This window comes from Pseudomonas serbica (genome assembly GCF_028823535.1).
Taxonomy (GTDB): Bacteria; Pseudomonadota; Gammaproteobacteria; order Pseudomonadales; family Pseudomonadaceae; genus Aquipseudomonas; species Aquipseudomonas serbica.
The window spans coordinates 228,687-283,902 of sequence record NZ_JAQIYM010000001.1 but is presented as its reverse complement, the minus strand read 5'-3'; the positions used below and the strand labels follow the sequence as shown (position 1 = coordinate 283,902).

The 55,216-nt window shown below is 60.2% G+C and carries 58 protein-coding genes and 1 pseudogene (2 of these 59 only partly in view); 20 read left to right on the top strand and 39 right to left on the bottom strand.

The features are described from left to right. Window positions 1-811 carry the 5' portion of a GTPase/DUF3482 domain-containing protein gene (locus NQL71_RS01285; RefSeq protein WP_274642180.1) on the bottom strand. It extends 575 nt beyond the left edge of the window, so 811 of the gene's 1,386 nt are visible here — the first part of the coding sequence; it begins with the start codon at window positions 809-811; the stop codon falls past the left edge of the window. Then, complete coding sequence (locus NQL71_RS01280) at window positions 804-2,174, bottom strand: DUF2868 domain-containing protein (protein ID WP_274642179.1); 1,371 nt, start codon at window positions 2,172-2,174, stop codon at window positions 804-806. Before NQL71_RS01280 ends, NQL71_RS01285 begins: the two co-directional genes overlap by 8 nt. Before the next feature lie 85 nt (window positions 2,175-2,259). Here NQL71_RS01280 and NQL71_RS01275 point away from each other — a divergent pair, with 85 nt between their 5' ends. Further along, window positions 2,260-2,772, top strand: coding sequence for a dihydrofolate reductase (locus tag NQL71_RS01275; protein WP_274642178.1), 513 nt, complete (start codon window positions 2,260-2,262; stop codon window positions 2,770-2,772). A gap of 122 nt (window positions 2,773-2,894) precedes the next feature. On the opposite strand, the gene NQL71_RS01270 is transcribed toward NQL71_RS01275, so the two are convergent. After that, complete coding sequence (locus NQL71_RS01270; RefSeq protein ID WP_274642177.1) at window positions 2,895-4,286, bottom strand: L-cystine transporter; 1,392 nt, start codon at window positions 4,284-4,286, stop codon at window positions 2,895-2,897. Window positions 4,287-4,527: 241 nt separating this feature from the next. Here NQL71_RS01270 and NQL71_RS01265 point away from each other — a divergent pair, with 241 nt between their 5' ends. The 4 genes from NQL71_RS01265 (at window position 4,528) to NQL71_RS01250 (ending at window position 8,662) form a co-directional block, all read left to right on the top strand. Further along, the gene (locus NQL71_RS01265) at window positions 4,528-5,583 is read left to right on the top strand and encodes an HAD family hydrolase (RefSeq protein WP_077184733.1); all 1,056 of its coding nucleotides are present in this window, start codon (window positions 4,528-4,530) and stop codon (window positions 5,581-5,583) included. A 455-nt stretch (window positions 5,584-6,038) separates the two neighbouring features. Next, window positions 6,039-6,326 carry a DUF6124 family protein gene (locus NQL71_RS01260; protein ID WP_274642176.1) on the top strand — a complete coding sequence of 96 codons (288 nt, stop codon included), beginning with the start codon at window positions 6,039-6,041 and terminating at the stop codon, window positions 6,324-6,326. A gap of 282 nt (window positions 6,327-6,608) precedes the next feature. Next, the gene (locus NQL71_RS01255; protein ID WP_274642175.1) at window positions 6,609-8,048 is read left to right on the top strand and encodes a PAAR domain-containing protein; all 1,440 of its coding nucleotides are present in this window, start codon (window positions 6,609-6,611) and stop codon (window positions 8,046-8,048) included. Next, on the top strand, window positions 8,045-8,662 hold the full coding sequence (locus NQL71_RS01250) for a hypothetical protein (protein ID WP_274642174.1): 618 nt from the start codon (window positions 8,045-8,047) through the stop codon (window positions 8,660-8,662). The genes NQL71_RS01255 and NQL71_RS01250 overlap by 4 nt, the downstream gene beginning before the upstream one ends. Window positions 8,663-9,188: 526 nt before the next feature. On the opposite strand, the gene ilvD is transcribed toward NQL71_RS01250, so the two are convergent. The 8 genes and pseudogenes from ilvD to NQL71_RS01215 all read right to left on the bottom strand — a co-directional run bounded on the left by ilvD (window position 9,189) and on the right by NQL71_RS01215 (window position 17,610). Continuing rightward, the gene (gene ilvD, locus NQL71_RS01245) at window positions 9,189-11,030 is read right to left on the bottom strand and encodes a dihydroxy-acid dehydratase (protein WP_046818369.1); all 1,842 of its coding nucleotides are present in this window, start codon (window positions 11,028-11,030) and stop codon (window positions 9,189-9,191) included. A gap of 249 nt (window positions 11,031-11,279) precedes the next feature. After that, window positions 11,280-11,357, bottom strand: a pseudogene (locus NQL71_RS36650) (outer membrane lipoprotein carrier protein LolA); the annotation flags it as partial. A 47-nt stretch (window positions 11,358-11,404) separates the two neighbouring features. Beyond that, a complete protein-coding gene (locus tag NQL71_RS01240; RefSeq protein WP_077184725.1) occupies window positions 11,405-11,863 on the bottom strand; it encodes an REP-associated tyrosine transposase in 459 nt (152 codons plus the stop codon). A gap of 153 nt (window positions 11,864-12,016) precedes the next feature. Continuing rightward, entirely contained in the window at window positions 12,017-13,243 is a 1,227-nt protein-coding gene (locus NQL71_RS01235; protein WP_077184723.1) for an MFS transporter, read from the bottom strand. After that, a complete protein-coding gene (locus NQL71_RS01230; RefSeq protein WP_248685968.1) occupies window positions 13,236-14,213 on the bottom strand; it encodes a diiron oxygenase in 978 nt (325 codons plus the stop codon). Before NQL71_RS01230 ends, NQL71_RS01235 begins: the two co-directional genes overlap by 8 nt. Then, window positions 14,213-15,286 (bottom strand): SagB family peptide dehydrogenase, encoded by a 1,074-nt coding sequence (locus NQL71_RS01225; RefSeq protein ID WP_248685967.1) that lies wholly within the window; start codon window positions 15,284-15,286, stop codon window positions 14,213-14,215. Before NQL71_RS01225 ends, NQL71_RS01230 begins: the two co-directional genes overlap by 1 nt. 410 nt (window positions 15,287-15,696) lie before the next feature. Next, window positions 15,697-16,893: a class I SAM-dependent rRNA methyltransferase gene (locus NQL71_RS01220; RefSeq protein WP_046818366.1), complete on the bottom strand. Its 1,197-nt coding sequence runs from the start codon at window positions 16,891-16,893 to the stop codon at window positions 15,697-15,699. A gap of 177 nt (window positions 16,894-17,070) precedes the next feature. After that, window positions 17,071-17,610, bottom strand: a complete 540-nt coding sequence (locus NQL71_RS01215; protein ID WP_166618602.1) for a type 1 glutamine amidotransferase domain-containing protein — start codon at window positions 17,608-17,610, stop codon at window positions 17,071-17,073. Between the two features lie 207 nt (window positions 17,611-17,817). Between NQL71_RS01215 and NQL71_RS01210 the strand changes: the two genes are divergently transcribed. The 3 genes from NQL71_RS01210 to NQL71_RS01200 are packed head-to-tail and all read left to right on the top strand — an operon-like array spanning window position 17,818 to window position 19,861. Beyond that, window positions 17,818-18,633 (top strand): HDOD domain-containing protein, encoded by an 816-nt coding sequence (locus tag NQL71_RS01210; protein ID WP_179092158.1) that lies wholly within the window; start codon window positions 17,818-17,820, stop codon window positions 18,631-18,633. Between the two features lie 42 nt (window positions 18,634-18,675). Next, window positions 18,676-19,488 (top strand): bifunctional DNA-formamidopyrimidine glycosylase/DNA-(apurinic or apyrimidinic site) lyase, encoded by an 813-nt coding sequence (mutM, locus tag NQL71_RS01205; RefSeq protein ID WP_077184718.1) that lies wholly within the window; start codon window positions 18,676-18,678, stop codon window positions 19,486-19,488. 52 nt (window positions 19,489-19,540) lie between these two features. Beyond that, the gene (locus NQL71_RS01200) at window positions 19,541-19,861 is read left to right on the top strand and encodes a multidrug transporter (RefSeq protein ID WP_274642173.1); all 321 of its coding nucleotides are present in this window, start codon (window positions 19,541-19,543) and stop codon (window positions 19,859-19,861) included. 62 nt (window positions 19,862-19,923) lie between these two features. On the opposite strand, the gene NQL71_RS01195 is transcribed toward NQL71_RS01200, so the two are convergent. From NQL71_RS01195 to NQL71_RS01175, 5 genes are all read right to left on the bottom strand, one after another. Continuing rightward, complete coding sequence (locus NQL71_RS01195; RefSeq protein ID WP_003195146.1) at window positions 19,924-20,175, bottom strand: YfhL family 4Fe-4S dicluster ferredoxin; 252 nt, start codon at window positions 20,173-20,175, stop codon at window positions 19,924-19,926. A 183-nt stretch (window positions 20,176-20,358) separates the two neighbouring features. Beyond that, a complete protein-coding gene (gene coaD, locus NQL71_RS01190; RefSeq protein WP_046818361.1) occupies window positions 20,359-20,838 on the bottom strand; it encodes a pantetheine-phosphate adenylyltransferase in 480 nt (159 codons plus the stop codon). Window positions 20,839-20,953: 115 nt separating this feature from the next. Then, a complete protein-coding gene (locus NQL71_RS01185) occupies window positions 20,954-22,549 on the bottom strand; it encodes a GMC family oxidoreductase (protein WP_046818360.1) in 1,596 nt (531 codons plus the stop codon). A 78-nt stretch (window positions 22,550-22,627) separates the two neighbouring features. After that, complete coding sequence (locus tag NQL71_RS01180; RefSeq protein WP_046818359.1) at window positions 22,628-23,173, bottom strand: hypothetical protein; 546 nt, start codon at window positions 23,171-23,173, stop codon at window positions 22,628-22,630. A 28-nt stretch (window positions 23,174-23,201) separates the two neighbouring features. Beyond that, window positions 23,202-24,632, bottom strand: a complete 1,431-nt coding sequence (locus NQL71_RS01175) for a coniferyl aldehyde dehydrogenase (RefSeq protein WP_274642172.1) — start codon at window positions 24,630-24,632, stop codon at window positions 23,202-23,204. Window positions 24,633-24,778: 146 nt separating this feature from the next. On the opposite strand from NQL71_RS01175, the gene NQL71_RS01170 reads away from it, so the two are divergent. Together NQL71_RS01170 and NQL71_RS01165 are read left to right on the top strand one after the other, a co-directional pair. Further along, window positions 24,779-25,447, top strand: a complete 669-nt coding sequence (locus NQL71_RS01170; protein ID WP_046818357.1) for a TetR/AcrR family transcriptional regulator — start codon at window positions 24,779-24,781, stop codon at window positions 25,445-25,447. A gap of 48 nt (window positions 25,448-25,495) precedes the next feature. Next, window positions 25,496-26,350 (top strand): sulfurtransferase, encoded by an 855-nt coding sequence (locus NQL71_RS01165; RefSeq protein ID WP_046818356.1) that lies wholly within the window; start codon window positions 25,496-25,498, stop codon window positions 26,348-26,350. Between the two features lie 32 nt (window positions 26,351-26,382). Here NQL71_RS01165 and NQL71_RS01160 read toward each other — a convergent pair whose 3' ends face one another. From NQL71_RS01160 to NQL71_RS01130, 7 genes are all read right to left on the bottom strand, one after another. Then, the gene (locus NQL71_RS01160; RefSeq protein WP_046818355.1) at window positions 26,383-27,213 is read right to left on the bottom strand and encodes an AraC family transcriptional regulator; all 831 of its coding nucleotides are present in this window, start codon (window positions 27,211-27,213) and stop codon (window positions 26,383-26,385) included. A gap of 3 nt (window positions 27,214-27,216) precedes the next feature. Next, window positions 27,217-28,212, bottom strand: coding sequence for a hydrolase (locus NQL71_RS01155; protein ID WP_046818723.1), 996 nt, complete (start codon window positions 28,210-28,212; stop codon window positions 27,217-27,219). A gap of 98 nt (window positions 28,213-28,310) precedes the next feature. Continuing rightward, entirely contained in the window at window positions 28,311-29,771 is a 1,461-nt protein-coding gene (locus tag NQL71_RS01150) for a M16 family metallopeptidase (RefSeq protein WP_166618605.1), read from the bottom strand. Beyond that, a complete protein-coding gene (locus NQL71_RS01145) occupies window positions 29,764-31,110 on the bottom strand; it encodes a M16 family metallopeptidase (RefSeq protein ID WP_046818353.1) in 1,347 nt (448 codons plus the stop codon). Before NQL71_RS01145 ends, NQL71_RS01150 begins: the two co-directional genes overlap by 8 nt. Before the next feature lie 126 nt (window positions 31,111-31,236). Beyond that, window positions 31,237-31,836, bottom strand: a complete 600-nt coding sequence (gene rsmD, locus NQL71_RS01140) for a 16S rRNA (guanine(966)-N(2))-methyltransferase RsmD (RefSeq protein ID WP_046818352.1) — start codon at window positions 31,834-31,836, stop codon at window positions 31,237-31,239. Further along, window positions 31,836-33,326, bottom strand: a complete 1,491-nt coding sequence (locus tag NQL71_RS01135) for a M16 family metallopeptidase (protein ID WP_046818351.1) — start codon at window positions 33,324-33,326, stop codon at window positions 31,836-31,838. Before NQL71_RS01135 ends, rsmD begins: the two co-directional genes overlap by 1 nt. Beyond that, window positions 33,319-34,674, bottom strand: a complete 1,356-nt coding sequence (locus NQL71_RS01130; RefSeq protein ID WP_046818350.1) for a M16 family metallopeptidase — start codon at window positions 34,672-34,674, stop codon at window positions 33,319-33,321. The genes NQL71_RS01135 and NQL71_RS01130 overlap by 8 nt, the downstream gene beginning before the upstream one ends. Window positions 34,675-35,017: 343 nt before the next feature. On the opposite strand from NQL71_RS01130, the gene ftsY reads away from it, so the two are divergent. From ftsY to rpoH, 4 genes are all read left to right on the top strand, one after another. Beyond that, window positions 35,018-36,538: a signal recognition particle-docking protein FtsY gene (gene ftsY, locus NQL71_RS01125; protein WP_274642171.1), complete on the top strand. Its 1,521-nt coding sequence runs from the start codon at window positions 35,018-35,020 to the stop codon at window positions 36,536-36,538. Further along, window positions 36,535-37,206, top strand: a complete 672-nt coding sequence (gene ftsE / locus NQL71_RS01120; protein ID WP_008065082.1) for a cell division ATP-binding protein FtsE — start codon at window positions 36,535-36,537, stop codon at window positions 37,204-37,206. Before ftsY ends, ftsE begins: the two co-directional genes overlap by 4 nt. Continuing rightward, the gene (ftsX, locus tag NQL71_RS01115) at window positions 37,203-38,225 is read left to right on the top strand and encodes a permease-like cell division protein FtsX (protein ID WP_077184707.1); all 1,023 of its coding nucleotides are present in this window, start codon (window positions 37,203-37,205) and stop codon (window positions 38,223-38,225) included. Before ftsE ends, ftsX begins: the two co-directional genes overlap by 4 nt. Window positions 38,226-38,339: 114 nt before the next feature. Further along, entirely contained in the window at window positions 38,340-39,194 is an 855-nt protein-coding gene (gene rpoH / locus NQL71_RS01110; protein ID WP_008065085.1) for an RNA polymerase sigma factor RpoH, read from the top strand. Between the two features lie 177 nt (window positions 39,195-39,371). On the opposite strand, the gene mtgA is transcribed toward rpoH, so the two are convergent. Then, window positions 39,372-40,094, bottom strand: coding sequence for a monofunctional biosynthetic peptidoglycan transglycosylase (gene mtgA / locus NQL71_RS01100; RefSeq protein WP_077184705.1), 723 nt, complete (start codon window positions 40,092-40,094; stop codon window positions 39,372-39,374). A 74-nt stretch (window positions 40,095-40,168) separates the two neighbouring features. Here mtgA and NQL71_RS01095 point away from each other — a divergent pair, with 74 nt between their 5' ends. The 4 genes from NQL71_RS01095 (at window position 40,169) to trmB (ending at window position 42,411) form a co-directional block, all read left to right on the top strand. Next, window positions 40,169-40,549, top strand: a complete 381-nt coding sequence (locus tag NQL71_RS01095; protein WP_077184703.1) for a DUF423 domain-containing protein — start codon at window positions 40,169-40,171, stop codon at window positions 40,547-40,549. A 71-nt stretch (window positions 40,550-40,620) separates the two neighbouring features. Further along, window positions 40,621-40,821 (top strand): sulfur carrier protein ThiS, encoded by a 201-nt coding sequence (gene thiS / locus NQL71_RS01090; RefSeq protein ID WP_007953386.1) that lies wholly within the window; start codon window positions 40,621-40,623, stop codon window positions 40,819-40,821. Between the two features lie 60 nt (window positions 40,822-40,881). Next, complete coding sequence (locus tag NQL71_RS01085; protein WP_046818345.1) at window positions 40,882-41,676, top strand: thiazole synthase; 795 nt, start codon at window positions 40,882-40,884, stop codon at window positions 41,674-41,676. A 9-nt stretch (window positions 41,677-41,685) separates the two neighbouring features. Then, a complete protein-coding gene (gene trmB, locus NQL71_RS01080; protein WP_020797367.1) occupies window positions 41,686-42,411 on the top strand; it encodes a tRNA (guanosine(46)-N7)-methyltransferase TrmB in 726 nt (241 codons plus the stop codon). A 131-nt stretch (window positions 42,412-42,542) separates the two neighbouring features. Here trmB and NQL71_RS01075 read toward each other — a convergent pair whose 3' ends face one another. The 9 genes from NQL71_RS01075 to NQL71_RS01035 all read right to left on the bottom strand — a co-directional run bounded on the left by NQL71_RS01075 (window position 42,543) and on the right by NQL71_RS01035 (window position 49,222). After that, entirely contained in the window at window positions 42,543-42,866 is a 324-nt protein-coding gene (locus NQL71_RS01075) for a DUF3392 domain-containing protein (protein WP_008063519.1), read from the bottom strand. Between the two features lie 9 nt (window positions 42,867-42,875). Then, window positions 42,876-44,081: a radical SAM family heme chaperone HemW gene (gene hemW / locus NQL71_RS01070; protein ID WP_046818344.1), complete on the bottom strand. Its 1,206-nt coding sequence runs from the start codon at window positions 44,079-44,081 to the stop codon at window positions 42,876-42,878. Further along, window positions 44,078-44,674, bottom strand: coding sequence for an RdgB/HAM1 family non-canonical purine NTP pyrophosphatase (gene rdgB / locus NQL71_RS01065; protein ID WP_046818343.1), 597 nt, complete (start codon window positions 44,672-44,674; stop codon window positions 44,078-44,080). Before rdgB ends, hemW begins: the two co-directional genes overlap by 4 nt. Beyond that, window positions 44,671-45,105 (bottom strand): DUF4426 domain-containing protein, encoded by a 435-nt coding sequence (locus NQL71_RS01060; protein ID WP_046818342.1) that lies wholly within the window; start codon window positions 45,103-45,105, stop codon window positions 44,671-44,673. Before NQL71_RS01060 ends, rdgB begins: the two co-directional genes overlap by 4 nt. Window positions 45,106-45,131: 26 nt before the next feature. Next, window positions 45,132-45,752 carry a methionine biosynthesis protein MetW gene (metW, locus tag NQL71_RS01055; RefSeq protein ID WP_007987819.1) on the bottom strand — a complete coding sequence of 207 codons (621 nt, stop codon included), beginning with the start codon at window positions 45,750-45,752 and terminating at the stop codon, window positions 45,132-45,134. Window positions 45,753-45,759: 7 nt separating this feature from the next. Continuing rightward, the gene (metX, locus tag NQL71_RS01050; protein WP_046818341.1) at window positions 45,760-46,899 is read right to left on the bottom strand and encodes a homoserine O-succinyltransferase MetX; all 1,140 of its coding nucleotides are present in this window, start codon (window positions 46,897-46,899) and stop codon (window positions 45,760-45,762) included. Between the two features lie 183 nt (window positions 46,900-47,082). Continuing rightward, on the bottom strand, window positions 47,083-47,670 hold the full coding sequence (locus tag NQL71_RS01045; RefSeq protein WP_046818340.1) for a YggT family protein: 588 nt from the start codon (window positions 47,668-47,670) through the stop codon (window positions 47,083-47,085). Between the two features lie 24 nt (window positions 47,671-47,694). Then, window positions 47,695-48,513, bottom strand: a complete 819-nt coding sequence (proC, locus tag NQL71_RS01040) for a pyrroline-5-carboxylate reductase (protein WP_046818339.1) — start codon at window positions 48,511-48,513, stop codon at window positions 47,695-47,697. Window positions 48,514-48,535: 22 nt separating this feature from the next. Then, window positions 48,536-49,222, bottom strand: coding sequence for a YggS family pyridoxal phosphate-dependent enzyme (locus NQL71_RS01035; protein ID WP_046818338.1), 687 nt, complete (start codon window positions 49,220-49,222; stop codon window positions 48,536-48,538). A 56-nt stretch (window positions 49,223-49,278) separates the two neighbouring features. On the opposite strand from NQL71_RS01035, the gene NQL71_RS01030 reads away from it, so the two are divergent. After that, window positions 49,279-50,313 (top strand): type IV pilus twitching motility protein PilT, encoded by a 1,035-nt coding sequence (locus NQL71_RS01030; RefSeq protein ID WP_046818337.1) that lies wholly within the window; start codon window positions 49,279-49,281, stop codon window positions 50,311-50,313. A gap of 131 nt (window positions 50,314-50,444) precedes the next feature. Here NQL71_RS01030 and NQL71_RS01025 read toward each other — a convergent pair whose 3' ends face one another. Continuing rightward, a complete protein-coding gene (locus tag NQL71_RS01025; protein WP_046818336.1) occupies window positions 50,445-51,062 on the bottom strand; it encodes a C40 family peptidase in 618 nt (205 codons plus the stop codon). A 249-nt stretch (window positions 51,063-51,311) separates the two neighbouring features. Here NQL71_RS01025 and NQL71_RS01020 point away from each other — a divergent pair, with 249 nt between their 5' ends. Continuing rightward, window positions 51,312-51,740: an NINE protein gene (locus tag NQL71_RS01020; RefSeq protein WP_046818335.1), complete on the top strand. Its 429-nt coding sequence runs from the start codon at window positions 51,312-51,314 to the stop codon at window positions 51,738-51,740. Window positions 51,741-51,813: 73 nt separating this feature from the next. On the opposite strand, the gene NQL71_RS01015 is transcribed toward NQL71_RS01020, so the two are convergent. From NQL71_RS01015 to NQL71_RS00995, 5 genes are all read right to left on the bottom strand, one after another. Next, window positions 51,814-53,085 (bottom strand): dihydroorotase, encoded by a 1,272-nt coding sequence (locus tag NQL71_RS01015; RefSeq protein ID WP_046818334.1) that lies wholly within the window; start codon window positions 53,083-53,085, stop codon window positions 51,814-51,816. Then, window positions 53,082-54,086, bottom strand: coding sequence for an aspartate carbamoyltransferase catalytic subunit (locus NQL71_RS01010; protein WP_046818333.1), 1,005 nt, complete (start codon window positions 54,084-54,086; stop codon window positions 53,082-53,084). The genes NQL71_RS01015 and NQL71_RS01010 overlap by 4 nt, the downstream gene beginning before the upstream one ends. A gap of 27 nt (window positions 54,087-54,113) precedes the next feature. Then, on the bottom strand, window positions 54,114-54,617 hold the full coding sequence (gene pyrR / locus NQL71_RS01005; protein WP_046818332.1) for a bifunctional pyr operon transcriptional regulator/uracil phosphoribosyltransferase PyrR: 504 nt from the start codon (window positions 54,615-54,617) through the stop codon (window positions 54,114-54,116). A gap of 79 nt (window positions 54,618-54,696) precedes the next feature. Then, on the bottom strand, window positions 54,697-55,140 hold the full coding sequence (ruvX, locus tag NQL71_RS01000; RefSeq protein WP_046818331.1) for a Holliday junction resolvase RuvX: 444 nt from the start codon (window positions 55,138-55,140) through the stop codon (window positions 54,697-54,699). Then, window positions 55,140-55,216: the 3' end of a YqgE/AlgH family protein gene (locus NQL71_RS00995; protein WP_046818330.1), read on the bottom strand. It continues 496 nt past the right edge of the window; only the last 77 of its 573 coding nucleotides appear in the window; the start codon falls outside the window, past its right edge; the stop codon is at window positions 55,140-55,142. Before NQL71_RS00995 ends, ruvX begins: the two co-directional genes overlap by 1 nt.

Sequence of the window (55,216 nt, the reverse complement as noted above, 5' to 3'; positions counted from 1 at the left end):
GCTGCTCGCGTTGGCGCACGGCTTTGCGCAGCTCATCGATCGCCTGCTGTTCCTGTTTCGCATCGCTGACCACGCTGCGCCGGCATGCGGCACAATCGATCAATAATTCGGCAATCAACCGCGCCGCACTGCGCTCACGGGCCAGGCGTTGGACCTGCTGGTCGGCGATCAGGCGTTCCAGTTGCGGGCGGGCATTTTCCAGCAGCAGCGCGAGGCTTTCATAGAGCCGGCGTTCGCCGTCCTCTGGCGGTGCGACGCTGTCGAAGCGCACCAGCGCATGCAAACCCAGGCGCGCCAGTGCCTCGCGCCACGCCGGCTCGCGGTGGTTGGTGCTGGTGACAAAATTCAACACCGGCAACAGCGGTTTGCCGCAGCTGGCCAGCACTTCCAGCTCGTCGCGATATTTGGCAAGGACCGGTTCCCGCGCGTCGATCACATAGAGCCCGGCGTCCGACGCCAACAACTGGCGCAGGACCTTGGCCTCCTGTTCGAAGCGCTGTCGGGCTTCGCTGCCTTCGAGGAATCGCGCCAACCGGGCCGGACCGTCCAGTCGTTCGCCGGGACGCTCCAGGCGTTCGAGGTAGTCGAGCAGGGCGATGGCGTCTTCCAGGCCAGGGGTGTCGTAGAGATCCAGCAAGGGCTCACCGTCCACCGACAACCGCGCGCCTTCGACATGCCGCGTGGTGCTGGGGCGGTGGGACACTTCGCCGAAACCGACGTCGCGGGTCAGGGTGCGCAGCAACGAGGTTTTGCCGACGTTGGTGTGGCCGACCACGGCGAGTTTCAGGGGCTGCTTGCTGGCGTCAGTCATGACCCGTCTCCAGCCAGTTCATCGGCGCGCAATCAGCGAACGGCAGCTCCAGTTGTTGCAGCGCCACATGCCAGTCGCCCAGGCGGTCGGCGTCCAGCGCTTCCCCGGGCGGCGCCTGCAACAACCACACCCGAGTGGCGCTGGCGCTGCGAGCCAGTTCGGCGATCAGCGCCAGGCTGCCGCGATCCGGCGAGCGCCGTGGATCGCACGCAATCGCCAGGCGCGCAGGAGGAAAGCGGCTCAGTTGCTCGAGGAGTTTGTTGCGCGATTCGCGGCTGTCGAGGATCCCGGCGTTGCTGACGTTCTTCGCCAGTTGGGGCGGCCACGGGCGGTCGTCGTCCAGCTCGATGGCGACCAACAGTGCGCCATTGCTGTGTTGTTCGCTGACGCCACTCTCCACGCGATGCAGTTGTGCCGGCGCGGCATCGCTGACTCCCAGGCGTTCGCTGGTGGGCATCAGCCGTTCGCGCAGTGGGGCATAACCGGGCAAATTCAGATCGAGCTGCAAGGTTGTCCGGCCGGACTTCCAGCGCCACAGACAAAACAGCGCCAGTAACAGGCGCGGCATCACGCCATAGACCAGCAACACACCTACGAGCCACGCCGCCCAGGCCTGGCGGGCACTTTCGATGTTCAGTGCGGCATCGCCACTGGCGCGGATCATTACCTCGGTGGGCACGCTGAAACCGAGCAAGGCCGGAAGCGCGCCGATGGCCTGGGTCACGGCAATAAAGGTATCGGCGCTGAGGATCGTGGTTTCCCAGACGAAGCCGTAGCGGCGGGTCGCCATCAACGTCAGCAGAATCACCAGGGCACTGAGCATCGCCAACAACCACAGGCCATTGATCAACACGCCGATGGCCCAGCGATTGAGTTTCTGGCGTTGTAACAACAGCAGCAGGGCCGGTGCCAGTTGCGCCGCCTTCGCGTCCCGGGCCAATTTTTCGCTGAGCCACAGCCACAGGCGCCCGAGGCTGGCGCCGTGTTCGCCGGCAAATACCAGGCCCAGGGCCCAGCTCAATAACAGGATCAGATTGAGCCCGAGCAGACTGCCCAGCGCCCAGAACACATTCACCGGGTGCCGGCCGTCGCCCATGGCGGCAAAGGCCAGGCCGGCGCCGCTGACCACGGCCAGCACCGCCAATACGATCAGCGCGAGTCGGGCGCCTTGCAGCCAGTGTTTGAGTGCATCGCCCAAGCCATCGCGCTCGGCCAGCCACAGGGCGCGGCGTTGAATGCGGGTCGGCAAATCGCCGCCGGCGCTGCGCGCCAATCGGTTGGCTTCCAGATCTTCCAGGGGGCCTGCGTGTTCTTCGCGCAGTCGGATGGTTTCTGTCAGCCAGAGAGTATTCAGTTCAGTCACGCGGCATCCCGTCGCTTAATTGAACTGTGAGCATAACCGCTGTGGCGCTTATCGGGGAAAGCGAGGCTCTGGTATCCTCGCCGGCATGACTAAATCACTCCCCCTCAGCCTGATCGCAGCCCTCGGTGAAAACCGCGTGATCGGCGTCGACAACAGCATGCCCTGGCACCTGCCGGGGGACTTCAAATACTTCAAGGCCACCACCTTGGGCAAGCCGATCATCATGGGCCGCAAGACCTGGGATTCCCTCGGCCGTCCGTTGCCGGGCCGCTTGAACATTGTGGTCAGCCGTCAGGCGGATCTGGTGCTTGACGGCGCGGAAGTTTATCCGTCGCTGGAAGCCGCGGTGGTTCGCGCCGAGGAGTGGGCGAAGGAGCAGGGCGTCGATGAGCTGATGCTGATTGGCGGGGCGCAGTTGTATGGGCAGGGGCTGGCGCAGGCCGATCGCTTGTACCTGACCCGTGTGGCGTTGAGCCCGCAAGGGGATGCCTGGTTTCCGGAGTTTGATCCGGGGCAGTGGAAGCTGGTGTCGAATGTGCCGAATCCGGCGGAAGGCGACAAACCGGCGTACAGTTTTGAGGTTTGGGAAAAAGCTTAAAAGCTTCGCGAGCAGGCTCGCTCCCACAATGGGTTTGCGGTGAATCACAAATGCTGTGAACACCACCGCTCACTGTGGGAGCGAGCCTGCTCGCGAATAGGCCCGCTTAGGCAATGAAAGACTTAAGCGTGCGCCAACGCCGAATGCTCATCCGCATCCAGCAGCGCTTTATCCGTCTGCTGCATTACCTGGCTGGTAATCGCCCCGGCCGTCATCGAACCACTGACGTTCAATGCCGTGCGCCCCATATCAATCAGCGGCTCGACCGAAATCAGCAACGCCACCAGTGACACCGGCAACCCCATCGCCGGCAACACGATCAACGCGGCAAAGGTCGCGCCCCCGCCAACGCCCGCCACACCCGCCGAACTCAGCGTGACAATCGCCACCAGCGTCGCGATCCACAACGGGTCCAGCGGGTTGATGCCCACGGTCGGCGCAACCATCACCGCCAGCATCGCTGGATACAGGCCGGCACAACCGTTCTGGCCAATGGTCGCGCCGAACGAAGCGGCGAAGCTGGCGATGGATTGCGGGATGCCCAGGCGGCTGGTCTGCGCTTCGATGCTCAGCGGTATGGTCGCGGCGCTCGAACGGCTGGTAAAGGCAAACGTCAGTACCGGCCAGATCTTGCGGAAGAAGCGCAGCGGGTTGATACCGGCGGCGGACACCAGCAGTCCATGCACGACAAACATCAGGCCCAGGCCGATATAGGACACCACCACGAAACTGCCGAGCTTGATGATGTCCTGCAGGTTGGAGCCAGCGACCACCTTGGTCATCAGCGCCAGGACGCCGTACGGGGTCAGCTTCATCACCAGGCGTACCAGGCGCATCACCCAGGCTTGCAGGGTGTCGATGGCGTTGATCACTTTCTGACCTTTTTCCACGTCATCCTTCAGAAGTTGCAGCGCTGCAACCCCGAGGAACGCCGCAAAGATCACCACGCTGATGATCGACGTCGGCTTGGCCCGCGCCAGGTCGGCGATCGGGTTTTGCGGAATGAACGACAGCAGCAACTGCGGCACATTGAGGTCGGCGACCTTGCCGGCGTAGTCGGTCTGGATGGTTTGCAGGCGCGCCATTTCCTGGGTGCCGGCCACCAGGCCTTCGGCGGTCAGGCCGAACAGGTTGGTCAGGCCGATGCCGATCAAGGCCGCGATGGCGGTGGTGAATAGCAGCGTGCCAATGGTCAGGAAGCTGATCTTGCCCAGCGACGAAGCATTGTGCAGGCGGGCCACGGCGCTGAGGATCGAGGCGAATACCAGCGGGATCACGATCATTTGCAGCAACTGCACATAACCGTTGCCCACCAGGTCGAACCAGCCAATCGAGGCTTTCAGCACCGGATTACCGGCGCCGTAGACGGTGTGCAGCGCCACACCAAACGCCACGCCCAGCACCAGGGCGAGCAGGACTTTTTTCGCCAGGCTAAATGTAGTGTGGCGGGTTTGTGCGAGACCAAAAAGTAACGCGAGGAACACCAGCAGATTGAGAATCAGCGGCAGATTCATAAGAACTCCGAAAGTGACTTGTGCCAGCCACCTTCCGGGGCAGCTGCGAACCGGCAAGCCTAACAGCTTGATTTCCAATGAATTAATATCAAAAACGTCTGGCAGCTGTCGTTTTTGGAATAAGCGGGTGTCGCTCTCGGGGATGCAACTGACGCGATAGGCACGTTGGCGGTCGCTGACAGGCGAGGACTGTCACACTTATTTGTTAGCGTCGATGTCTTTCACTCAGGGAGAAACGCAGATGAAGTTCGCACCGAAATTTCTGGTCGCCGCACTTTGCCTGGGCCTCGCCGGCCAGGTACTCGCCACGGATCTGAAGCACTGGCCCGCCGATCAGGCCAAGGCGCTCGACGCGATGATCGCGGCCAACGCCAATAAGGGTAACTACGCGGTGTTCGACATGGACAACACCAGCTACCGCTACGACCTCGAAGAGTCGTTGCTGCCGTTCATGGAAAACAAGGGCCTGATCACCCGCGACAAGCTCGACCCCTCTCTGAAACTGATGCCGTTCAAGGACACCGCCGACCACAAGGAAAGCCTGTTCAGCTACTACTACCGTCTCTGCGAGCTCGACGACATGGTGTGTTACCCATGGGTCGCGCAAGTGTTCTCCGGCTTCACGCTGCAGGAACTCAAGGGCTACGTCGACGAGATGATGGCGTCCGGCAAACCGGTGCCGGCCACTTACTACGAAGGCGACGTGGTCAAGAAACTCGACGTCAACCCGCCGAAAATCTTCACCGGTCAGCAAGAGCTCTACAACAAGCTGATGGAGAACGGCATCGAGGTCTATGTCATGACCGCCGCCTCCGAAGAACTGGTGCGCATGGTCGCGGCCGATCCGAAGTACGGCTACAACGTCAAACCGCAGAACGTGATCGGTGTGTCGTTGCTGCTCAAGGACACCAAGACCGGTGAACTGACTACCGCGCGCAAGCAGATCACCGCTGGCAAATATGACGAGAAGGCCAACCTCGGCCTCGAACTGACTCCGTACCTGTGGACCCCGGCGACCTGGATGGCCGGCAAGCACGCAGCGATCCTGACCTACATCGACGAGTGGAAAAAACCGGTCCTGGTCGGCGGCGATACGCCCACCAGCGACGGCTACATGCTGTTCCACGGCGTCGACGTGGCCAAGGGCGGCATCCACCTGTGGGTCAACCGCAAGGACAAATACATGACCCAGATCCAGGGCATGATGGCCAAGAACGCCGCGGCCCAGGCCAAGGAAGGATTGCCGGTGACGGCGGACAAGAACTGGGTGGTCGTCACCCCGCAAGAAATTCAGTAAGACCGAGGTGCTGCCTTCGCGAGCAAGCCCGCTCCCACATTGGATCTGTGAACGACGCAGATCCAATGTGGGAGCGGGCTTGCTCGCGAAGAGGCCCGTCCGTGCAATGAAAGCCTCCGCTCGAACGACATCTCCTTACAGTCGCAACCTACGCATTCTTGCGTAAGGGACTACGACTACGCCAGAATCCGCCGGCTTGTGCGCCTGGGTGCCGGCTTCTATCGTTTCCGCGTCGCTGAACATCAGTGATCGGGTTTGGTAGCCCGTGTTCACCTCGGCGCATTGCGCCACCCGTTGCAGGGTTCGTTTCTGTCTCTGCTCATATGGTGGCCATGCGCAGGGCATCTTCGGACGCGCCGGGTTCCTGGTGACCGGTCTACCAACCTGCGTATGGCCGCCACCCTTCGTTTGGTAGCGAGGGTGATGGCTCCTTTTTTCTCACCGGAGTTCCATCAATGTTGAAAATTACTCCCGATCCTCCCGATTCCGACAACCTGTCCGCCCGCATCAACGCCACCCCGCGCAAACCCAGCCGAACATTCTTGGTAGCCCCCGGCCTCGACACCGAAACCCTGTTGGCCCACGCCTGCGAATCCCTCGCCTCGGCCAACGTCATGGCCAGCGATTTCGCCAGCCTGCTGGAAGGCTCTCAACGCAGCACGATGCTGGGGATTGCCCAGGTCATCATGCTGGGCGAGCTGGCAGTGAATCAGGCGCTGGATAACCTCGACCCGCAAGAATAACGGGTGCACTGTTGATCGTTCCCACGCTCTGCGTGGGAATGCAGCCCGTGACGCTCCGCGTCACTGGACGCAGAGCGTCCCTTGAGGCATTACCACGCAGAACGTGGGAACGATCAGCCCCGCACTTGGCGGGGCATTCCCTCGCATTATCTCCAGCATGCCGACGACCACATCCTGCCCCATTTCAGAAATGCCCTACATCAATCAAAGAAGCGTCTGATTCTTCCTCCACTTCGACTCTTCTAGCTTCCGTCCTTTCGATCTGACAAGGACACATTTCGCATGAAGCGCTACCACATCACAGTCGGGGCCAAAACCACCGTTGGCGGCACAGTCGTAAGCGGTTGGCATCGAGGCAGCATCTTTGGCCAGAACTTGGCCCGCGAAGGCGATCAAGTCAAATGCCCCGAATGCGACAGCACCGGGACAATCATCTGCGTCGGCCCACGCCTGTCGGAAGAGTGGGAAGGACGCAAGCCCGCACTGGACGGCGACCTGTGCAAGTGCAAGTGCGATCCATCGCCCAAGTTGATTGCCAATCAGACCATCAGATGCCAAACGATCGAAGGCGGCGGCATTGCGTCGCCTGTCCGAGCCGCGGCTCAATCCGCCACACCGGTCGAAGCTCGCCAGCCGACAGCCGAACCGAGTCCCTCCAGCGTCCGTCCTGCAACGAGCTACGGCGAACAGACGGGACAGGTCTGCCAGAACCTTTGGCGCAGCTATCAGCAAAGAGCCGAAGCCATCGTGGCACCGGACGGCATCCTGATCGCCGACCCCAAGGCGCGTAATCGCGCAATCAATGCGGCGTACGCCCGTTTGTGGCTGGAGGATCGGCGTTTCCAATGGGCCGGCCTAGCGGCGTTCGCCTCCAAGCAGGTGGGTTGTGGGTTGTTGCATGCGGCTGAATCAGTCGAGAGGATTCAGAATGAATACGAAGCGGGAAAGCGCATGGTTGGCAGCGCCCAGCGTCGCTGGAAATTCTTTGGAATTGAATTGTTCGGCAAGACTGACAAACAGGCGCAACGCGACTACGAGCTAACTCGAAGCAATAACCCGATACCGGGCATTGACCTGCGTGACGACAGCGAATCATTTTCGTACGTGCAGAAGCAACTTCAGTACGTGCACGACATGCTGGTGTTGGGCAATACCACGCTGTTTCTGGATGTGTTTCCGCTACATGCTTTTTACAAGGAGCGTGGGCTGTTCTCACTCAAAATCTGCTTGGAATCACGTCAAAAAATTTATGGACATGATCAGTATCCAGTCCTGTGGCCGATTGAGCAGGAGAGGTTGAGATTCGGCTATGACCACGAGGAAATCTTGCAAGCCTTCGAAGCCATGGATGCAGGCAATATCGCCGAAAGTGTTGTTTTCCTTGCCGAGCATGAACAGAAGAACATCCTGCAACCAGCAATGTACAGCGACGTGCAATTGGTTCGTTTGCTACGTAGCAACCATTTCTCCTATGTCACGAACATCCCATCCGGTGCTGCGGCAGCGGTCGAACTGACTCTGGCCAGTCAGTGCAATTCCAGCGAAGACGGGCGCACCGTGGGGTTCAGCAATGATTACTTTGCCAACCTGGCCGATATCGATCAGCGCATGCCTTTTGTACTCAGGGCCGCGTCGCAATTTGATGAGCTGCTACGACGCACTGATCGCCACTTGATCGAGCAGGCGATTATGGACATTGCCGCAGGTCGGGGCGTGCGATGAGTCTGCTACAGCGCGTAGGTTTGCGACGCAAGGTTTTGGCGATCGTAGTCGCGGTTCTGCTTATCGTGGCGGTGATCCGTGCGTTTTCGGACGAGCCTGTGATCGCGCTGATGATTGGCGAGCCTTGGGAGGCCATGCGTCTGCGCTCCAGCGCGGTTATCGCTCCGGCTTTTCCTGGATATTCCTGGTTCAACATGCCCAAGTCTGATGCGCGCTTACGTTTTATCGACCCTCAACTCGGATTTGAGACCCCGCTAGCTCGCTTTTTCACGGTTAGTTTCGATAAGGATGGGTTAGTCAGAAGTGTCCGTATGTCTCCGCAGATCGAGCCGCTATTGCTCGACGACACGCTTAAGGTTCTGCTGGATCTGCAAGACCAATGGCGCCAAGGGGGTTGGATACCAATCCGGCTTGATGATTTTCCTTCGTTCGCCGACACACCTCAATGGCGTGCCAGATTGCGAGACGTGAACATTGGCGGCACTGCCTACTGGCGAGCTGACGACAAGTACCAGGTGATGCTGGGAGTTAATCGGTTCAGGGACGATAAGCGGCCCACAGAAGAGCGCTACCTCATCACGTTACAGCTTGCCACTCCATGGGGAAGACCATGAACCAGCGCTTAACAAATGGCATTCTTCGGTCAACTATATATATAGCTGGAGGCGTCCTACCTGCCTTAGGGTTGGCCCTGCTAAGCCTGCTTTTTACGATCTTTGGTGACGTCTTTGGCATATTGCTCAGCGCACTCGCATGGTTGGGAACCAGCGGGCTTGTTTTGGCGGCGCTAATCCGGCCCAGTACCGCCGGGTCGCGCGGCAGGCTAGTCATATCGGTAATGTTAGTAATTGGGCTGATTGTAATATTTCCTGTGCTGATATATTCATTAACCCACCCTAGCAGCAAGATGTGGTTTGGTGCGGTAGTTCTTGGGCCGACATTGTTAGCGCTTCACTATCTGTGGCAAGTTGCGCGGAGCTCTCGCGCCGAAGAATGAGGAAGTCTTGCTTTTGATTATCCTGATGTAGAGTGTTTTAAGTTTGAAAGTAAGAAATTCCAAGGGGCGACATAATCGTTTGATAATTGGTCCAAAAAAATACCCCGCACTTGGCGGGGTATTTTTTGTTCAACGCTTAAGCCTTACAGCCCATCAAGCATCGCCTTGTTACGCACAGCACCCTTGTCAGCACTGGTCGCCAGCAAAGCGTAGGCCTTCAACGCGGTGGTCACTTTACGTGGACGCACTTCCACCGGTTTCCAGCCTTTCTTGTCCTGCTCGACGCGGCGCGCTGCCAGTTCTTCGTCGCTGACCAACAGGTTGATCGAGCGGTTCGGAATGTCGATCAGCACTTTGTCGCCGTCCTGCACCAAACCAATCGCGCCGCCGGCAGCGGCCTCTGGCGAAGCGTGGCCGATGGACAGGCCCGAGGTGCCGCCGGAGAAACGGCCGTCGGTGAGCAGGGCGCAGGCTTTGCCCAGGCCTTTGGATTTCAGGTACGAAGTCGGGTAGAGCATTTCCTGCATGCCCGGGCCGCCTTTCGGGCCTTCGTAGCGAATGATGACGATGTCGCCTTCCTTCACTTCATCGGCGAGGATGCCGCGTACGGCGCTGTCCTGGCTTTCGAAGATCTTCGCGTTGCCTTCGAACACGTGGATCGACTCGTCGACGCCGGCGGTTTTCACCACGCAGCCGTCCAGGGCGATGTTTCCGTACAGCACGGCCAGGCCGCCTTCTTGCGAGTAAGCGTGCTCGACGCTGCGGATGCAGCCGTTCTCACGGTCGTCGTCCAGGGTGTCCCAACGGGTCGACTGGCTGAACGCGGTTTGCGTCGGGATGCCCGCAGGCCCGGCCTTGAAGAAGTGGTGCACGGCTTCGTCGGTGGTCTGGGTGATGTCCCACTTGGCAATGGCTTCTTCCATGCTGCGGCTGTGCACGGTCGGCAGCTGGGTGTGCAGCAATCCGCCACGGGCCAGCGATCCGAGGATGCTGAAGATCCCGCCGGCACGGTGCACGTCTTCCATGTGGTATTTCTGGATGTTCGGCGCGACCTTGCACAGTTGCGGCACGTGACGGGACAGGCGGTCGATGTCGCGCAGGTCGAAATCGATCTCGGCTTCCTGGGCAGCGGCCAGCAAGTGCAGGATGGTGTTGGTGGAACCGCCCATGGCGATGTCCAGGGTCATGGCGTTTTCGAACGCCTGGAAGTTGGCGATGTTGCGCGGCAATACCGACTCGTCGTTCTCGCCGTAGTAACGCTTGCACAGCTCGACGATGGTGCGGCCGGCCTGCAGGAACAGCTGTTCGCGGTCGCTGTGGGTGGCCAGGGTCGAACCGTTGCCCGGCAATGCCAGGCCCAGGGCCTCGACCAGGCAGTTCATCGAGTTGGCGGTGAACATGCCGGAGCACGAACCGCAGGTCGGGCAGGCGCTACGCTCGTACTCAGCGACTTTCTCGTCAGAAGCGCTGGAGTCGGCGGCGATCACCATGGCGTCGACCAGGTCAAGACCGTGGCTGGCGAGTTTGGTCTTGCCGGCTTCCATCGGGCCGCCGGACACGAAGATCACCGGAATGTTCAGGCGCAGGGACGCCATCAGCATGCCAGGGGTGATCTTGTCGCAGTTGGAGATGCAGACGATGGCGTCGGCGCAGTGGGCATTGACCATGTACTCGACGGAGTCGGCGATGATCTCGCGGCTTGGCAGCGAATACAGCATGCCGTCGTGGCCCATGGCGATGCCGTCATCGACGGCGATGGTGTTGAATTCTTTTGCAACGCCGCCAGCGCGTTCGATCTCGCGGGCGACCAGTTGGCCCAGGTCTTTCAGGTGCACGTGGCCCGGTACGAACTGGGTGAAGGAGTTGGCAATGGCGATGATCGGCTTCTTGAAGTCGTCATCTTTCATCCCCGTTGCGCGCCACAGTGCGCGGGCGCCGGCCATGTTGCGGCCATGGGTGGATGTTTTCGAGCGGTAATCAGGCATGAAGCACTCCGGGCGGCTAATCAGGTATCAAAAGGGAAGTGAGCTTCTATTGACGTCTGGAACACTCAGAAATGGCCGTGTGTCCGGAAGTTGCCGATAACTTTGCGGGATCGCCGCGCGCTTCAGCTTGAGCTCATAAACCCGCCGGGGATGACTGGCGATGAATGTTCGCGATTCTACACGGCTGGCGGCTGGAGGGAATGCCTGCACGCGTGCAGGCAGCATCCACATGACGTGCGGACGGCCACTTGTAGGAGCGAGCCTGCTCGCGAAAAACCTGAGAGCGCCGCGGGGTGTCAGGCTTCCAGCGTTATCGTTGACGACCATCGCGAGCAATCGAGCGTCGACCGGCTGCTCCTACAGGGAGGCGTGTTTCATAGCCAGATGGCGTCCCATAGCGGGTAGTCGGCTATATGAGTTACAAGCCCGGCTCGCAAAGGGTTGGCGATGATGTATCGGGCTGCTGCTTTCAGATCTTCCTCTCGACGCAGGGCTCGGTCGAAATAGCCCTTCTGCCATACAGGGCTACAATGGCCTCGCTTCTGATTAATGAGTCGTGTGCAGCGGGATTTGGTGCTTTGCATCACTTTAGGTAAGTCACCGTTATGCAATTCAACTAGCCAGTGGAAGTGATCCGGCATGACTACCCAGGCGATAGACGTTACATAGCCGGCTTCCTGAGCCTTTCTAAATTCGTGCACCAACAAGCGGCCAGTGCACCAATCCTGGAAGACAGGCTGTCGTTCATGGGTGACGGCGCTCAGGTGATAGATGCGGCCGGATTGTGGGTGACGGCCTTTGCGTAATCGATGGGCTTTGGGCGTATCGGACATTCCATTGTCCTCTTCGATGATGTGAAGAGAAAACGGTAGGCGAGGGGTGAGCGGTTGTCGTTTCGACAGTGGATCAGGATGTGTCCTGCACCTCTAGGAGCGAGCCTGCTCGCGATGAGCTCGAGTACGCCGTGGGGCATCAGGTTCCCCGCGTTATCGTTGACGGCCATCGCGAACGAGCTGGCTCCTACAGGTGGTCCGGCGGTTGATCAATGCATTCAGGGTAAGAGCGGTGGTACTCAGCAGCAGGAAAGCCAGTGCCAATGTCGTTTGCAGATCGCTCCCGCTCAAGTTGATGAGGGCGCTGGCCAGGCCGCCGAAGATAAATACCAAGGTATTTCCGGCTGATGCGGAAGTGCCTGCGTTGGCAGGGAACACATCCATGGCTTTGGATGTGGCGATGGGACGGGCGATAGTCGTGCCAGCGGTGCAGATGATCATCGGGACCAAAACCGTCAGGGTCGAAAGCCCCAGCAAACCCGAGAGCAAAAGCATCACCAGCCCTGAAGCGAAAATCAGGCTCAGGCCGACGATAATTTGCGTATTCGCGGGTATCCGGCGGGCAAGTATCTGGGCGACAACGCCACCTATGATGTAAGCAGCACCATAAAGTAGAAGAGTCAGGGAGAACTCATAGGCCGACATGTGCAACTGATCCATAAATATCAGCGGCGAGACGACAATGAAGGAAAAGTGGCAGGTGAAGGTGATTGCCGCGATCAACCAAAAGCCTATGAAGCCCGCATCAGCACACACCCGTCTGTATGAGTGAATGATGTTCTGGCGTGAGAATGCGACGGGACGTTCATTTTCCAGAAAGAAACACGCCTTCAGAAACACGGTGGCAGCCAATGCAATAAACAGGAAGAAGCTGCCGGGCCAGTCCAGAGCCTGTTGCAGCACGCTGCCCAATAATGGCGAGACGGAAATGAAAATCCCGCTGGCAGTGACCATTAGAATCCGCAGCTGATCCCGCTCCTGGCCCTCGAACAAGTCCTGGACTAGGGCCTGTGAGAGCACGAAGCAGCCGCAGCCGAGTGCCTGGACTACCCGGAACATCAAAAACCAGGTGTATTCGGTCGACAGGACGCATCCTGTTGCGCCAATGATTGAAACCGCCATTCCAGCAAGCAGCAAGCCCTTGCGCCCTATTGCATCCGAAAGAGGTCCGATCAGTAGTTGAGATATTGAGATACCGATAGCAAACACGCTGATAGAAAACGCAATGTCGGCCGGTGAGGTCTGGAAGTATTTTGCCAAGGCCGGGAACGATGGTAGCAGGACATCGAGAGGGAAGACTCCGAGCAACACCATCGTCATCAAAAGAACGACCGCTGCCCAGCGTTTTTTTGCGCTTGCGTCATATTTCTCATTATTCATCGAAAAGTCCTGCCGTGGAGAAAACTTGCAGATTGGCAGGCAGATCGAAGAGTCCTGCCTTTTTCAATGCTTGCAGGGTCGCACCTGCACCTGACCGAACGCGGAGAAGAAGTGCGTTATCACTTGTCACATCGGATAATATTTCCGCGACAGTCAATTCATCCAGGCAAACACCCCGTAGGCTTTCGCCAAGCCAGTACTCATCAACTTCAAAGAAAATAAACAGTATTTCCAAGAGCAACTTGGTGGCGAAAGTACGTTGTTCGCAGCTCAGGTGTACCCATAGATAATGGAACGTCTCGCAAAAGTAGCGACTGTGTAGCGCCTCGTCGGCGAGATGGTCTCTGAGCATTTCCTGAACGCTGCACACTAAGGTGTGGCGGCATACGTCCAGCAGTTCCTTGGCGATGATCGTCTCCGACACAAAGCCAACGAGAAACCACGTCAGTGCTTTGTGCTTGTCCGGTGTACGGTCGATCAGGGCGTTCAGTCGTGTTATTCGCTTGGGCATTACTGGCCGATCAGTCATTCCATAAAAGTCAGAGATTTGCTCGGCGAGATCATTGGAGAACAGCGCGTGATAACCCTCATCGGTATAGAGCTGCAGCGCGGCCGTTTTCATTCGTTTTGGAATGGAGATACCGAGTTCGTTGTGGACGATGGTTTCGACTGATCGGTTGACGATGCGGTGTTCAATCAGAGTGGTATAATCAAGGAAATACACCAAATGGTTTGCAGATAAGCGATGAGTAAGAGCTATACCTGCTGCTTTGATCGCCGAGTGATTCAGGTAAGGGAGAAATGCCGGCGGAAACCAGCATCGGGTTTCTAGTTGTTTTTCTATGTCCGAAGGCAATAGATAGCAGTGCTCGCTGGTTCGTACCGAAGCTCGGGTGTTCCAGTCGCCTAGGGTGAAGCGCTGGGAACACAAGGGGGAGTCGGAGGACGGTTTTATAAAGGAGGTAGTCATTAATCTTGCCCCCCCCCACCCAGCAATAATTTCAATTCCGCGCACATCACTTGCCCGTCGCTCTTGCCGCATCCAACAAAGAACAATGGTTGCTCTGGATTCTCTTCAAGTCCCAACAACGCGTCGACCTGATCGTCCGTCAATGCACCGGTCAACCAAGTTTTCAGTCCCAGAGAAGTTGCAACCAATTGGAAGGTCTGTGAAATGTGACCTGCTTCGACGTAGGCCATTCGGTAGGCTCGGGAGTGCTCATATTTCCACCATAGTTTGTCGAATCGACAGGTGATGAATAGTCCGACTGGCAAGTTATTTATGAAATGTTGCCCGCATAGTAGGTGCCCTAAACGCTGAGAAGGTAAGGACCTGACGAAACTCAGCGCGTGCTCTTTGGGGTGATAGGCGTAGAGGCCGGGTTTCAATCCGGCAACGTGTTGAACCTGAAGAAAGCCTTCACAAGCGTTTAGCCCGCCGCCGGATGGGCTACTTCGTCGAGCTTGGAGGCCTTCGGCAACAATTTCGTCAATGTCGTTCGTGCGTTCATGCAAATAGCCGAGTGACAGGTAAAGCAGCGTACTGACCGCCGCCAGGGAAATGGCTTCACCGGTGAAGATGCGGCAGGTTTTTCGGTCGATCAGGACGTTTGCGAGGGAGGCTACTGGCAGGGACGGCTTCGGAAGGGCAATCAGTTCGCGCGCCACGCATTCCGAGAATCTGTCTCGAGGGGTGGGGGTGTTGAGTACCGTTGTACAATGGTCGAGATATTGTCTTGACCATTGATGAATATCTTGGGGGACGTGATCGCAAGGGATGTTTTTAGTGCCAATATGAAATATTTTTGATAGTTCATCCCAGCCCCATTCAATGTGTTCGGGTGTGGAATTTGTAAGGATTCCCGCGCTAAGAAGCTGAGTGTCAATGGTATTTAAAGTGTCAAATTTTTTTGGGTTGTTAATTAACTCGGAAAGTCTGGTTGAGTACTCAAGATTTAGTTCAAACTGTTTGTGATTTTTGTAATCCCAAACTATCTGACAGGGTGCGCGGGGAATTATGAACAAATGAGGATTAATCTGCATTTTGGTGGTTCTCTGGAAAGGAACTCAAAGAACGCTGGGTAGCCGGCACTCCCCAGCGCCTCATTTACTTAACGGGCTTTTGAGGAAACCAAAAAAGCCAGGTTGGCGATGGTGGAAGCTTCCAGAGTAATTGATTTCATGTTGAAACTCCTTTTTATTTTTAAGTAAGTGTCACTTCGTAGTGACAACTTAATCATAGATATTAATTTGATTTTTTCAATGAAATATTATGTAAGGATTTTCTGGTAATCATGTCGGAGTAGTCCTACAGTTAGGTGGCATTTCTAAATACTGTAAAAAATGCACAAGAATTTAGAGGTGCCCGTTTCACTAGGACTGATGGATTAGGAGAGTTGAGGGGAACTAAAAAAAGAAGGGAGCCGATGGGCTCCCTTTTTATGCGGGTCTAATCAACTGTTCGGCAGCAACCGGCAGGTAATGCTCTTGATGTAACGCGTCTCGGCAATCGCCGGATGCACCGGATGATCCGGGCCCTGACCGCCACGTTCGAGCATCTGGATATTGCGGTCCAGGTGGCGGGCGCTGGTCAGCAGGATGTTTTGCAGGTCGTCTTCGGGCAGGTGCATCGAGCACGATGCGCTGAACAGGATGCCGTCCTTGGTGAGCAGGCGCATGGCTTGCTCGTTCAGGCGACGGTAGGCACCTTCACCATTTTTCATGTCTTTCTTGCGCTTGATGAACGCGGGCGGGTCGGCCACGATCACGTCGAAGCGCTCTTCGCTGGCCTTGAGCTCTTTCAGGGCTTCGAAGACGTCGCCTTCGATGCAGGTCATTTTCTCGGCGAAACCGTTCAGCGCGGCGTTGCGCTCGACGCCGTCGAGGGCGAAGGCCGATGCGTCGACGCAGAACACTTCACTGGCGCCGAACGCGGCCGCTTGCACGCCCCAGCCGCCGATGTAGCTGTACAGGTCGAGTACGCGCTTGCCCTTGGCGTAGGGCGCCAGGCGTGCGCGGTTCATGCGGTGGTCGTAGAACCAGCCGGTTTTCTGGCCCTGGATGACCGGCGCTTCGAATTTCACGCCGTTCTCTTCCAGCGCGACCCACTCCGGCACCAGGCCGAAGACGGTTTCGACATAGCGAGTAAGGCCTTCGGCGTCACGGGCGGCGGAGTCGTTCTTGAACAGGATGCCGCTTGGCTTGAGCACCTGGGTCAGTGCCGCGATCACGTCGTCTTTATGGGCTTCCATGGTCGCCGAGGCGATCTGCACCACCAGGATGTCGCCGAAACGGTCGACCACCAGGCCTGGCAGCAGGTCGGAATCGCCGTAGACCAGGCGATAGAACGGCTTGTCGAACAGGCGCTCGCGCAGCGACAGGGCTACGTTAAGGCGATGCACCAGCAGCGACTTGTCGAGCGGCAGCTTGATGTCACGCGACAGCAGGCGCGCGCAGATCAGGTTGTTCGGGCTCATGGCGACGATGCCCAGCGGCTTGCCGCCGGCGGCTTCGAGGATCGCCTGGTCGCCGGCCTTGAAGCCGTGCAATGGGGTGGCAGCCACATCGATTTCGTTGCTGTAGACCCACAGGTGACCGTTGCGCAGGCGACGGTCGGCGTTGGCTTTTAGGCGCAGGCTAGGCAGGGACATGACGTCGCTCCGGAAAAAAGAGCGGGAGTATAGCGTGTTGAGGGTCGTGGCGGGTTCGAAGGGCGATGAAACGCTGCTGGCATCATCGTTGGAAAGCCGCCCGGAGCCGGCTCGCTCCCACTGGGGGAGCGCATTCCAATGTGGGAGCGAGCCTGCTCGCGAAGGCGGTTTCGGGTACTACGCCGACAACAGCTGAATCAACTCACGGTTGAACGCTGGAATGTCATCCGGCTGGCGGCTGCTGATCAGTGTTCCGTCTGTGACCACTTCCTTGTCGACCCAATGGGCGCCGGCATTCACCAGGTCGTCCTTTAGCGTCTTGTAGCTGGTCATGGTCTTGCCGCTGACCAGTCCGGCTGAAACCAGCAGCCAGCCGCCGTGGCAGATGACCGCGATCGGCTTGCCGGCAGAGGTGCCCATCTTGACCAGGTGCTGGGCATCCTGGTCGATGCGGATGGTGTCGGAATTCTGCACGCCGCCAGGCAGGACCACGGCATCGTATTGCTCGATACTGGCCGAGCGGAATGTCCGGTCAACCTTGAAGTCATCCGCGGGTTTATCGTGGTTCCAACCTTTGACCTGACCTTCTTTCGCCGAAAGTATGTCGACTTGTGCACCCGCCTGCTCCAGCGCTTCTTTCGGCCCGGTCAGTTCGACCTGCTCGAAACCATTGGTCACCAGTATCGCGACGCGCTTGCCATTCAGGGAATTGGACATGAAAAAGCTCCTGACTTGAGAGAGTGATTCGCCCGTGAGCGTTACAAATTCCGAAGCCAGGTCGTGAATGAAAGTTCCGGCAATGTGCTCGCTGGTATGTCGGATCCAATGTCAGAAAGGTTAGAATCTGCGCCTGTCCCAGAGTGTGTACTTATGTCCCAAGAGCTGACTCCCGAACAAATCCAGCAATCCCTGCAAGGCATCAGTGTGCCGGCCCAGCCGCAGATCATGGTGGATCTGCAGATGGAGCAGTACATGCCCGACCCGGATCTGGACGTGATCGCGAAGCTCATTTCCCAGGACCCGGGGCTCTCTGGCTCCCTGCTGAAAATCGTCAACTCGCCGTATTACGGCCTGAGCAACAAGATCGCCTCGATCCAGCGCGCGGTGAACCTGCTGGGCAGCCGTTCGATCATCAACCTGATCAACGCGCAGTCGATCAAGGGCGAGATGAACGACGACACTATCGTCACCCTGAACCGGTTCTGGGACACCGCCCAGGACGTGGCGATGACCTGCCTGACCCTGGCCAAGCGCATTGGCGCCCAGGCCGGCGATGAAGCCTATGCCCTTGGGCTGTTCCACGACTGCGGCGTGCCGCTGATGTTGCAGCGGTTCCCCAACTACATGAGCGTGCTGGAACAGGCCTATGCCAACGCCGGTCCCGATTGCCGGGTGGTGGATACCGAGAACCAGACGTTCAACACCAACCACGCCGTGGTCGGGTACTACACGGCCAAGTCCTGGCGCCTGCCGGATCACGTATCTGCCGCGATCGCCAATCATCACAATGCCCTGGCGATATTCAGTGACGAGTCGTCGCGCAACAGCGCCCTGAAGAATCTTTTGGCGATCCTGAAAATGGCCGAGCATATTTGTGCGTCCTACCGGGTGTTGGGCAACCAGGCCGAAGACCACGAGTGGGACAGCATCGGGCATTTGGTGCTCGATTACGTCGGCCTCTCGGATTACGATTTCGAAACCCTCAAGCAGACGATTCGCGATCTCGGCACCCACCGCTGAGGGATGAATCTCTTCTCACCGAGCGCCTGATTCGAGAACCCCATGCCTGAACTGCCAGAAGTCGAAACCACACGCCGCGGGATTGCGCCGCACCTGGAAGGCCAGCGCGTCAGTCGGGTGATCGTGCGTGATCGCCGTTTGCGCTGGCCGATCCCCGAAGACCTCGATGTGCGTTTGTCCGGCCAGCGCATCGTGCTGGTGGAACGGCGCGCCAAATACCTGTTGATCAATGCCGAGGTCGGCACCTTGATCAGCCATTTGGGCATGTCGGGGAATTTGCGCCTGGTGGAAGTCGGCCTGCCGGCGGCCAAGCATGAGCATGTGGATATCGAACTGGAGTCGGGCCTGGCCTTGCGCTACACCGACCCGCGGCGGTTCGGTGCGATGCTGTGGAGCCTCGATCCGCTCAATCATGAGTTGCTGATTCGCCTGGGGCCTGAGCCGCTGACCGACCTGTTCGACGGCGAGCGGCTGTTCCAGCAGTCGAGGGGGCGTTCGATGGCGGTCAAGCCGTTCATCATGGATAACGCGGTGGTGGTTGGGGTCGGCAATATCTATGCGACCGAAGCCTTGTTCGCCGCCGGTATCGACCCGCGTCGCGAAGCCGGGAGCATTTCCCGGGCGCGGTACCTGAAGCTGGCGATCGAGATCAAGCGCATCCTGGCGGCCGCCATCGAGCGCGGCGGTACCACCCTGCGCGACTTTATCGGCGGGGACGGGCAGCCGGGCTACTTCCAGCAGGAGCTGTTCGTGTATGGCCGTGGGGCCGAGCCCTGCAAGGTTTGTGGTACGCAACTGCGTGAAACAAAACTCGGGCAGCGCGCCAGCGTTTTTTGCCCGCGCTGTCAGCGCTGAAGACCCGACGGTCTATAGTCAAAGTTCCCATTGACTCGCGAAGGACCGCGCCATGAACCTGATTCGAACCTTTGTCGTCACCCTGCTGCTGAGCATCGGCACCCCTGCCGTCGCCAGCAGCGGCAGCGGTGATCCGTTGTATAGCATCCAGAATCCTCCTGCCTACGCGATGATCGGCGACCTGCTGATTGCCCGGCCTTTGTTGGTCGTGGCGACCGTAATCGGCACCGGGGCGTTCGTCGTTTCGTTGCCGTTCACTGCGTTCAGTGGTGGCGTAGGCGATGCAGGTCAGGCGCTGGTGGTCGACCCGGCAAAAGCGGCGTTCGCACGGTGCCTGGGGTGTATCGAGGAGGGGTTTGAGCGGCAGGAGTGATTCAAGAGCAAAAGATCGCAGCCTGCGGTAGTTCCAACAGCAGGCGGCGATCTTTATGGGACTTACGCCTTGCCGGTAATCTTGCGGTACTTCTCCATCAACTGCTCTTCAGTCTCTGGGTGCGCTTCGTCCAGGGGAATGCAATCCACCGGGCAAACCTGCTGGCACTGCGGTTCGTCGTAGTGGCCGACGCACTGGGTGCACAGGTTAGGGTCGATCACGTAGATTTCTTCGCCCTGGGAAATAGCGGCGTTGGGGCACTCGGGTTCGCAGACGTCGCAGTTGATGCAATCGTCGGTGATGATCAGGGACATGCTAGCTCCAGCCGGGGCGGCAGGCCCGGGCGCAATAAATCAATGCGCGTAATTGTGCCGCATTGGCGCCCGCATTGCACCCGGGCGCGACGTTCTGCAGGAGCCGGCTTGCTGGCGATCAAGACAGCGCGGTGCACCTGACACACCGCCATCACCAGCAAGCCGGCTCCTGCAGTCCGGGTATTATTTCTTGAAGCGTTGTGTCAGGGCGTCCGCCACCACCGGGTGCACGAACTTGGTGATATCACCGCCCAAGGCCGCAATTTCACGCACCAGCGTCGAGGAAATGAACGAGTAACGCTCAGACGGGGTTAGAAACAGGCTTTCCACATCCGGGGCCAGCTGGCGGTTCATGTTGGCCAGCTGGAATTCGTATTCGAAGTCCGACACTGCGCGCAAGCCACGCAGGAACACGTTGGCATTCTTCTCTTTGGCAAAGTGCGCCAACAGGGTCGAGAAACCGACGACTTCTACGTTCGGCAGATGTTTGGTGACCTCGCGGGCCAGCTCCACACGCTGTTCCAGGGGAAACAGCGGGTTTTTCTTCGGGCTGGCGGCGACAGCAATAATCACGTGATCGAACAGGCGCGAGGCGCGTTCGACCAGATCGCCGTGGCCCTTGGTAATAGGGTCGAAGGTACCTGGGTACAACACTCGGTTCATCGCGTCGTCCTGGCGGGAGTGCGTTAGGGACTCGGATGGTATCGCAGCCTAACCGGTCGGCCAAGTCGCCTGTTGGGTAAGAAAGCACTATAGACGACCAGGATAATCGTCTTTTTCATGGGTTTTTTAAACGATCGGCCAGTGAAGTCGCCAGTTGCGCCGTCAGCCCATAGACCGACAACTGCGGGTTTGCGCCAATGCTGGTGGGGAACAGCGAGCCGTCGTGAATCGACAGATTGGCCAATTGATGATGCCGGCCGAGGCTGTCGGTGACGGCATTTTTCGGGTCTTCGCCCATTGCACAGCCGCCCATCACGTGGGCACTGCCCAGCCGCGTGCGATACAACTCCAGGCTCAAGCTGTCGATCAAGGTGCGTGCTTCGGCGAGGGTGTTCACATAACGCGCGTCGGCATGCATCGGCATCACGGCCCTGGCGCCGCCAGCGAACTGGATCTCGGCCATGCTGTGGAAGGCCCGGCGCAAACCGTCCCAGGCATAGGCAGACACCTGATAATCGAGCACGGGTGTGTCGTCGCCACGTAACTGGACGCTGCCGCCCTGGCTGTCGGGGTGAAAACCGTCGCGCAGCAGCGCGAGCATGGCATGGGTATGCGGCAGGTTGGCCATATGCTGCCCATTTTCCTGGCCGAAACCACCGAGCAGCGTCGACGCCAGCGCCGGGTGCAGCGGTGGAACCTCCAGTTTGTAGGCCATTTTGCCGGTGGTGCCGTCCTGCCATTGGAAATGGTCGGAATAGATCGATTGCGGCGCCCCGTAGAAGGGGTTGACCACCTCGTCGAACAACGCGGCGGACATGTTCACCGGATGCAGGAAGGTGCGCTTGCCCACGCGTTGGTGCGGGTCGGGCGCCCCGGAGCGCATCAGCAATGCCGGGCTGTTGATCCCGCCGCCCGCCAGCACGTAATGCCGCGCCTTGACCGTGATCTTGCGGCCGGTGGGCTCGACGCAACGCTCATCCATCGCCACGCATTGCAGGCCGGTGACCTTGTCGCCGCCGATCAATAGTTTCTCGGCGCGGGCCAGATAAAGCAGCTCGCCGCCGTTTTCCAGGGTGGCCGGAATGGTCGTCACCATCATCGATTGCTTGGCATTGGTCGGGCAGCCCATGCCGCAGTAGCCAAGGTTCCAGCAGCCGCGCACATTGCGCGGGATGACATGCCAGCTGTAACCGAGCTTTTCGCAGCCCTTGCGGATCACATCGTTGTTGGCATTGGGCGGCACCATCCATGGAGCGACGCCCAGGCGCTGCTCCATTTTTTCGAACCAGGGCGCCATCTCGGCAGGGGAGTGGCCTTTCACGTTGTGCTCCCTGGCCCAGTGTTCGAGCGTCGGCTCTGGCGTTCGAAAGCTCGACGTCCAGTTGATCAACGTCGTGCCGCCCACCGCCCGACCCTGGAGGATGGTGATCGCGCCGTCCTTGCTCATGCGGCCGATGCCTTCCTGATAGAGGCTGGCGTAGGCCTGGTCTTCGAGCAACTTGAAGTCGCTGCTGGTCTTGAGCGGACCTTCCTCGATCAGCAGCACCTTGTAACCGGCCGCGCTGAGGATTTCGGCCGTGGTTCCGCCGCCGGCACCGCTGCCGATGATCGCCACATCCGCTTCGAGGGTCAGATCCTGGGTCAGTTGCGAGCCGTTGTGGGTTTTCCAGCCACGGGCCATGCCTTCGCGGAACGGGTCGGGTACGGGCATCTTGAAGTTCTCTTTTTATTATCGGAGGGCACGGTCAAATGTGGGAGCGAGCTTGCTTGCGAAGGGGGCGACGCGGTCTCAAACCGTCGGCGGCCCCGGATACCCGCAATGGGCCCACGATTCCTTGCGGCCATACCAGGCCATCATCACCAGTTGCACCAATGAGCTGTGGCCCATGCGCAGCAGGCTCAACGAGCTGTTTTCCCAGCGATCGAGGAAGTGCCGGATATCCTCGGCAGCGGCGTTTTCCCAGCTGCCCCAGATCCCGGTCAACGGTCCGCGGGTGACGGCCATGCCGAGCACGTCGAACAATTGTCGGGTGAGCTTGAGCATTTCCGGCGACAGGTGATCGAGGTTGTAATCCAGGCTTTTCAGGGTGCCCTCGACAGCGTCGGGCCTCTGCTGGGCAGTCACGGCGCCCTCAAGCAGCACCGGGACAAGGGCGCGCAGAAATGCCAGGTCGCCGCTGCGCAACGCGGTGAACCCACTGGCAGGCGCGCCCGATGAGCAACCGGTCAGACTGGCCCCTAACCCGGCAGTGGCAAGAAAGGCGCTGGCGCCGAGGCTGAATTTGAGCAGGCCGCGCCGTGACAGCGCGGGTGTATCGGACAGGCTGGGGTGCATTATTGTTATTACCCGAGGGTGATCATCGTTAGCGGATAAACAGCTTCTGGATCAGTTTCTGAATGGATTTGCCGTAGGGCGGGTAGATCAGCTTCGCCGCGTTGAATCGCTGCTTGATCAGCACCCCCTTGGCCTTGCTGAAAGTCAGGAAGCCTTCGTGGCCGTGGTAGTGGCCCATACCTGAAGCGCCGATGCCGCCGAACGGCATGTCATCCTGAGCAACGTGCAACAGGGTGTCGTTGAGGCAGACACCGCCGGAATGGGTCTCGTTGAGCACGCGCTTCTGTTCGCGCTTGTCGTAGCCGAAGTAGTACAGAGCCAGTGGGCGAGGGCGTTGGTTGATGTAGGCAAACGCCTGGTCCAGATGCTTGTACGGCACGATCGGCAGCAACGGGCCGAAGATTTCGTCCTGCATCACCGTCATGTCGTCGCTGACGTTGAGCAGCAGGCTATGGCCCATGCGGCGGCCCTGGCCCTGATCGAACAGGGGAATCATCTGTGCACCCTTGCTGGTAGCGTCGCTGATGTAGCCGTTCAGTCGCGCCAGTTGTCGGTCATTGATGATCGCGGTGTAGTCCGGGTTGTCGGCGAGGGTCGGATAAAAACCGCGAACTGCCTGCCGATAGGCTTCCACAAAAGCGTCGACGCGCTCTTCGGGCACCAGCACGTAATCCGGGGCCACGCAGGTCTGGCCGGCATTAAGGGTCTTGCCGAAAGCGATGCGTTCGGCGGCATCCTTGAGCGGTACGTCCTTGGAAACAATGGCCGGGGACTTGCCGCCCAGTTCCAGCGTGACTGGCGTCAGGTTTTCCGCCGCGGCGCGCATCACGTGTTTGCCGATGCTGGTCGCGCCAGTGAACAGCAGGTGGTCGAAGGGCAGGCGCGAAAACGCCACGCCGATATCGGCTTCGCCCAGCACCACGCAGACCAGGTCTTCGGGGAAGATCCGTGCGAACAATGCCTTGAGCAACAAACCGGTGGCTGGGGTCGATTCACTGAGCTTGAGCATCACCCGGTTACCCGCCGACAACGCGCCGACCAAAGGCCCGATGGCCAGGTACAAAGGATAGTTCCACGGCACGATCACCCCGACCACGCCCAATGGTTGGTAGACCACTTTCGCCGAGGCCGGCTGGAAGGCAACACCGACCTTGCGTCGCGACGCGCGCATCCAGTTCTTGAGGTGGCGACTGGCGTAGTGAATGCCGTGCAGGCTGGGCATCAGTTCGGCGAGCAGGGTTTCATCGGCACTGCGGTGGCTGAAGTCCTGGCTGATCGCATCGATCAGGGCCTGACGTTCGTTGTTCAGCAAATCCCGCAATGACTTGAGCCATTGCTGGCGCTGGGCTTCGGGTGGCATCGGGTTGGCGGCATAGGCCGCGCGCTGGACGTCGAACAGGGCCTGGAGCTCTTCCAAAGGCTGCTGAATGTTTTGCAGGTAGGAAATGTCAGCAGTCATGGTGGGCTCCGGATTTATTGTAATGCGGTCATTTTTAGAGTCTATACTCTAAAAAGTCAAATGCCATCCTCGGCATCGCTTTGTTTTATCCGCTGGCGGTAGGTCGTAAGATGCCTCTCAACGCACTCTGAATTTAAGCTCAAGCCATGGCCCCAAGGATCAAAACCAGCGAGCGCATCGTGCAGAACAGCCTGGAGCTGTTCAACCAGCAGGGCGAGCGCAGCATCAGCACCAACCACATCGCCGCCCATATGGAGATCTCTCCGGGCAACCTGTACTACCACTTCCCTAACAAGCAGGCGATCATCGCCGTGCTGTTCAGTGAGTATGAGAGCCTGGTGGACAGTTTCCTGCGTCCGCCACAGGGGCGCGAAGCCACGGTGGAGGACAAGCGTTTCTACCTCAAGGAGCTGTTGTCAGCCATGTGGCGCTACCGGTTCCTGCACCGGGATCTGGAGCACTTGCTCGACAGTGACCCGGAGCTGGCGGCTCGCTACCGGCGCTTTTCCCAGCGTTGCGTGATTCAGGGCGCTGCCATCTACGAAGGTTTTGTCGCTGCTGGCATCCTGAAGATGGATCGGGTGCAGATCGAGTCCCTGACGATCAATGCCTGGATCATCCTCACCTCCTGGGTACGTTTTTTGTGCACCACGCGGGAAAACTCCAGCCACCTCAGCGAGCAGGCCATCAAGCGCGGCGTCTACCAGGTGCTGGTGCTGGAGGCGGGTTTCGTCACGGATCAATCTCGTGATGCGGTCGCTGCATTGTTTGAAGAGTTTTACGTGCCGCTGGCCCAGGCGCTGGAAGACGTATGAGATAAAGCCTGCTGCAGGATCGAAAATCGCCCATCACAGGAGCCCGTTATGCCCATTGCGCAACTGATCAGCCCACAAGCACTGGACCTGAAAAAGGATCAGCCGGGGTTGGTGATTCTTGATTGTCGTTTTGCCCTCGAAGACCCGGATTATGGCCAGCGCAGCTATGCACAAGGGCACATTGGCGGGTCGGCATTTGCCGATCTTGAGCGTGATCTGAGTGGAAAAGTGGTCAAGGGCGTAACCGGGCGTCATCCATTGCCCGAGCCGGCGGACCTGATCGAGCGCCTGCAAGCCTGGGGCATCAATGCCGACAGCGAAGTGGTTTTGTACGATGACGGTCCGGGTGCCTTTGCGGCGCGGGCCTGGTGGCTGCTGGCCTGGCTGGGCAAGCGTGACGGGGTGTTCATCCTCGATGGCGGGCTCAAGGCCTGGCACGCGGCAGGGCTGCCCCTGAGTCTTGATCCTCCGGCGATCGGCCGTGGCACATTTACTGGTACGCCTGATGTTTCGTTGTTGCTCAGCGCAGAACAGTTGCAGAAACGTCTCGGACAACCATCGCTGACCCTGCTCGATGCACGTGCCTTAGCGCGATTCAAGGGCGAAGTCGAACCGATAGACCCGATTGCCGGGCATATCCCCGGTGCGCAATGTGCCGCCTTCACCGACAACCTGGGCAGCGACGGGCGGTTCCTGCCAGCCGATCAGCTCAAGCAGCGTTTTGCCGAGAAACTGGGCGATCGCTCACCTACCGAATTGGTGGCGTACTGCGGTTCCGGCGTGACGGCGTGCCATAACCTGTTCGCGTTGTGCCTTGCGGGTTATCCGTTGGGGGCGCTGTATGCGGGGTCGTGGAGCGAGTGGATCAATGATCCTGCGCGGGGCGTTGCCACCGGCGAATAAACCCCACAGGGGCAACTGGCTGTTTTTGAGATTTAAAACAATCGGGCATTGCGATACGCCCCGGGCCCGACCCCATACACCTGCTTGAATTGCCGACTCAGATGACTCTGGTCGGCAAACCCCAACTGCGTCGCGACCTCCAGCGGCAAACAACCCCCCTGCAACAACACCCGCGCCCGGGCGATGCGCTGTTGCATCAGCCAGGTGTGTGGCGGCATCCCGGTGGCGCGGCGGAACACCCGGGCGAAGTGAAAAGGCGACAGGTTCACCGCCGCTGCAAGTTCTTCCAGCGAGGGGGGCGCCGCCAATTGCGCGTGCAGCAGGTCCTTGGCCAATGTCACCGCTCGGTGTTCCTTGCCCGGTTTTCCGGCGGCAGGAACCGCCGCATGGCGCTGCAGCAGTGAGAGCATCAGTTCTCGCCAGGCAGTCTGTTGTTGCAATGCCGTGGCTGGACTTTCCAGCAAACGATGCAATTGGCAGAAGCCGCTGACCAGATCCGGGTCGCGATACAACGTGGCGCCGAACGCCGGCAAGTGGTGGGTGGGCAATTCGAGTTCGGCCAGCAGCGACAGCATCTGCCCGCTGTCGGGATAAAACGCCCGGTACAACCAGCCGTCCTCCGTGCCCTTGTGGCCGGTGTGCAGTTCATCGGGGTTGATCAGCACCAGTGTGCCGCTGCCTGCCAGGTGTTCGGCGCCGCGATAACGATAACGCTGGGCGCCGGCCATGATCATGCCGATCACGTAGCCGTCATGCACATGGGGGGCGAAACGCTGCTCGATGTAGCGCGCCGACAACAGCTCGATCCCGGCCAACGGCGCCGTTTGCCAGAAGTGGATGGACTCGCCCTGTGCAATGCCCATGGCCTACTCGCGCCCCATACTGGCCAGCCACTGCGGGATACGCCGTTCCAGGTAATAGCCCGGTTGGCGGAACGATCCATCGACGAATCCGACATGCCCGCCCCGGGCCTGCAATTCGAATTGCGTACAGGCCGACAACTCGTCGGCATGCGGCAGGCTGTGGGGGAAGACGAAGGGGTCATCGGCGGCCTGAATGATCAGGGTTGGCGTACAGATCTCGCCGAGGAAATAGCGGCTAGAGGCGCGGCGATAATAGTCATGGGCATCGGTGAACCCGTTGAGCGGAGCCGTCACCCGGCCATCGAAATCCCAGAACGTGCGCATGTTTTCCAGGGAACCCAGCGCGGCGAGCGCCGCGAGACCGTCCTCGCGCCCGTCGTGCTGAAATTGCCGTTGCTTATTCTTGATGTACGCCAGCATCTCGCGCATGAAATGCGCCTGGTAGACCTTGGAGAAACCCTGTCCGATGCGGTCGGCACACTGGTCCAGGCGAAACGGCACCGACACCGCCACCGCACCGAGCACGCCGCTGGCACTGCCGGTTTCACCCAGATGCTTGAGCAGCACATTGCCGCCCAGGGAATAACCGACGGCATACAACGGTGCGAGAGGGCGCTTTGCCCGCAGATGCCGGATGGTTTCGGCCAGGTCTTCGCTGGCGCCAGAGTGGTAGCTGCGCGGCAATAGATTGGGTTCGCCAGAGCAGCCGCGCCAGTTCAGCGCGACACTGGCCCAACCCTGGTCACCCAGCGCTTTTTGTATGCCGGCAACGTAAGGTGAATTCGACGAGCCGGTCAGTCCGTGCAACACCAAAACCAACGGCGCATCGGCGCTGTGCGGGCCATGCCAGTCGAGGTCGAGGAAGTCGCCATCCTCGAGCCACAGGCGTTCACGCTCACGTTCGAGGTGGGTGGTTTTACGCCACAGCGGTCCCCACAAGGTCTGCAAGTGCGGGTTGCCGAGGCCGAAGGCCGGTCTGAAGGCGGGCAGTTCAGTGATCGTGTGGCGCGGTTGCACATCGGTTCTCGGTAAAGGTCTTCTTGAAGCCGCACAATGACGCGGCCGGCCTGCGCCGCGACCGCGTCGTCATGGGAAATCTAACTTGCCACAATCTCGTCGGTTGCGCGACATATGGCATTGGCCTCGCTTTCAAGGGGCGCAGGCAACGGTTGCTGGTCGGTCTTGGGCCCCAGGATAACAGCGCTCCATCGCTCGGTGTCGAGGTGTCGGTTGAGTGCGTTCTTGACCGATTCGAGGTTCAATTCCAAAGCTGTCTGAGTGGAATAGTCGAGTTCCAATGGCAAGTCGTAGACACCGATGTCGCGCAGCTGACTCACGATCTGTGCATTGGTGGTGCTGTTCAATGGTGCGCTGCCGGCCAGTCGCGCTTTGGTGTCATCGAGCTCTTTCTGTGTGGGGCCATGGGTGAGGAAGTCGCGGTACATCTCCTTGATTTTTGCCAGTACTCCATCGGCAAGCTCCGGTCGAGTCTGCAGTTCGACTGCCAGGATTCCTTGCGCTTGACGGACAGAGAGCCCGGCTCGAACGTCATAGGTGAGCCCTCGACGTGCCCGAAGTTCATGCATCAGCCGGGTGGTGAAAATCTGGTTCGCCATCTGCAATGCCACAAAGTCCGGACTGTTGCGCAGGACGCCGGGCTGGGCGAGGCGCACGTAAGCCTGGGTCGACGGTCTTTGCAGTTGCAGAAAACCTGGAGAGGCGGGGTTGTCCGGGGATTTGATCGTGGCGACGGCTGGCCCCAGAGGCAATGCATTGGAAATCTGTACGCCAATGCGCTGGGCTTCGTCCTCCGTAAGGTCGCCGACCAGCGTTATCATCGCGTTGCCTGCCGCATACGCCTTGCGATGGAAATCCTGCACCTGATCGCGGGTGATGGCGGCAAGCCCGACCCTGGTTCCATAAACGGACTGTTCATAGCCATGTCCGGGGGACAGTAGTCTGTAAAGGGCTTGATCGGCCTGGTAGCCGTGGGACTGTTCCTCATTGTCGAGAAAGTGCAGGAGTTGGGATTTCGCCACGGGTAGCGACTGTTCCGGCAATGAAGGTTTGCCAAGCATCTGGGCAAACAGCTCCAGCGCTGGAGCTCGCCGGGCTTCATCGCTCAGGCTGCGCAACGAAAAGCGGGCTTGATCCTGAGTGATCCCCATGCCCAGTCTCGCTCCCAGTTGGTCGAAGCTCTCCAGAATGGCGTTGAGGTCCTTGCCGTCCACCCCTTCATTCAAGAGGCTGAAGGTTAGCGCTGCCAGTCCGGGTTGATGGCTTGTGTGGGCGCTGCCAGCGGCAAAGCTGACATGGACGTCGAACATGGGCAGGCCCGGGGTGCGAATGAACAGGATCTTGGTTCCGGAAAGGGTTTTGTATCCCTTGATGGGCAGTGACCGATGAGCTGACTCGACCTGGGGTTCATTCAGCGATTGCAGCGCGGCTGTTTGTGACGCAGCCATCGTGGCGGCGGATGCGGTAAAGGCTTGTCCACTCAACACCACGCCGGCCAGTGCCAGCCACGCTCCCTTCATGCCGGTTCTGAACTTATCCATTGTTTTTCTCCGGCAAGATCTGGGCGATGCTCATGCGTTCGCGTGTCAGGTAAGTCACGGCAACGTTTTGAATATCCAGGGGAGTAATTTTGTTCAGCTCATCCGTGTCCTGATCCGCCAACTGCCAGTCGAGGCCAATGCTTTCCAGCAGGCCCAGTGTGTTGGCCTGTCCTTCCAGATCGTCCTGCGCATAAACCGTGTTGGCGATCAGGATGGTTTTGGCCCGATCCAGTTCTGCCTTTTCCGGTGCCTTGTTTTTCAATTCATCAATCGCTCGCCACAGGCGCGCAAGTGCCTGGTCGGTGCTTGTGACCTTGTCGAGGTTGAGTTGAGCGGTGATGGTCAGCAACGAATCGCCGCGAGTGAAGGCGTTGTACTCTGACTGGACTTCGGAAAATATCTCGTCACCAAACTGCAGTTGCTGTTTGAGTCGTGCGCTGTTGGAGCCTGCCAACAGGATTTCGAGCAGGCGCAGCGTATGAGCGGTCCGGCGCTCTTGCGCAGTGGCCAGGCTGGGGGTGTTGAAACTCATGATGAGTCGCGGAGCTGATATCGGGGCGTGCAGGATCAATGACCTTTCGCCGGGTGAGGGTAATTCGACGGGCGCGTGGGCAGTTGGGGTCGCGCGTCGGTCCAGGTGACCGAAGTAGCGCTGCGCCAGCGCTTGAACGCTGTCAGGCGTTACATTGCCAACGACCACCAGCGTCGCATTGTTCGGCGCATACCAGGCCTGATACCACTGCTGCAGTTGAAGGGCATTGATCCGTTGCAGGTCGTGCATCCAGCCTATGACCGGCGTGCGATAGGCACTGCTCAGGTAGGCGAGGCTTTCCAGCCGCTCGATGCTCAGTGCCGATACATGATCGTCGATACTATCGCGACGCTCCTGCGCAATGACCTTCAGCTCCGTGGAGAAGTCTTGCTCACGCAACTTGGCCGTACTCATCAGGTCGGCCATGATTTCGAACGCGACGCCCAGCCGGCCGGGGGCAAGTGTCTGGTGATAGACGGTGTAGTCCTTGCCGGTGAAGGCGTTTTCGCTGGCGCCGAGTTTCTCCAGTATTGCGGAAAACTCTCCGGCGCAGGCCTTGCTGCTGCCTTTGTAGACCATGTGCTCGAGGGCATGGGACAGGCCGGACTGACCCGGCGGTTCGTAGCTTGAGCCGACTTTCACCCAGAGTTGGGCGGTTACGGCTGCTGAACGATGATCTTCGCGCACGACAACCTTAAGCCCGTTGTCCAGGGTGAAAGCTTGCGTCGAAGGGGGTGATGTGGCGACAGCCAAGAGCGGCAGCCATCCGATAAAGAGCAACAGACATGTGCTGCGGGAGATGTTCATCCGTGTACATCCTCAGTGGTTTGCAGGTATTTGCGCAAACCACTGTGGATTATCTGGACGAGCGTCTGGCGGTAACTATGTAGGGCGTCCGCGAGGCGATTGCGGGATAGTCATCCAGCCAGCACCTCAGGCGCTGCGTTGCCACAACGAGTAGTAGACACGCCCGGACTTCTGCTCCCGGTGCAGGCGCCAGTTCTCCGGCAGGCCGAGGGTCGACGGCGCGCTTTCGCTTTCGGTGTACACCCAGGCGTCTTCGGCCAGCCACTGGCGCTCTTCGAGCAAGGAGCAAACGGCGGGCAGCAGGTTCTGGTTGAACGGCGGGTCGAGGAACACCAGGTCGTAGGCCACCGCTGGCTGGGTCTCCAGATAACGCAGGGCGTCGGCGGTCTGGACCTGGCCGGTGGTGCAACGCAGCGTACCCAGATGCTCCTTGAGGCTGGACACCGCAAGGCTGCTGGCGTCCAGTGCCTGGCCCATGGCGGCGCCACGGGACAGGGCTTCGAGAAACAGCGCGCCGCTGCCGGTGAACGGATCGAGCACCTTGGCGCCCGGGACGTAGGGGGCGAGCCAGTTGAACAGGGTTTCCCGCACCCGGTCCGGCGTCGGGCGCAGGCCCGGAGCGTCAGGGAAGCTCAGCTTGCGACTGCGCCATTCGCCGCCAATGATGCGCAGCTGGTTCACGCCGTTATGCACGTTGTGGACAGGTTTTTTCGGACGAGTAGCCATTAATGCTCCGGAACCCCGAGCGGTTGCTCGGCAGGTTTATCAGTAGGGGCCGGCAACGGCTTTTGCGGCACGGTCGGGCCAGCGCTGACGATGACCAGTTTGTTTGTGCTCAGGTGTTTGTTCATGGCCGCCTTGACCTGCTCGACGGTCAGGTTCTGCGACTGTTGCATGAAGTCTTCCAGGTGACTGAGCGGCAAGTTGTAGAAACCGATCGCACCCAGCTGGCCGACGATATCGGCGTTGCTGGCGGTGGACAGCGGGAAGCTGCCGGCGAGTTCGCGCTTGGCGTCGTCGAGTTCTTTTTCGGTCGGGCCGGTCTTGAGGTAGTCGGCAAGCACATCCTGCACCAGTTTCAGGGTGCCTTCGCTCATTTCGGCGCGGGTCTGCAGGTTGATCATGAACGGACCGCGTGCCTGCATCGGGCTGAAACCCGAGTACACACCATATGCCAGGCCACGTTTCTCGCGCACTTCACTCATCAGTCGGGTACCGAAGCCGCCACCGCCGAGGATCTGGTTGCCCATGGACAGTGCCGCGTAATCCGGATCGTCACGGTCGATGCCCAGTTGCGCGAGCATCAGGTTGGTCTGCTTGGAAGGGAACTCGATGTGGCCGATGCTGGCCTTCGGTTCGGCGGGTTGCTCAATCTTCGGCAGGGCCGGGCCTTTGGGCAAGGCGGCGCTGACTTGCGCGGCAATGGCTTCGGCTTCGGCGCGGGACAGGTCGCCCACCAGTGCGATCACCACGTTGCCTGCTGCATAGGCTTTCTGGTGGAACGCACGCAGTTGCGCGAGGGTGACGGCCGGAACGGTTTGCGCCGTGCCATCGCTGGCGTGCGCGTAGGGGTGATCGCCGTACAAACGGTTCATCAACTCAAGGCTGGCGAGTTTGCCGGGGTTCTGTTTCTGGTATTCGAAGCCGGCGAGCATCTGGTTCTTGATGCGGGTGAACGAGTCGGCGGGGAAGGACGGTTTGCCGACGACTTCGGCGAACAGCTTCAATGCCGGTTCACGCTTGTCCGCGGCGCTGAGGCTGCGCAGGGAGGCAATCGCCATGTCCTTGAAGGCGCCGTTGCCGAAATCGGCCCCCAGCCCTTCAAAGCCCTGGGCGATAACGCTGACATCCTTGCCGGCCACGCCTTCGTTGAGCATGGCGTTGGTCAGCAGCGCCAGGCCTGGCGCGTCGCCGTCCTGGCTGCTGCCAGCGGCAAAGATCAGGCGCATGTCGAACATCGGCAGCTCACGGGCTTCGACGAACAGCACCTTGGCGCCTTCGGCGGTGTTCCAGGTCTGCACGTCGAGCTTGCGGTGGCTCGGCGCCTTGCCGTTGAGCTCGGTCAGTGATTGCAGCTTCTGGCTGGCCTTGGCCTTGTCCAGCGCTTCGCTGGCGTTGGTCTGGTCAGTCTTGGAAAAATAGAATGCGGCAGACCCGACCAGTGCGACGGCGATCAGGCCGAACAGGGCCAGGCGCGGTTTTTTACGCTCACTCATGAGTCGTCTCCTCCGGCAGTACATGGGCGACGCTGAGACGTTCGCGGGTGAAATACAGCTTGGCGGCGTTCTGGACATCTTGCGGTGTCACGCTTTCCAGGTCGGCGAGCTCGCTGTCCATCAGCTTCCACGACAGGCCGACGGTTTCCAGTTGGCCGATGGCCGTGGCCTGACTGGTGATCGAATCGCGCTCGTAGACCAGTCCGGCGATGACCTGTGCCCGTACGCGTTCCAGCTCTTCGCTGGTCGGCGCGGTGGTCTTCAGCTGTTCGAGCAGTTTCCACAAGCCGGCTTCGGCCTGGGCGATGGTCTTGTTTTTCTGGCTGTTGGGGGTTGCCGACAGGGTGAACAGGCTGTCGCCGCGGGTATAGGCGTCATAGCTCGACGAACCGCCGGACAGCAGTTCTTCGCCGCGCTCCAATTGCGTCGGGATACGTCCACTGTAACCGCCATCGAGCAGGGCCGAGATCAGTCGCAAGGCGTTGACCAGGCGTTTGTCCTCGGCGGTAGCGATGCTCGGCACGTTGAAGGCGAGCATCAGGCTGGGCAATTGGGTCTTCACGTGCAGGGTGATCTGGCGTTCGCCGGGCTCGGCCAGCTCCAGCGGAACCTTCGCCGCCGGTACTTCACGTTTGGCGATCGGGCCGAAGTAGCGCTGGGCCAGGGTCTTGACCTCGTCCGGCGTCACGTCGCCGACCACCACCAGCGTGGCGTTGTTCGGCACATACCAGGACTGGTACCAGTGACGCAGCTCTTCGACTTTCATCCGGTCCAGGTCGGCCATCCAGCCAATGGTCGGCGTGTGATAGCCGCTGGCCGGGTAAGCCATGGCCTTGAATCGCTCGTAGGCCTTGGACATGGGTTTGTCGTCGGTGCGCAGGCGCCGTTCTTCCTTAATGACTTCGATTTCGCGGGCGAACTCGTCAGGCGGCAGGCGCAGGCTGGCCATGCGGTCGGCTTCCAGTTCGAAGGCCACGCCCAGGCGGTCGCGGGCCAAGACCTGGTAATAAGCAGTGAAGTCGTCGCTGGTGAAGGCGTTCTCTTCGGCACCGAGGTCGCGCAGGATCAACGACGCTTCGCCGGGGCCGACTTTCTCGCTGCCCTTGAACATCATGTGTTCCAAGGCATGGGACAGGCCGGTCTGGCCTGGCGTCTCATAGCTGGAGCCGACCTTGTACCAGACCTGGGAAACCACCACCGGCGCGCGATGGTCTTCGCGCACGACGACCTTCAAGCCGTTGTCGAGGGTGAATTCGTGAGTCGGTTGCGGGTCGGCCGCGAGGGCCGAAAGGGGCAGGCAAACTGTGCTGAGCAGCAGGCCTGCAGCGCGGCGGGCTAGAGCATTCATTCGTTTTTAAACCTTTGGGGCTGCCCGCGTGGTCTTAGCGTCAGCGGGCGAGAGGGTGCTAGGATACTGATCCGTTTTACTGGCGGCCACGCCTATCAGGCCTTTGCGTTTGATCAGGTTGTTTGGGTTTGCGGCAAAAGGCTGTGGTTTATCAACTAGACTCTGCTTTTTCGCCGATTTTTCCGCATCAGTCCTTAGTGAAATCGTTTTTGTAAGGTGCCGTTCGCACCTCGACAAAATGTTGCGCGTGAACAAGCTGGGTCAATCGCAGTCTGTTCTGCATCGAATATTCATTTGCCGGGGCGCCTGTTGGCGCGCCGCTACCGTGAGATAGCCGTCCTCCATGTTTGGTTCCAACGACGACAAGAAGACCCCAGCTGCGGCTGGCGAAAAGAAAAGCCTGTTCGGATGGCTGCGCAAAAAGCCGCAGGAACCCGTCGTCGAACAGCCACAACCACTTCCAGAGCCAACGGCCTCGCCGGTACTGGGTGCCGAACCTGCGCCGGTTGTGTTGCCCATCACCGAGCCGGTGCTGCAACCGGTTGCCGAGACTGCACCTGAAATCGTTGCCGAACAGCCGCTGACGCCGGTCGCCGAGCCTTGGTTGACCTTGCCGGTGGCGGAAGAGCCGGTGGCGTTGGTCGAAGATGAGCTGGCGCCACACGTGACGCCGCCGATTCCTGCGCCGGCTGCGTGGACGCCGGAGCCGGTACAGGCGCCAGTTCAGGCGCCAGTGATCGCGCCGGTGGTTGCGCCCGTTGTTGAGGCTGCGCCAATACCTGAAGCCGCTGCATTTGTTCCACCGGTTGCGCCGGTTGTCCAGGCGCCAGAGCCTGCACCTGCACCTGCACCTGTTATTACGCCTGTCGCCGCCGCACCCCTCGAACTGCCAGTGGAAGTGCCCGTCGAGCCGGTACGCACCGAAGAAACCAAGGCCGGTTTCTTCGCCCGCCTCAAGCAAGGCCTGTCCAAGACCAGCGCCAGCATCGGCGAAGGCATGGCCAGCCTGTTCCTGGGCCGCAAGGCCATTGATGACGAGCTGCTCGATGACCTCGAAACCCGCCTGCTGACCGCCGACGTCGGTGTGGAGGCCACTTCGGTGATCATCCAGCGCCTGACCCAGAAGGTCGCGCGCAAGGAACTGGCCGATGCAGACGCCTTGTACAAATCCTTGCAGGCCGAGCTGGCAGCCATGCTCAAGCCCGTCGAACAGCCGCTGAAAATCACCTCGCAGAACAAACCGTTCGTGATCCTGGTGGTGGGTGTCAACGGTGCGGGTAAAACCACCACGATTGGCAAGCTGGCGAAAAAGCTGCAGCTGGAGGGCAAGAAAGTCATGCTCGCCGCCGGCGACACCTTCCGCGCCGCTGCGGTCGAGCAATTGCAGGTCTGGGGCGAGCGCAACAAAATTCCGGTTATCGCCCAGCACACGGGCGCCGATTCGGCTTCGGTGATCTTCGACGCCGTGCAGGCCGCCAAGGCCCGTGGCATCGATGTGCTGATTGCCGATACCGCGGGTCGCCTACATACCAAAGACAACCTGATGGAAGAACTGAAAAAGGTTCGCCGGGTGATCAGCAAGCTCGATGCCGAGGCACCGCACGAGGTGTTGCTGGTACTCGATGCCGGCACCGGCCAGAACGCCATCAACCAGGCCAAGCAATTCAACCAGACCGTCGAACTGACCGGCCTGGCGCTGACCAAGCTCGACGGGACCGCCAAGGGCGGGGTGATTTTTGCCCTGGCCAAGCAGTTTGGCCTGCCGATCCGCTATATCGGCGTCGGTGAAGGCATCGACGATTTGCGCACTTTTGAAGCTGAGCCCTTTGTCCAGGCGCTGTTTGCCGAGCGGGAGCGTTCATGATTCGTTTCGAGCAGGTCGGTAAACGCTACCCGAACGGTCACGTCGGCTTGCATGAGCTGAGCTTTCGAGTCCGTCGGGGCGAGTTTTTGTTTGTCACTGGCCATTCCGGCGCCGGCAAGAGCACCTTGTTGCGGCTGCTGCTGGCCATGGAACGTCCGACCAGCGGTAAGCTGCTGCTGGCCGGGCAAGACCTGAGCACCATCAGCAACGCACAGATTCCCTTCTTGCGGCGGCAGATCGGAGTGGTGTTCCAGAACCACCAATTGCTGTTCGATCGCACGGTGTTCAACAACGTCGCGCTGCCGTTGCAGATCCTCGGTTTGTCCAAGGCCGAAATCGCCAAGCGCGTGGACTCGGCACTGGAGCGCGTAGCACTGTCGGACAAGACCGATCTGTATCCCGGCGACCTGTCCACCGGTCAACAACAGCGCGTCGGCATTGCCCGCGCCATCGTGCACCGCCCGGCCCTGCTGCTGGCGGACGAACCGACCGGTAACCTCGACCCACGCCTGGCGGCGGAAATCATGGGTGTGTTCGAAGACATCAATCGCCTGGGCACCAGTGTGCTGATCGCCAGTCACGACCTGGCACTGATCGCGCGCATGCGCCACCGAATGCTCACGTTGCAACGCGGCCGATTGATCGGCGATGGGGAGGCCGGCGAATGAGTGCCACTCGCAGTCCAAAGGTTTCCGAGCGCGTAGCCCCCAAGGCCGCCGACCCGCAACCGCAGAAGAAAAAACACGACGATGATGACGGCCCGGACTTTGGCACGCTGTTGCGCGCCTGGATCGAAAGTCATCGTGCCAGCCTGCTGGACAGTTTGCGTCGCCTGGGCAAACAGCCCATCGGCAGCTTTTTCACCTGCATGGTGATGGCGGTTGCCCTGAGTTTGCCCATGGGCCTGTCACTTTTGCTAAGTAACGTCGAGCGGCTGGGCGGTTCCTGGCAGCGCGCGGCGCAAATTTCCCTGTACCTGCAACTCGAAGCCAGTCCGACTGAGGGCGAGGCACTGCGCGAACAGATCAAGGGTATGCCTGGGGTGGCCGATGCCGAGTACGTCGGCCGTGACCAAGCGCTGGAAGAGTTCCAACAGCAGTCGGGCCTGGGCGAAGCGCTCAAGGAACTGCCGGAGAACCCGTTGCCTGGCGTGGTCCTGGTGACGCCGACCGAGGTCGACAAGCCAGCGCTTGAAGCATTAAGACAAAAACTTTCCGAATTGCCCAGGGTACAACAGGCACAGCTTGATCTAGTCTGGGTCGAGCGTCTGGCAGCCATCCTCAAGCTGGGCGACCGATTTGTCTTCGGTCTCACCGTGCTCCTGGTTTCTGCATTACTTTTGGTGATAGGCAATACCATTCGTCTTCATATTGAAAACCGCCGCACAGAGATAGAAGTGATTAAACTCGTAGGCGGCACCGACAGCTATGTGCGCAGACCCTTTCTCTACATGGGGGCACTGTATGGTTTCGGTGCGGGGATTCTTTCCTGGGGCGTGTTGGCGTTCGGCCTGAACTGGCTGAACGATGCGGTAGTCGGCCTGGCCGGTTTGTATGGCAGTGATTTCGCACTGGCCGGCGTACCGGTTGCCGACGGTCTGTCTCTCTTGCTTGGCGCGGTGCTGTTGGGTTATATCGGTGCATGGATTGCAGTCGCACGTCATCTCAGGGAGCTGGCGCCGAAGTAGAATCTTTTTTTGCGCGTGATTGACCTTGCAGTTTTTAGGGGAACTTGTCTTTCGGTTTCCGGTCAATTTTCGCAGTGCCAATGGCACGAGTATGTAAGTGGGAGGTTTTTTCGTATGACCAATTCTTTGCAGCCTGCATATGCTCTGGTCCCGGGTGCGAACCTGGAGGCCTATGTGCACACCGTCAACAGCATTCCATTGCTGACGCCGGAGCAGGAGCGTGAACTGGCCGAGAGTCTCTATTATGAGCAGGATCTTGAGGCGGCTCGGCAGATGGTGCTCGCCCACCTGCGTTTTGTCGTACATATCGCCCGTAGCTATTCCGGCTACGGCCTGGCCCAGGCTGACCTGATCCAGGAAGGCAACGTCGGCCTGATGAAGGCCGTGAAGCGCTTCAACCCGGAAATGGGCGTGCGCCTGGTGTCCTTTGCCGTGCACTGGATCAAGGCGGAAATCCACGAATTCATCCTGCGTAACTGGCGCATCGTGAAGGTCGCGACCACCAAGGCCCAGCGCAAGCTGTTCTTCAACCTGCGCAGCCAGAAAAAACGCCTGGCCTGGCTGAACAACGAGGAAGTCCACCGTGTGGCGGAAAGCCTCGGCGTCGAGCCGCGGGAAGTGCGCGAGATGGAAAGTCGCCTGACCGGTCACGACATGGCCTTCGATCCGGCGGCTGAAGCCGACGACGACAGCGCCTTCCAGTCACCGGCCAACTATCTGGAAGACCATCGGTACGACCCGGCCCGTCAACTGGAAGATGCCGACTGGAGTGACAACTCCAACCACAACCTGCACGAAGCGCTGGAAGTGCTGGACGACCGTAGCCGCGACATCCTCTACCAGCGCTGGCTGGCGGAAGAAAAGTCCACGCTGCACGACCTGGCGCAGAAGTACAACGTGTCGGCCGAGCGTATTCGTCAGCTCGAGAAGAGCGCGATGAACAAGCTCAAACTGTCGATCGCGGCGTAAGCTGCACCAAGGCAATAAAAAATGCCCCGATCACTGATCGGGGCATTTTTGTTTGGGCTCAACACAAAACCAATGTGGGAGCGGGCTTGCTCGCGAAAGCGCTGTGTCGTTCAGTATTGAAGTGGTCTGACACGACGCCTTCGCGAGCAAGCCCGCTCCCACAGGGGATTTTCGGTGTTATTGGGACCATGGCGCCCGGCGCGAATCGTTGAGGCCAACCAGATAGCTGTCCCCACCCAGTTGACTCATCTGCTGCCGAATCCAGCCAGCGCGCCGCGCCACGTAATTGGTCGGGTGGCTCGCGCTCCACACCCGCGGATTCGGTAGTACAGCGGCCAGCAGGCTCGATTGCTGGCGGCTGAGATTTTTTGCGCTGGTCCCGAAGTGATGCCGTGCAGCCGCCTCCGCCCCAAACACCCCGTCATCCCACTCAACGCTGTTGAGGTACACCTCAAGAATCCGCTGCTTGGGCCAGAATACTTCTATCAACCCGGTAAACCAGGCTTCCAGGCCTTTGCGCAACCAGCTGCGGCCGGACCACAGGAACAGGTTCTTCGACACTTGTTGGCTCAGGGTGCTGGCACCGCGGATGGTGCCGCCGAGCTCGTTGTGGGCCAGTGCTTTCTGGATCGCACCGAAGTCAAAGCCCCAATGCTCGGGAAATTTCTGGTCTTCACCGGCAATCACCGCGACTTTCAGGTCGTCGGAAATTTCATCCCAGGGTTTCCAGGTGCGTTGCAGATCGATGGGCTCACCATCGAACCAGGATTCGACTTTGCGCTCGACCATCAGCGTTGTCCCGGGCGGCGGCACCACGCGGAATATCAGCACCAGCACGACGCTAGCGCTCATGAACCAGAGCACGGCCTTGGTGAAACGACGGAAATAGATACGCAGCATAGAGATGGCTTGGCCGAACCCGTTGAGCGGGCCATTATACAGACCCTGTTGATCGAGACTGACTGGAGTTCTTCATGCTGCGTGGCTTTTTGATGCTGGCCGCTTTTTTCGGCTTCACTGGAGTCGGTCTCGGGGCGTTCGCCGCCCACGGCCTGAAAAACCGCCTGAGTGCCGAATACCTGGCGATTTTCCATACCGGCGTCACCTATCAGCTGGTGCACACCCTGGCCTTGCTGGGCGTGGCGTTGCTGGCTACGCAGATTCCCGGTCGCTTGGTCGCTTGGGCCGGCGCTTGCTTTGCCATTGGCATTCTTCTGTTCTCTGGCAGCCTGTACGTGCTGACGCTGACGGGTGTCAGCAAGCTCGGCATCGTCACTCCGTTCGGTGGCCTGGCGTTCCTGGCGGGCTGGCTCTGCCTGGGCCTTGCCGCCTGGCGCTTGCCGCTGACCGCTTGACGCTTGTTGCTGACCTTTAGGTCACGATCGGGCTAGAATGCCAGCCCTTTAAAATGATGGCGGCATTCGGCATGCGCATTCAGTTGAACGGCGAATCCTTTGAACTGCCCGACGGTGAAACCGTTGCGGCCCTGCTGACCCGTCTGGACTTGACCGGGCGCCGGGTAGCGGTCGAACTCAACCTGGATATCGTCCCGCGCAGTCAGCACGCAGACACCACGTTGAACGACGGCGACAACGTCGAAGTGGTGCACGCCATCGGCGGCGGCTAGCCACGTGGCCCAAAGGCCGACAGAATTCTGCAAGACCCTCACCCCTACAGAGGATTCCCCATGAGCATCGTTCGTAGCGACAAGCCTTTCGTCCTGGCCGGTCGTACTTACCAGTCGCGTTTGCTGGTCGGTACCGGCAAGTACCGTGACATGGAAGAAACCCGCCTGGCCATCGAGGCCTCGGGTGCTGAAATCGTCACTTTCGCCGTGCGCCGTACCAACCTCGGCCAGAACGCGGGCGAACCGAACCTGCTGGACTTCCTCTCGCCGGATCGCTACACCTTCCTGCCCAACACTGCCGGTTGCTACGACGCTATCGAGGCCGTGCGCACCTGCCGCCTGGCCCGTGAGCTGCTCGATGGCCATAATCTGGTGAAGCTGGAAGTACTGGCCGACCAGAAAACCCTGTTCCCCAACGTGATCGAAACCCTCAAGGCCGCTGAATCGCTGGTCAAGGAAGGTTTCGACGTGATGGTCTACACCAGTGATGACCCGATCATTGCCCGTCAATTGGCGGAAATCGGCTGCATCGCAGTGATGCCGCTGGCCGGTCTGATCGGTTCGGGCCTGGGGATCTGCAACCCGTACAACCTGCAGATCATCCTCGAAGAAGCGAAAATCCCGGTGCTGGTGGATGCCGGTGTCGGTACCGCGTCCGACGCTACCATCGCCATGGAGCTAGGCTGTGATGCTGTGCTGATGAACTCGGCGATCGCCCACGCCCAGCAGCCGATCATGATGGCCGAAGCCATGAAACACGCGATCGTCGCAGGCCGCCTGGCCTACCTCGCCGGTCGCATGCCGAAAAAACTCTATGCCAGCGCCTCTTCGCCGCTGGATGGTCTGATCAAGTAAGAGCCATTGATGACTGAATCGAACGACACGCCAATCCAGACGGAAGAAGGCGACGAGCGCCAACACCGCCGCATCAAGAGTTTCGTGATGCGCGCCGGGCGCATGACCGAAGGCCAGCAACGGGGCCTGGAACAGGGTGCGCCGCTTTTCGTGCTGCCCCTGGCCGACGCCCCGGTGGATTTCGACCAGGTGTTCGGTCGCTCGGCCCCGCGTTCGCTGGAGATCGGCTTCGGCATGGGCCATTCGCTGCTGGAAATGGCTGCGGCATCGCCGGAGCAGGACTTCATCGGCGTCGAGGTTCACCGTCCGGGTGTGGGTGCGCTGCTCAATGGCGTGTTGACCCAGGGCCTGACCAACCTGCGGGTTTACGATTGCGATGCCATCGAGGTGCTCAACCGTTGCGTGGCCGATAACAGCCTCGATCGCCTGATGCTGTTTTTCCCGGACCCATGGCACAAGAGCCGTCACCACAAGCGTCGTATCGTCCAGGCGTCATTCGCCGAGCTGGTGCGCAGCAAGCTGAAAGTCGGCGGTATCCTGCACATGGCCACCGATTGGGAGCCGTACGCCGAGTACATGCTGGAAGTGATGAACGTGGCCCCGGGTTACCGCAACCTCGCTGAAGACGGTAAGTGCGTACCTCGCCCGGCCGAGCGCCCGATCACCAAGTTCGAACGCCGAGGCGAACGTCTTGGGCATGGCGTTTGGGACCTGAAGTTCGAGAAGCAGTCCTAAGCCAGTCGCAATACCCAATGTGGGAGCGGGCTTGCTCGCGAAGGCGTCGTGTCAGTCGACATTAATGTTGTCTGATACACCGCTTTCGCGAGCAAGCCCGCTCCCACAGTTGTTTTAGGGTGTGGCTGAAATCAGCGGCGGTCCGCGACTACCCCAATCAACACCAGCACCACCAACAACACCGGCGCCAGGCTGTAGTTGTTGAACTGGCTCAAACCCTTGACGATCCACGGCGTGGCATAGATCAGTGCCGCACCGCTGCCGATCATGCACAGCAGGGACATCAGCGGTACGCGCAAGGCGCCGGCGATGCTGCCCAGGCGTTGCTCGACCCAGCCTTTGAAATCCGCGCCGAACAACACCAGCAGGCAACCTACCAGGGCGAGGGCGATTTCCGAGAGGTTGCTGCGGCTCCAGCGAGACGCGGTGGCGAGCAGGTCGAGTACCAAATCCATTCGATTTCCTTATGTCAGAAATTTCTGCAGCAAGTCGTTGAGGAAGAGTTGTCCGCGCTCGGTAGCCGCCAGACGTGACGGTTCGACCTGCAGCAGGCCGCTTTGTTCGGCTTCGCGACGGCTTTCGGCGAGGCTTTCCAAGGTCATCCCGGTGCGTTCCGGGTACAGTTGCGCCTCAACCCCGGCCGTCAGGCGCAGGGCGTTCATCAGGAATTCGAACGGCATCTCGTCATTGGTCAGCGCTTTCTCGCCAGCCTGGAAACTTTTCGCCGGATTCAGGTAGTCCTTCGGCAGGCGGGTCTTCCAGGTACGCACGATGCGCCCGTCCGGATGGCTCAGCTTGCCGTGGGCACCGGCGCCGATGCCGATGAAGTCGCCAAAACTCCAGTAATTGAGGTTATGCCGCGCCGGGCGCCCGGGCTGCGCGTAGGCCGAGACTTCGTACTGCGCGTAACCGTGTTCGGCCAGCAGCGCCTGCCCGGCTTCCTGGATATCCCACAGGGTGTCGTCCTCCGGCAGTGTCGGCGGCTGGTTCCAGAAGACGGTGTTCGGCTCCAGGGTCAGCTGATACCAGGACAGGTGGGTCGGTTTCAGGGCGATGGCCTGGCGCAAGTCGCTCAGGGCGTCGTCGAGGGATTGATTGGGCAAGCCGTGCATCAAGTCCAGGTTGAAGTTATCAAAACCGGCCTGACGGGCCATGCCGGCGGCGCGCACCGCTTCGTCACCGTTGTGAATACGCCCCAGGGCCTGGAGCTTTTCTTGTTGAAAGCTCTGGATGCCAATGGACAGGCGATTGATGCCCAGCGCGCGGTAGGCGACGAACTTCTCTTGTTCAAAGGTCCCCGGATTGGCTTCCAGGGTAATTTCGATGTCGCTGGCAAAGGCTATGCGCTGTTCCACCCCCTTGAGCAGGCGCCCCAGGGCCCGGGCGCTGAACAGGCTTGGCGTGCCGCCACCGAAGAAGATCGAGCTCAGCTCACGGCCATAGACCGCGTGCAGGTCCTGGTCGAGGTCAGCCAGCAAGGCGTCGACATACTCCTCTTCCGGCAGCACGGGACTGGCGGTGTGGGAGTTGAAGTCGCAATACGGGCATTTGCGTACGCACCACGGGATGTGGATGTACAGCGCCAGTGGCGGTAGCACAGGCAGGGCGGCCCTGGGCGAGTGGGCGGCGCCGCCGAAGATCAGCGGCGACGCGGAGGATTCACGGGTCATTTCAAGCCCAGACGCTGGCGCAGCAGATCCATTGCACGGGCGCGGTGGCTGATCTGGTTCTTGTCGGCCGGGCTCAGCTCGGCGCTGGAGCAATCGCGCTCCGGCACCCAGAACAACGGGTCGTAGCCAAAACCGTGTTCACCGCTGGCCTGGGTCAGGATGCGCCCGTGCCACAGGCCTTCGCAGAGGATCGGCAGCGGATCGTCGGCGTGCCGCACCAGTGCCAGCACGCAGACGAACTGCGCACCGCGCTCGGTTTCAGGCACGTCCTTCAATACGTCGAGCAGCTTGGCGTTGTTCGCCGCATCGCCCTTGCCATCGGCATAGCGCGCCGAGTAGATACCCGGCGCACCGCCGAGGAAATCCACCGCCAGCCCGGAGTCGTCGGCCAAGGCCGGCAGGCCGGAAATGCGCGCGGCATTGCGGGCCTTGAGGATGGCATTCTCGACGAACGACAGGCCGGTTTCTTCAGGCTCCACGCTGCTGAACTCGCCGATCGAGCGCAATTGCACCGACTCGCCGAGCATGGCCTGGAGTTCCTTGAGTTTGCCGGCGTTGTGGCTGGCCAGTACGAGTTGCGTGAAGTTGATCATTCGCCGGGGAAGAGCTCTTGGTTGAAGTTGATGGTGTTGATTTTGTCGCCGGTCTGCACCTTGATATCGAAGGTGCGGGTTTCCTGCTGATCCACCGGGAACTGGGCGATGTAGTAGATCGCGCCTTGTTCGGTGATCTGGCGGAAGTTCAGGTTCACACTCTGGCTGGTCAGGTCTTTGACCGTACCGCTGACTTGGGCCATCTGCGGCTTGCCGTCCTTGAGCACGGAAATGTTGATCACGCCCTGGTTCTTGCTGCGGGTGAGTTCCGCGGCCTTGGCGATGTCCGGCGTCAGGAAGGTGGAGTTGAAGGTGTTGTAGTGCACCGTTACGTCGCCGAATTTTTCCTGGCGTTCGCCCTTGATCGCGTCGGCGGCCACGGCCGTGACGCTCAGGCAGGCGGTGAACAGAAGCAGTGCTAGACGACCCATGATCATTCTCCTCGAAATGTGCTGATTCAGACCGCGACCTTGTGGTCGGAAAGGCCCGGGCTGCTGACACGGTAAATACCGATCTCACCTAACAGATTAGGCCATAGCTTACTGGCCCACCCGTGCCGATGCTGTTGATCCACGGCAAGCCGATCAATGACCTTGGCTTCACGTTCGCGACACAAGGCTTCAAAGTCCGCGAAGGTGCAGAAGTGAATGTTCGGTGTGTTGTACCAGGTATAGGGCAGGAATTCGGAAACCGGCATCCGGCCCTTGCTCGCCAGGTACCAGCGGCAGCGCCAGTGGCCGAAATTGGGGAAGGTGATGATGCACTGGCGGCCGACCCGCAGCATTTCGTCGAGGATCTTGTCCGGGTAATGCACGGCTTGCAGCGCCTGGGTCATGACCACGATGTCGAAACTGTTGCTGGCAAAGTTGCCCAGGCCCTTGTCCAGGTCCTGCTCGATGACGTTGATGCCCTTGGCCACGCACTCGGCAATGTTGTCCGCGTCGTTTTCCAGGCCATAGCCGGTGACCTGCTTGTTGTCGCGCAGCCAGGTCAGCAGCTCGCCATCGCCGCAACCGAGGTCGAGCACGCGGCTACCGGCGGGGATCCATTCCTGGATGATTTCCAGATCAGCTCTCATGGCTATCTCACAACGTAATGCGGTTCATGTAATTGCCGAACGCCTGCAGGTAGCGCGGGATCGGAATCAGGAAGGCGTCGTGGCCCTGCGGCGCGTCGATTTCCAGGTAGCAGACGTCCTTGCGCGCGGCCATCAGCGCGTCCACCAGTTCCCGCGAGCGGGCAGGGGAGAAGCGCCAGTCGGTGGTGAACGACATCACGCAGAACTTGGCGGTGGCGCCGGCGAAGGTTTTCGCCAGGTCATCGTCGAAGTTGGCCGCCGGGTCGAAGTAGTCCAGGGCCTTGGTCATCAGCAGGTAAGTGTTGGCATCGAAACGTCCGGAGAACTCTTCACCCTGATAACGCAGGTAACTTTCGACCTGGAATTCGACGCTGTGGAAGTCGTAGTTGAGCTTCTCGCTTTTCAGGCCGCGACCGAATTTCTCACCCATGGAATCGTCGGACAGGTAAGTGATATGCCCGACCATCCGCGCCAGCATCAGCCCGCGCTTGGGGATCACGCCGTGTTCCTGGAACGAACCGCCATGGAATTCGGGGTCGGTGAGGATCGCCTGGCGCGCCACTTCGTTGAAGGCGATGTTCTGCGCCGACAGCTTGGGCGCCGAGGCGATGGCCAGGCAATGGCGGATGCGCTCAGGGTACGTGATGCTCCATTGCATCGCCTGCATGCCACCGAGACTGCCGCCGATCACGGCTGCAAACTGGGCGATGCCGAGCCGATCGGCCAAGCGCGCCTGGCTGTGCACCCAGTCTTCCACGGTCAGTACCGGGAAGTCGGCGCCAAACGGCTTGCCGGTCTCCGGGTTGATGCTGCTCGGGCCGGTGGAGCCGTTGCAGCCGCCGAGGTTGTTCAGGCTGACCACGAAGAACTTGCTGGTGTCGATGGGCTTGCCGGGACCAATGCAGCTGTCCCACCAACCCGGTTTGCGGTCGTCGGGGCTGTGATAGCCGGCGGCATGGTGGTGACCGGACAAGGCGTGGCAGATCAGCACGGCGTTGCTCGCCGTGGCGTTCAGGGTGCCGTAGGTCTCGTAGATCAGGTCATAGGCTGGGAGCGAGCGGCCGCAGGCCAACGCCAGGGCTTCGCTGAAGTGCGCCACTTGCGGCGTCACCAGACCAACAGAATCGGGGGGAAAGGCAGCTGGCATCGACCCTGCTCTCGTTGAAATGAGGCGTAAGTCTAAAGACCGGTGGAGTTAGCGGCAAGCAAAGGCCGGGCCTGATTTCATTCAGTTGTACCGAGGCGCTTCATTCGCGAGCAAGCCCGCTCCCACAGGGGGAACGCATTCCAATGTGGGGGCGGGCTTGCTCGCGAAGAACGATGACGCGGTTTAGATCAGGCCAAACAATTCCTTCGGCATCAGCGCGAAGTACGCCAGGCGCGGAATCAGCCAGCTCTGCAGCAATTGCAGTGCGATGAAGGCGAAGATCGGCGAGATGTCGAGGCCACCCAGGTTCGGAATGATCCGGCGGAACGGCGCGAGTACAGGCTCCGTGATCTGCTGGACCAGTTCTGCACCCGGGTTGTGGCTGCCCGGAGCGACCCAGGACAGGATCACACTGATGATCATCGCCCAGAACAGGATCTTCAAAAACAGCGCGAAGATGCCGATCAGCGCCCAAGGCGCCAGGAGCAGCACGTCAACCGAGTAACCACTGAGCAGCAGGATGACCGCGAACAGGGCCATTTGCACGATCAGGGCCAGCACGAGCGAAGACATGTCCAGGCCGAACATGCTCGGGATAACCCGGCGCAGCGGCTTGAGCAGTGGTTGCGTGGCCTTGACGGCGAATTGGCAGAGCGGGTTGTAGAAGTTCGCCCGCACCAGTTGCAGGATGAAACGCAGCAACACGATCAAAAGATACAGGCTGCCCAGGGTCTGGATCACAAAAATGGCAGCGTCATTGAGTCCGAGCATTGTTGATTCCTTATTAAGTGCTGATTAGCGACCGAGTTGCTCAGCCATCTCGGCCGAGCGGTGCGCGGCGGCGCCCAGGGCTTTTTCCACCAGTGCTTCGAAGCCATTGGCCTGGAACGATTTGATCGCGGCTTCCGTGGTGCCTGCAGGCGAAGTGACGCGGCGACGCAACTCGGCGGCGTCGACGTCACTCGACACTGCCATGTGGGCGGCGCCCAGGGCGGTCTGCAAGGTCAGTTGGGCGGCGATGTCTGCCGGCAGGCCGAGTTTGACGCCAGCGGCGGTCATGGCTTCGATCAGCAGGAAAAAGTACGCAGGGCCTGAACCGGAAACGGCGGTGACCGCATCCAGTTGCTGCTCCTCGTCCAGCCACAGGGCAACGCCGACGGCTGACAGCAGTTCCTGGGCTTGCTGGCGCTGCTCGGCGCTCACTTGGGCAGTGGCGAACAAGCCGCTCACGCCCTGACGCAACAGCGCCGGGGTGTTGGGCATGCAGCGCACGATCGGCTGGGCACCGAGCCAGTTATTCATGCTGGCGCAGGTGATGCCGGCGGCAATCGACACCACCAGTTGCCCGGGTTTCAGGCTTGGGCGAATGGCTTCGCAGACAGTCTTCATCGCCTGGGGCTTGACTGCCAGCACGACCACATCGGCGCCGTCGATGGCCTGGGCGTTGTCGGCGAACACTTCGATGCCATGTTCGGCGCTCACGCGGGCGCGGGTTTCTTCGCCCGGATCGCTGGCGCGGATCTGCGCCGCTTCCAGGCCTTTGGCCCGCAGGCCGCCGATGAGGCTGGCGGCCATGTTGCCGGCACCGATAAAGGCAATACGTGTCTTGCTCATGTCAGGTCCTTATAAATGGAGGTCATGGTTGACCGTAATCTCTGGCGCCAAACAGGGCCGTACCGATACGGACCCAAGTGGCGCCTTGGGCGATGGCGGACTCAAGGTCATGGCTCATGCCCATGGAAAGTGTGTCGAGTGGCAGGTTCAGGCTGGCCTGCAGGTTTTGCACGGCAGCGAAAGCGGCATCCTGGGCGGCGCGATCTTCAGTCGGCTCGGGAATCGCCATCAGCCCGCGCAACTTCAGGCGCGGCAAGGCGCTGATGGCGTTGGCCAGGGCCGGCAAGTCTGCCGGCGTGCAGCCGGATTTGCTCGCTTCGCCACTGACGTTGACCTGGATGCAGATGTTCAGCGGAGGCAATTCGGCGGGCCGTTGTTCCGACAGGCGTTGTGCGATTTTCAGGCGATCCACCGAATGCACCCAGGCGAAGTGCTCGGCGATTGCACGAGTCTTGTTCGATTGAATGGGGCCGATGAAGTGCCAGATCAAGGGCAGGTCGCTCAGTTCAAGCTGTTTGCCCAGGGCTTCCTGCAGGTAGTTCTCGCCAAAGTCGCGCAGGCCCGCGGCATGGGCTTCACGCAGCGCCTGGGCGGGTTTGGTCTTGCTCACGGCCAACAACTGGACGCTGTTTTCATCGCGGTGGGCGGCGAGGGCGGCGGCACGGATGCGTGAACCAACCCGTTCAATGTTGTCTGCTATCGTGGACATTCAAGAGGCGCCAGCGGTCTGAGGTTGGCGGCATTCTACTGGAATTGAGGGGTGCTATGGATATCACTGAGTTGCTGGCGTTCAGCGCCAAACAAAGCGCATCCGACCTGCATTTGTCGGCAGGCCTGCCGCCGATGATCCGCGTCGATGGCGATGTGCGGCGCATCAACCTGCCGCCCCTGGAACACAAGGAGGTGCAGGCGCTGATCTACGACATCATGAACGACGCGCAACGGGTGGCGTTCGAAAAGCACCTGGAAACCGACTTTTCCTTTGAGGTGCCTGGCGTTGCGCGATTTCGGGTCAATGCCTTCAACCAGAGTCGAGGCGCCGGAGCGGTGTTTCGCACGATCCCCTCCAGGGTCCAGAGCATGGAAGAGCTGGGCATGGGCGAAGTGTTTCGCAAGATGACCGACGCACCCCGCGGCCTGGTGCTGGTGACCGGCCCGACGGGGTCCGGCAAGTCCACCACCCTCGCCGCGATGATCGATTACCTGAACAGCCACCGTCATCACCACATCCTTACTATCGAAGACCCTATCGAGTTCGTCCACGAGTCGCGCAAATGCCTGATCAATCAGCGTGAAGTTCATCGCGATACCCACAGTTTCGCCACAGCCTTGCGTTCGGCCCTGCGCGAAGACCCGGACGTGATCCTGGTGGGGGAGATGCGTGATCTGGAGACCATCCGCCTGGCGTTGACCGCCGCCGAGACCGGCCACCTGGTGTTCGGCACGTTGCACACGACCTCGGCGGCGAAAACCATCGACCGGATCATCGACGTGTTTCCCGGGGACGAGAAGTCGATGGTGCGTTCGATGCTGTCCGAATCGTTGCTGGCGGTGGTGTCCCAGACCCTGGTCAAGAAGATTGGTGGCGGGCGGGTGGCGGCCCACGAGATCCTGCTCGGGACGTCGGCGATCCGTAACCTGATCCGAGAAGACAAAGTGGCGCAGATGTACTCGATGATTCAGGCAGGCGGGTCGCTGGGTATGCAGACGCTGGACATGGGCTTGAAGGACCTGGTGACCAAGGGCTTGGTCAGTCGCGATCAGGCGCGGGAGAAAGCGCGCTCGCCGGATAATTTTTGAGGCCACGGTGTGGCGCTTTCAAAGACGCCTTCGCGAGCAAGCCCGCTCCCACAGGGGAATGCATTCCAATGTGGCAGCGGGCTTGCTCGCGAAGAGGCCATTACATCCGAAGTAGATTTCAGCAGCTGTAATCAGCGTTGCACAACCCGCATCGCATTCTGTTCTTTCGGCAGAACCCGCTTGGCCACTACGTAGTGTTTTTCCCAGTAGGGTTTCTTCAAGGTGTCGATGCTCACCGACTTGCCACGGCGTGGTGCGTGGATAAAGCGGTCGTTGCCCAGGTAGATGGCAACGTGATTGACTCGACGGCTCTTGATGTTGAAGAAAATCAGGTCGCCCGGTTTCAAATCGTCGCGATCGACTTTCTCGCCGTGACCGCTGGCCATGGCATTGGAGGTGCGTGGCAGGTCAAACGTGGCGTCGTTGAACGCGTATTTCACCAGACCGCTGCAGTCGAAGCCTTTGCTCGGGCTGCTGCCGCCCCAGCGGTACGGTGTACCGAGGACGTTGACGGCGCGGCTCAGCACGTTGCTGCTTTCCCGGGTCGCCATCGGCGGCACCAGGCTGCTTTTGCTGACCAGTTGCGGAGCTGTTTTGACCGATTTCTTGCTTTTACTCGAAGGAGCGGAAGCATGGGATTTTGGGGTGTAACCATTAACGTTCGGAAGACGTTGCTCACGATTGGTGGCGTGGGCGGCCAGAGGCAATAATAGGCAAATGGTTAGCCATGTCTTGAAAAATGGACGCATTAGGCAGGGCTCGTATGTGTTAGCGCGCAACTTTATAACAGCTTTTTTGTCTATTCCGGGGCCGTTGGTCGATAAACCTGGGGGGCAACGGAACCAAATAAGCGGTAAATGGACGCTATTGTCGGACAGAAGCCCGATGCTATAAGGGTTTGGCGCGAGAGAAGGTAACATTTGCCATACGTCGGCTGCTCGTAAAAAAGTCACAAAGATTTAAAGAATATTTATCTATCGTGTGAATCGAGGTCATCCATGAACACCTATCAAGCGCCCGTCCCGCACCAAGACACCCACAGCAAAGTGATCGGTTACCTGTTGTGGATTTTCGGCTTTCTCGGCTCTCATCGCTTTTATTACGGCAAGCCGGTGACCGGGACGATCTGGTTTTTCACCTTCGGTTTGCTGGGGATTGGCTGGCTGATCGACCTGTTCCTGATTCCGACCATGGACCGTGAAGCGGACCTGCGGTTTACCGCTGGGCCAATCGAATACAACGTGGCGTGGATCCTGCTGACGTTTCTCGGGGTGTTCGGTGTGCACCGGATGTATCAGGGGAAGTGGATCAGCGGGCTGCTGTACCTGGTGACGGGCGGGTTGTTCTTTCTGGGGGTGTTGTATGACTTCTGGACACTGAATGACCAGGTTTCCGTGCGTAACGCCCAGAATCGCGGCGCTTTTTAGTCAGTCTTCGCGAGCAAGCCCGCTCCCACAATGTGTGGGAGCGAGCCTGCTCGCGAATGCAGGCGACGCGGTTTTAAGCCTGGTGGCTGATCCGTCCGTCCACCAGGGTGTAGCGCACCACGCCCGGCAGGCTATGACCCAGGAACGGGCAGTTCTCGCCCTTGGACAACCAGGTCTCACCGGCCACGGTCGAGGCCGCAGGGTCGAACAGCACGATATCCGCCGCACCGCCCACCGCCAGTTTGCCCGCCGGCAGGCGCAGCGCCTCGGCAGGGCCATTGCCGAGACGCGCCAGCAACGTCGGCAGGTCGAGCAAGCCGTCTTCTACCAGTGTCATCGCCAGCGGCAGCAGCAGTTCAACACTGCTGATGCCTGGCTCGGTGGCCCCGAACGGCGCCAACTTGGCATCGCGCTCGTGAGGCTGGTGATGGCTGGAAATGGCCGAGACTACCCCGGATTTCACCGCTTCACGCAGGCCATCGCGGTCGGCACGGGTGCGCAGTGGTGGCTGCACGTGATAGAGGCTGCTGAAGTCGATCAGTGCTTCGTCGGTCAGTATCAACTGGTACAGGGCGACATCCGCCGTGACCTTCAGGCCGCGCTGCTGGGCCTGGGCGATCAGGGCTACACCGCGCGCGCTGGTGAGCTGGCTGAAGTGCGCGCGCACGCCGGTTTGTTCGACCAAAAGCAGATCCCTGGCCAGGGCCACGGTTTCGGCGGTTTCCGGAATGCCCGGCAGGCCGAGGAAGCTCGCGGTCGGGCCTTCATGGGCCAGTCCGCCTTCTGCCAAGTCGTGGTCCTGGGAGTTGAAAATCACCGTGAGGTCGAAGGTGGCCGCGTAATCCAGCGCCCGGCACAGGGTGCGGGTATTGCGGAAACTCTCCAGGCCGTTGCCGAAGGCCACGCAGCCGGCATCGCGCAAGGCAACCAGTTCGGCCAGTTGCTCGCCGTCCAGGCCTTTGCTCAGGGCGCCGATAGGGAAGACTTTGGTGTTGCCAGCCTCGCGGGCGCGGTCGAGGATCAGTTCGGCGACGGCCGAGGTGTCCAGTACCGGTTTGGTTTTGGGTGGGCAGCACAGGCTGGTGACGCCGCCGGCAGCGGCCGCGCGGGTTTCGCTGGCGATCGAGCCTTTGCGGCTGTAGCCCGGTTCGCGCAGGGCGACGTTGAGGTCGACCAGGCCGGGGGCGGCCACCAAGCCTTTGGCGTCGAGGGTGTCGACGGCGACAAAGCCGGCTGGCGCGGCGCCAATGGCGACGATCTTGCAGGCTTCAATATGGATATCGGTAACTTGATCCAGGCCGGTGGCCGGATCGATGACGCGGGCGCCGAGAATGCTGAGCTTCACTGGGCGTTCTCCTGTTCGAATTGGCGCTGCGCAGTCTGCCCGCTCATGGCCATGGACAGCACGGCCATACGAATCGCGATGCCGTAGGTCACTTGGTTGAGGATTACCGAGTGCGGGCCGTCGGCGACCGCCGACTCGATTTCCACACCACGGTTGATCGGCCCCGGGTGCATGACGATGGCATCGGGCTTGGCGCCGGCCAGGCGTGCGGTGGTCAGGCCGAACAGGCGGTAGAACTCGCCTTCGCTCGGCAGCAGGCCGCCGGTCATGCGCTCACGCTGCAGGCGCAGCATGATCACCACGTCGACGTCTTTCAGGCCTTCGGTCATGTCGGTGTAGACCTTCACGCCGTACTGCTCGATGCCGATCGGCAGCAGGGTCTTCGGCGCAATCACGCGGATGTCCGGGCAACCCAGGGTTTTCAGGGCCAGCATGTTCGAGCGCGCAACCCGCGAGTGCAGGATGTCGCCGACGATGGCCACCGACAGGTTTTCGAAGCCGCCCTTGTGCCGACGGATGGTGAGCATGTCGAGCATGCCCTGGGTCGGGTGGGCATGACGGCCGTCGCCACCGTTGATGATCGCCACTTGCGGGCAAACATGTTCGGCGATGAAGTGCGCGGCGCCGGAATCACCGTGGCGCACGACGAACATGTCGGCGGCCATGGCTTCCAGGTTGCGCAGTGTGTCGAGCAGGGTTTCCCCCTTGCTCGCCGACGATGTCGACACGTTCAGGGTGATCACGTCTGCCGACAGGCGCTGGGCCGCCAGTTCGAAGGTGGTGCGGGTACGGGTCGAGTTTTCGAAGAACACGTTGCACACGGTCTTGCCGCGCAGCAGCGGGACTTTCTTCACGGCTCGCGCGCCGACTTCGAGGAAAGAGTCGGCGGTGTCGAGGATTTCCGTCAGCAACTCGCGGCGCAAACCGTCGAGCGAAAGGAAATGGCGCAGCTGGCCCTGATCATTGAGCTGCAGCGGGCGCTTGGTATCTAAAGGCGTCATCGCGAGGGGGACTCTCAATAGGGCGAATTAAAGGGCGAGGTCTTGCAGTTCGAGCTGGAGTTCCGGGCCCGACAGCTTCACCCGCTCGTGGGCTGCCAGGGACAGGGTCGCGCCTACTACGTTCGGGCGGATCGGCAGTTCCCCGGCGTCCAGGTCCAGCAGGCACACCAGTGTCACGCTGGCCGGGCGACCGTAGTCGAAGAGTTCATTCAAGGCGGCGCGTATGGTGCGCCCGCTCATCAGCACGTCGTCGATCAGCACCAGGTGCTGGCCTTCGATCTCGAACGGCAGGGCCGACGGGCGTACTTGCGGGTGCAGGCCGTTCTGGCTGAAGTCGTCGCGGTAGAAGGAAACGTCGAGTGTGCCAAGCGGTTCAGCGCTGCCCAGTTCTTTGAGCAGGGCCTGGGCAACCCACACGCCACCGGTACGAATGCCGATGTAGCGCGGTTCGCTGATGCCACGGTGTTCCAGGTGTGCCTTGAGACGGATCGCCATCTGGCTGATCAGCTCGGCGGGATTGGGCAGGCTCATGGTTGCTCCTTCTTGGGCCCGAGCCGGGTCGTTGCCTGGGTGGCTCGGGTTGTAGCTAAAAGAGACGGGTGACGGCTCTTCAGGATTGGGATTGGAACAATGCGCTGTTCTCGTCGAGCCAGCCTTGCAGCAGCAGTGCGGCGGCTATGGCATCGACTGGATTGTCGCGGTAACTGCCTTTCTGCCCACCCCGGGCCAGGCGTTCGCCCTTGGCCTCGAAGGTGGTCAAGCGTTCATCGTGGGTGTAGAAGGGCAGGTTGAAGCGACCGTTCAGGCGCCGGGCGAATTTTTCCGCGCGGGCGCACATGTCGCTGGGCGTGCCGTCCATGTTCAGTGGCAGGCCGACCACCACGGCGTCGGGTTTCCACTCCTTGATCAGCGCTTCGACCTGATCCCAGTCGGGAATGCCGTTTTGTGCCTTCAAGGTGCACAGCTCGCGGGCCTGGCCGGTAATCACCTGGCCAACCGCAACGCCGATCTGTTTGGTGCCGTAGTCAAATCCCAGAATCAACCGCAGGGCCATCAGGCGTGCCCCGCCTGGCTAGTGAGCAGGCTGAGGTTGACGCCCAGGTGTTTGGCCGCCGCTTCCAGGCGCTGCT

Coding starts and splice junctions, on each gene's coding strand:
- NQL71_RS01275 (WP_274642178.1), top strand. CDS start 2,260: ATGACTAAATCACTCCCCCTCAGCCTGATCGCAGCCCTCGGTGAAAAC.
- NQL71_RS01270 (WP_274642177.1), bottom strand. CDS start 4,286: ATGAATCTGCCGCTGATTCTCAATCTGCTGGTGTTCCTCGCGTTACTT.
- NQL71_RS01265 (WP_077184733.1), top strand. CDS start 4,528: ATGAAGTTCGCACCGAAATTTCTGGTCGCCGCACTTTGCCTGGGCCTC.
- NQL71_RS01260 (WP_274642176.1), top strand. CDS start 6,039: ATGTTGAAAATTACTCCCGATCCTCCCGATTCCGACAACCTGTCCGCC.
- NQL71_RS01255 (WP_274642175.1), top strand. CDS start 6,609: ATGAAGCGCTACCACATCACAGTCGGGGCCAAAACCACCGTTGGCGGC.
- NQL71_RS01250 (WP_274642174.1), top strand. CDS start 8,045: ATGAGTCTGCTACAGCGCGTAGGTTTGCGACGCAAGGTTTTGGCGATC.
- ilvD (WP_046818369.1), bottom strand. CDS start 11,030: ATGCCTGATTACCGCTCGAAAACATCCACCCATGGCCGCAACATGGCC.
- NQL71_RS01240 (WP_077184725.1), bottom strand. CDS start 11,863: ATGTCCGATACGCCCAAAGCCCATCGATTACGCAAAGGCCGTCACCCA.
- NQL71_RS01235 (WP_077184723.1), bottom strand. CDS start 13,243: ATGAATAATGAGAAATATGACGCAAGCGCAAAAAAACGCTGGGCAGCG.
- NQL71_RS01230 (WP_248685968.1), bottom strand. CDS start 14,213: ATGACTACCTCCTTTATAAAACCGTCCTCCGACTCCCCCTTGTGTTCC.
- NQL71_RS01225 (WP_248685967.1), bottom strand. CDS start 15,286: ATGCAGATTAATCCTCATTTGTTCATAATTCCCCGCGCACCCTGTCAG.
- NQL71_RS01220 (WP_046818366.1), bottom strand. CDS start 16,893: ATGTCCCTGCCTAGCCTGCGCCTAAAAGCCAACGCCGACCGTCGCCTG.
- NQL71_RS01215 (WP_166618602.1), bottom strand. CDS start 17,610: ATGTCCAATTCCCTGAATGGCAAGCGCGTCGCGATACTGGTGACCAAT.
- mutM (WP_077184718.1), top strand. CDS start 18,676: ATGCCTGAACTGCCAGAAGTCGAAACCACACGCCGCGGGATTGCGCCG.
- NQL71_RS01200 (WP_274642173.1), top strand. CDS start 19,541: ATGAACCTGATTCGAACCTTTGTCGTCACCCTGCTGCTGAGCATCGGC.
- NQL71_RS01195 (WP_003195146.1), bottom strand. CDS start 20,175: ATGTCCCTGATCATCACCGACGATTGCATCAACTGCGACGTCTGCGAA.
- coaD (WP_046818361.1), bottom strand. CDS start 20,838: ATGAACCGAGTGTTGTACCCAGGTACCTTCGACCCTATTACCAAGGGC.
- NQL71_RS01185 (WP_046818360.1), bottom strand. CDS start 22,549: ATGCCCGTACCCGACCCGTTCCGCGAAGGCATGGCCCGTGGCTGGAAA.
- NQL71_RS01180 (WP_046818359.1), bottom strand. CDS start 23,173: ATGCACCCCAGCCTGTCCGATACACCCGCGCTGTCACGGCGCGGCCTG.
- NQL71_RS01175 (WP_274642172.1), bottom strand. CDS start 24,632: ATGACTGCTGACATTTCCTACCTGCAAAACATTCAGCAGCCTTTGGAA.
- NQL71_RS01170 (WP_046818357.1), top strand. CDS start 24,779: ATGGCCCCAAGGATCAAAACCAGCGAGCGCATCGTGCAGAACAGCCTG.
- NQL71_RS01165 (WP_046818356.1), top strand. CDS start 25,496: ATGCCCATTGCGCAACTGATCAGCCCACAAGCACTGGACCTGAAAAAG.
- NQL71_RS01160 (WP_046818355.1), bottom strand. CDS start 27,213: ATGGGCATTGCACAGGGCGAGTCCATCCACTTCTGGCAAACGGCGCCG.
- NQL71_RS01150 (WP_166618605.1), bottom strand. CDS start 29,771: ATGGATAAGTTCAGAACCGGCATGAAGGGAGCGTGGCTGGCACTGGCC.
- NQL71_RS01145 (WP_046818353.1), bottom strand. CDS start 31,110: ATGAACATCTCCCGCAGCACATGTCTGTTGCTCTTTATCGGATGGCTG.
- rsmD (WP_046818352.1), bottom strand. CDS start 31,836: ATGGCTACTCGTCCGAAAAAACCTGTCCACAACGTGCATAACGGCGTG.
- NQL71_RS01135 (WP_046818351.1), bottom strand. CDS start 33,326: ATGAGTGAGCGTAAAAAACCGCGCCTGGCCCTGTTCGGCCTGATCGCC.
- NQL71_RS01130 (WP_046818350.1), bottom strand. CDS start 34,674: ATGAATGCTCTAGCCCGCCGCGCTGCAGGCCTGCTGCTCAGCACAGTT.
- ftsY (WP_274642171.1), top strand. CDS start 35,018: ATGTTTGGTTCCAACGACGACAAGAAGACCCCAGCTGCGGCTGGCGAA.
- ftsE (WP_008065082.1), top strand. CDS start 36,535: ATGATTCGTTTCGAGCAGGTCGGTAAACGCTACCCGAACGGTCACGTC.
- ftsX (WP_077184707.1), top strand. CDS start 37,203: ATGAGTGCCACTCGCAGTCCAAAGGTTTCCGAGCGCGTAGCCCCCAAG.
- rpoH (WP_008065085.1), top strand. CDS start 38,340: ATGACCAATTCTTTGCAGCCTGCATATGCTCTGGTCCCGGGTGCGAAC.
- mtgA (WP_077184705.1), bottom strand. CDS start 40,094: ATGCTGCGTATCTATTTCCGTCGTTTCACCAAGGCCGTGCTCTGGTTC.
- NQL71_RS01095 (WP_077184703.1), top strand. CDS start 40,169: ATGCTGCGTGGCTTTTTGATGCTGGCCGCTTTTTTCGGCTTCACTGGA.
- thiS (WP_007953386.1), top strand. CDS start 40,621: ATGCGCATTCAGTTGAACGGCGAATCCTTTGAACTGCCCGACGGTGAA.
- NQL71_RS01085 (WP_046818345.1), top strand. CDS start 40,882: ATGAGCATCGTTCGTAGCGACAAGCCTTTCGTCCTGGCCGGTCGTACT.
- trmB (WP_020797367.1), top strand. CDS start 41,686: ATGACTGAATCGAACGACACGCCAATCCAGACGGAAGAAGGCGACGAG.
- NQL71_RS01075 (WP_008063519.1), bottom strand. CDS start 42,866: ATGGATTTGGTACTCGACCTGCTCGCCACCGCGTCTCGCTGGAGCCGC.
- hemW (WP_046818344.1), bottom strand. CDS start 44,081: ATGACCCGTGAATCCTCCGCGTCGCCGCTGATCTTCGGCGGCGCCGCC.
- rdgB (WP_046818343.1), bottom strand. CDS start 44,674: ATGATCAACTTCACGCAACTCGTACTGGCCAGCCACAACGCCGGCAAA.
- NQL71_RS01060 (WP_046818342.1), bottom strand. CDS start 45,105: ATGGGTCGTCTAGCACTGCTTCTGTTCACCGCCTGCCTGAGCGTCACG.
- metW (WP_007987819.1), bottom strand. CDS start 45,752: ATGAGAGCTGATCTGGAAATCATCCAGGAATGGATCCCCGCCGGTAGC.
- metX (WP_046818341.1), bottom strand. CDS start 46,899: ATGCCAGCTGCCTTTCCCCCCGATTCTGTTGGTCTGGTGACGCCGCAA.
- NQL71_RS01045 (WP_046818340.1), bottom strand. CDS start 47,670: ATGCTCGGACTCAATGACGCTGCCATTTTTGTGATCCAGACCCTGGGC.
- proC (WP_046818339.1), bottom strand. CDS start 48,513: ATGAGCAAGACACGTATTGCCTTTATCGGTGCCGGCAACATGGCCGCC.
- NQL71_RS01035 (WP_046818338.1), bottom strand. CDS start 49,222: ATGTCCACGATAGCAGACAACATTGAACGGGTTGGTTCACGCATCCGT.
- NQL71_RS01030 (WP_046818337.1), top strand. CDS start 49,279: ATGGATATCACTGAGTTGCTGGCGTTCAGCGCCAAACAAAGCGCATCC.
- NQL71_RS01025 (WP_046818336.1), bottom strand. CDS start 51,062: ATGCGTCCATTTTTCAAGACATGGCTAACCATTTGCCTATTATTGCCT.
- NQL71_RS01020 (WP_046818335.1), top strand. CDS start 51,312: ATGAACACCTATCAAGCGCCCGTCCCGCACCAAGACACCCACAGCAAA.
- NQL71_RS01010 (WP_046818333.1), bottom strand. CDS start 54,086: ATGACGCCTTTAGATACCAAGCGCCCGCTGCAGCTCAATGATCAGGGC.
- pyrR (WP_046818332.1), bottom strand. CDS start 54,617: ATGAGCCTGCCCAATCCCGCCGAGCTGATCAGCCAGATGGCGATCCGT.
- ruvX (WP_046818331.1), bottom strand. CDS start 55,140: ATGGCCCTGCGGTTGATTCTGGGATTTGACTACGGCACCAAACAGATC.